This is a genomic window from Geodermatophilus sp. SYSU D01045, from assembly GCF_054050295.1.
This window is the reverse complement of sequence record NZ_JBJGZB010000027.1, coordinates 1-53,453: the sequence shown is the minus strand read 5'-3', so window position 1 is coordinate 53,453 and position 53,453 is coordinate 1. Positions and strand designations below refer to the sequence as shown.

Genomic DNA, 53,453 nt, shown 5'->3' with positions numbered 1-53,453 from the left:
CCTGGGGGGGGGGGGGGCCGGGGCGCGCCGCGGGCGGCGCGGGCCCCCCGCCCGGCCGGGGGGTGCGCCCGGGCGGGCCGGCCGCACGACGTCGTCGGCGCGTCCCTCGGGCCCGGGGCGGGGCTCCCGGCGGCCCGGCGCCGGACGCCTAGGCTCGGTGCATGAGCGTGCGCCGGGTGATGGGGACCGAGGTCGAGTACGGCATCTCGGTCCCCGGGCAGCCCACCGCCAACCCGACCACCCTGTCCAGCCAGGTCGTCAACGCCTGGGCCGTCGCCGACGCCCCCACCCGCCGCCGGCCGCGTTGGGACTTCGAGGAGGAGTCGCCGCTGCGCGACGCCCGCGGCTTCGACCTGTCCCCGGCGCAGGCGCTGGACCACACCGACCTCGACGAGGACTCGGGGATGGCCAACGTCATCCTCACCAACGGCGCCCGGCTCTACGTCGACCACGCGCACCCGGAGTACTCGACGCCGGAGGTCACCAACCCGCGCGACGTCGTCCTGTGGGACAAGGCGGGGGAGCGGGTCATGGCCGAGGCGGCCCGCCGGGCCGCCCGCATCCCCGGCACCCAGCCGATCCAGCTGTACAAGAACAACACCGACGGCAAGGGCGCCAGCTACGGCGCGCACGAGAACTACCTGATGGACCGGCGGACGCCGTTCATCGACATCATCCGCGGGCTGATCCCGTTCTTCGTGACCCGGCAGGTGTTCGCCGGTGCCGGCCGGGTCGGCATCGGCGCCGAGGGCCGCACGCAGGGCTTCCAGATCTCCTCCCGGGCGGACTTCTTCGAGGTCGAGGTGGGCCTGGAGACGACGCTCAAGCGGCCGATCATCAACACCCGCGACGAGCCGCACGCCAACCCCGACGAGTACCGCCGGCTGCACGTGATCATCGGCGACGCGAACCTCGCCGAGCTGTCGACCTACCTCAAGGTCGGGACGACGTCGCTGGTGCTGGCCATGATCGAGGCGCGGGCGCTGCGCGAGGACCTCTCGCTGGAGGAGCCGGTCGCCACGCTGCAGGCGGTCAGCCACGACCCGTCGCTGGCCACCCAGGTGCGGCTACGCGACGGGCGGCGGATGACCGCGGTCGACCTGCAGCGGGTCTACCTCGACCACGCCGAGCGGTTCGTCGACCGCAACGGGGCGCCCGACGAGCAGACCACCGACGTGCTGCGCCGCTGGGCCGAGGTCCTCGACGACCTCGCCACCGACCCGATGCGCCTGGCCGACCGGCTGGACTGGCCGGCCAAGCTGCGGCTGCTGGAGGGTTACCGCTCCCGCGACGGGCTGTCCTGGGGCGACTCGCGGCTGCAGCTGGTGGACCTGCAGTACTCCGACGTCCGCCCGGAGAAGGGGCTCTACCACCGGCTGGTCGCCCGCGGCTCGATGCAGCGGCTGCTCACCGACGACGAGGTGACCCGGGCGATGGTCACCCCGCCGGCCGACACCCGCGCCTTCTTCCGCGGCGAGTGCCTGCGGCGCTTCCCGGCCCAGGTGGCCGCGGCGTCGTGGGACTCGGTGGTCTTCGACCTCGGCCGGGAGAACCTGGTGCGCATCCCGACGATGGAGCCGCTGCGCGGCACCCGCGACCACGTGGGCCTGCTGTTCGAGTCGACGGCGAGCGCGCAGGAGCTGGTCGACACCATCACCGGCGCCTAGTGACCCCGCCGGTCGAGGTCGCGCGGGCGCTGGCCGAGGACCTGCTCGCGCCCACCGCCGCGGAGGTCGACGCCACCGGCGTCCTCCCGCGCGGCCACCTCGACGCGCTCACCGCGGCCGGGCTGTACGGCCTGGTCGGACCCGCCGACGCCGGCGGCCTGGGCGCCGACGGCGCGACGCTGGCGGCCGTGGTCGAGGAGCTGGCGGCCGGCGACCTCGCGACCGCGTTCGTGTGGCTGCAGCACCACGGCGTCGTCGGCCGGCTGGCCGCCTCCCAGGCGCACCCGGAGCTGCTGGCCGACCTGTGCGCCGGGCGGCGGCGGGCCGGGATCGCCCTGCAGGCGGCGACGCGCCCGGACGCGGCGCCCGTGACCGTGCGGCGGGACGGCGGCGACCTCGTGCTCGACGGCGCCGTGCCGTGGGTGACCGGCTGGGGCCTGCTCGACGTCGTGCTGGTGGCCGCCCGCGACGGCGACGACGTCGCGTTCGTGCTGGCCGACGCCGCCTGCGGGCCGACGCTCGCGGCGGTGCCGCAGGCGCTGGTCGCGGTGCAGGCCAGCGCCACCGTGGAGCTGCACCTGCGGGGCCACCGCGTCCCCGCCGGCCGGCTGCTGGGCGCGACCCCGCTGGCCGAGGTCCGCGCGGGCGACGCGGCCGGGCTGCGGCTCAACGGCTCGCTGGCGCTGGGCCTGGCCCGGCGGTGCGCCCGGCTGGTCGGCCCCTCACCCCTCGACGACGACCTCGCCGCCGTGCGCGCCCGGCTCGACGCCGCTGGGCCGGACGGGCTCCCGGAGGCGCGCGCCGCCGCCGCGGCCCTCGCGCACCGCGCGGCCGGGGCCCTGGTGGTGGCGACCGGCAGCGGCGCCGCACGCGCCGGCTCGGTGGCCGAGCGGACCGCGCGCGAGGCGGTGTTCCTGCTCGTGTTCGGGTCCCGCCCCGCGATCCGCGCGTCGCTGCTGGCGCGGCTGGGCGCGGCCCGCTGAGGCCGCCGGGTGTCGGTACCTGCGGGTAGTTTCGGCGGCAGCACGCACTCGGCGCGCACCAGGGGAGGGCACATGGCCACCAGGGACACCGGCGGGCAGCAGCGGGCCACGCGCACGCGCGAGGAGACCGACGAGGTCGAGGCCTCGGTCGACACCGAGGTCGCCGAGCGGCACAAGGAGATGTCCGAGGACGTCGACGCCATCCTCGACGAGATCGACGACGTCCTCGAGGAGAATGCAGAGGAATTCGTTCGCTCGTATGTGCAAAAAGGGGGTCAGTGAAAGCCATCTCCGTATAGCGGGAATGGTGGGATGAAATGGTCGACTCGAAGTGGTGTCCGGACTGCGGTGTGGTCCGCCCGCTCGACCAGTTCACCCGTGACAAGCGACGAGCGGACGGTCTCGCGTTCTACTGCCGCGACCACGCGAGGGCGAGGTCTCAGGAGTCCAGACGGCGGCGGCTCGGTCCACCGAGCCGCCGCTTTCCGGTCGGTCGAGACGTGCCGGCCGGGGCCAAGTGGTGTCCGGACTGCGACACCGTCAAGCCGATCGACGAGTTCCCCACGACCACCGCCAACTCGAGCGGTGTGCACACGTACTGCAAGCCCTGTCACAACGTCCGCGGCAAGGCCTCCAAGGACAAGGTGGGTGGGTCGCGGAGCTACCACCTCATGCGGCGGTACGGGATCACCGTCGCCGAGGCCGACGCGATGCTGGCCGAGCAGGGCGGGCTCTGTGCCATCTGCGTCACGGCGCCGGCCGAGCACGTGGACCACGACCACGTAACCGGCAGGGTCCGGGCGCTGCTCTGTTTCGGCTGCAACGGCGGTCTCGGACAGTTCAAGGACGATCCCGTGGTCCTGCGCGCCGCCGCCCGCTACGTCCTCCACCACCGCGCCCTGCAGGGCGGTCCGCCCGCCACACCGCAGGCCGAGGAGTGAACGACCGGGCGCTCACCCGACGGCGGCGAGGGCGGCGCCCGGGCCGGTGACGAGGCAACCGGTCCCGGTGAGGGCGGTCATCACCGCGTCCACGGGGTCGTGCAGGTCGCCGGGGACCCGCCCGGCCCACGGCGCGCCGGGCAGGGCGGGGACGTCCCACGCCGCGCACAGCACCCGGGGGAGCACCACGGCCCCCTGCGCCTGACGGGCGAGCAGCAGCTCCCGGAGCTCAGGGTGCCGACGCACCTCCGGCCACGGCACCCGCAGGTGACCACCGCCGTCGACCGGCAGCAGGCCGGCCGGTCCCTCCTCGCCCTCCTGGACAGCGACCGCCTGCACCTCGGTCAGGTCGACCCCGTGCCGGCCGAGCAGCGTGCGGCCGCTCAGCAGGCCGTCGTCGACACGCACCGACCGCCTGTGTCGTTCTGCCGGACGGCAGCGAACAGCAGCACGGCCGGCAGCCCGAGCAGCACGACCAGCGGGACGGACACCCGGCCCGGCCAGCGCCCAGCTCCCCGCCGGCGCCACGACGAGCACGAGCAGCGCGCCCGCCCCGGCCAGCACGCGGCCGCGGCGCCGGTCCGCCACCCGCGGCACCACCCGCACCGGCGGGCTCACGCGAGCAGGACGCCGGCCGCCACGGCGGCGGCCGAGCCGAGGAGGGTCAGCGCGCCGATGGCCCGGTCCGCCCCGTCCCGGCGCACGCGCCCGGGCGTGGGGACCTCGGGCGGCGCGGGCAGGTCCCACGCGGCGCACGCCGCCGGCGGCAGGAGCCCGCCCCGCCGGTGCCGGTGGACGAGCAGCCGGCGTGCCTCCGGCAGGCCGTCCAGCCGCGACCAGGGGACCACCAGGTGCCGCTCGCCGTCGCTCAGCCGGACCGCGACGAGCCTGCCCAGCTCCGGATCGCTGCCGGCGGACACCGCCGTCACCCGCGCGAGGTCCACCCCCTGCTCGCCGAGCAGGGTCCGCCCGACGAGCACCGTCCCCTCCAGCCGCAGCCGGCCGGCCTCGTCCTGCCGCACCCGCGACCACAGGGACCAGGCGGCCAGGAGCCCGGCCAGGGCGGCCACGGCCGCGGGCCACCCGGCCCCGCCTCCGAGCGCCGCGCGGGTCCAGGCCGCGCAGAGCCCGCACAGCAGGGCCATCAGCAGCCCGGTCGCGGCCAGCGCGGTGCGGCGCCGTCCGGCCGGCACGCGGGGCACGTGCGGTGCCCCCGCCAGGTCCCGCGGGTGCACTCCGTCGGTCACGCCTGCTCCCCTCCGGTCGATCGAGCCGGCGCACGGTAGACCCCGCGGTCCCGGCGGACCAGGCCCGCCCGCGTCCCGGGTGGCCCGGCAGTCGCGCCGGTAGGGTCGGCCACGAGCCGCCGCGGCACGTCCGCGGCACGTCGAGGAGCACCCCGGGAGGGGCGCGGAGAGGGTGGACGGGTTGACCCAGTCGCACACCGGCCGGAGCGGCTTCCCGCCCGCCTACCTGGACCGGGTGGGCTCCTCGTTCACCGACTTCCTCGCCCAGGCCGCGCCCGACCTGCTGCCCGGGCGGCGCCCCGTGCCGTCGGTGCACGCCGGCGACCTCACCCCGCACGGCACCACGATCGTCTCCGTCACCTACGACGGCGGCGTCCTCATGGGCGGCGACCGGCGGGCCACCATGGGCAACCTGATCTCCAGCCGCGACATCGAGAAGGTGTACCCGGCCGACACCTGGTCGGTGATCGGCATCGCCGGGGCCGCGGGCATCGCGATCGAGATGGTCCGGCTCTACCAGGTCGAGCTCGAGCACTACGAGAAGATCGAGGGGCTGACCCTCAGCCTGGACGGCAAGGCCAACCGGCTGGCCCAGATGATCCGCGGCAACCTCGGCGCCGCGCTGCAGGGCCTGGCCGTCGTCCCGCTGTTCGCCGGCTTCGACCTCGACGCCGCCCCGGACGCCAGCCCGGGCCGGATCTTCAGCTACGACGTCACCGGCGGGAACTACGAGGAGCGCGGCTACGCCGCCGTCGGCTCCGGCTCGCTGTTCGCCCGCAACTCGCTGAAGAAGACCTGGCGGCCGGGGCTGTCCGGCGACGACGCCACCCGCAGCCTGGTCGAGGCCCTCTACGACGCCGCCGACGACGACTCGGCCACCGGCGGCCCCGACCCGGTGCGCCGGCTGTACCCGATCGTCTACCGCGTCGACGCCGAGGGCGCCGTCCGCCTGACCGACGACGAGGTCTCCGCCGTCGCGAAGACCATCGTCGACGAGCGGGCCGCCGCCGAGGGGCAGGGCTGATCGCCGTGACCATGCCGTACTACGCCTCGCCCGAGCAGCTCATGCGCGACCGCTCGGAGTACGCCCGCAAGGGCATCTCCCGCGGCCGCAGCGTCGCCGTCCTCACCTACGCCGACGGCGTGCTGTTCATCGCCGAGAACCCCAGCTCCACGCTGCACAAGGTCGGCGAGATCTACGACCGGATCGGCTTCGCCGCCGTCGGCCGGTACAGCGAGTTCGAGAGCCTGCGGGTGGCCGGGGTGCGCCTGGCCGACGTCCGCGGTTACTCCTACAACCGCCGCGACGTCACCGGCCGGGTCATCGCCAACGCCTACGCGCAGACCCTCGGCGCGATCTTCACCGAGCAGATGAAGCCCTACGAGGTGGAGCTGTGCGTCGCCGAGGTCGGGGAGGCCGCCGAGCAGGACCAGCTGTACCGGCTGACCTTCGACGGGTCGGTCGTCGACGAGCCGGACTTCGTGGTCATGGGCGGGCAGGCCGAGGCGGTCACCGCCCGCCTGCGGGAGGACTTCCGCCCCGGCATGGCGCTGCGCGACGCGCTGATGACCGGCGTCCGGGCGCTGTCGGCGTCCAGCCCGGCGATGTCGGGCAACGCCAACGGCAGCGGCGACGGCCTGCTGCCGGCCGGCCAGCTCGAGGTCGCCGTCCTGGACCGCCGCCGGCCCAAGCGGGCCTTCCGCCGGGTCGTGGGCGCGGCGCTGGGCACCCTGCTCGGCGACCGCAGCGCCGGCGCGGCCGCGCCCGAGGGCACCACCCACGCACACGTGCCCAGCGCGCCGCAGCCGGGCACCCCGGCCGGTCTCGGCGACCCCGCCGCGCCGGACACCGCCGGCGGCACCGGCGGGTCGGGCGAGGGCAGCGGCCCGCAGCCGGGCCCGGCCGACGGCGCCGGCGGGGGCACCGACGGGGGCAGCTGACCGGCGTCGCGGAAGGGACGAGCGGGGAACCGGCCGGAGTCGCATCCGGCGCCTAGGCTCGGTCCGTGGACCGACGGATCTTCGGGATCGAGACCGAGTACGGCGTCACGTGCACCTTCCGCGGGCAGCGGCGGCTGTCCCCGGACGAGGTGGCCCGCTACCTGTTCCGGCGCGTCGTGTCGTGGGGGCGCAGCTCCAACGTGTTCCTGCGCAACGGCTCGCGGCTGTACCTCGACGTCGGCAGCCACCCCGAGTACGCCACCGCCGAGTGCGACGACCTCACCGAGCTCGTCGTCCACGACAAGGCCGGCGAGCGGATCCTCGAGGGCCTGCTGGTCGACGCGGAGCAGCGGCTGGCCGAGGAGGGCGTCACCGGCGACATCTACCTGTTCAAGAACAACACCGACTCGGCCGGCAACAGCTACGGCTGCCACGAGAACTACTGCGTCGGCCGGCACGGGGAGTTCTCCCGGCTGGCCGACGTGCTCATCCCGTTCCTGGTCAGCCGGCAGCTGATCGTCGGCGCGGGCAAGGTGCTGCAGACCCCGCGCGGGGCGATCTACTGCGTCAGCCAGCGCGCCGAGCACATCTGGGAGGGCGTGTCCTCGGCGACCACCCGGTCGCGGCCGATCATCAACACCCGCGACGAGCCGCACGCCGACGCCGAGCGCTACCGGCGGCTGCACGTCATCGTCGGCGACTCGAACATGAACGAGACGACGACGCTGCTCAAGGTCACCATCACCGACCTGGTGCTGCGGATGATCGAGGCCGGGGTGCCGATCCGGGACATGGCGCTGGAGAACCCGATCCGGGCGATCCGGGAGATCAGCCACGACGTCACCGGCCGCCGCAAGGTGCGCCTGGCCAACGGCCGGGAGATGAGCGCGCTGGAGATCCAGGGCGAGTACCACTCCCGCGCCGCGGAGTTCGTCGACCGGGAGGGCTTCGGCCCGGTGCACCGGCAGATGCTCGAGCTGTGGGGGCGGGTGCTCAAGGCCGTCGACACCGAGGACCTCTCGCTCATCGACCGGGAGATCGACTGGGCCACCAAGCTGTCGCTGATCGAGCGGTACCGGGCGAAGAAGGGCCTGTCGCTGTCGTCCCCGCGGGTGGCGCAGATGGACCTGGCCTACCACGACATCTCCCGCCGGCGCGGGCTGTACTACCTGCTCGAGCGCAACGGCCAGGTGGAGCGGGTGGCGCACGAGCCGCGGGTGTTCGAGGCCAAGAACGTGCCGCCGCAGACCACCCGGGCCAAGCTGCGCGGGGAGTTCATCCGCAAGGCCCAGGAGAAGCGGCGGGACTTCACCGTCGACTGGGTGCACCTCAAGCTCAACGACCAGGCCCAGCGCACCGTGCTGTGCAAGGACCCGTTCAAGAGCGTCGACGAGCGCGTGGAGAAGCTCATCGCCTCCATGTAGTCCGGCATGTAGTCCGGGCACCTCCGCGGACCTGCACCGTGCACGTCCGCGGAGGTGCCCCGGTCAGTCGGGCAGGGGCACCCGGACGGCGGCGTAGCGGCCCGCGGCCGCGGCGGCGAGGAAGTAGGCGCGCTCCTCGGGCCAGCCGCGGCCCATCGTCGACAGCGTCACCGGCGACAGCTGCAGCGCCTCGTCCAGCCCCTCGACGTCGACCCACACCACCCGGTTGCGCTCGGGCTGGCCGGCCAGGTCCTCCTCGACCTGCCGGCCGAGCTCCGAGCCCAGCCCGCGCGGGGCCACCAGCGTCACGCCGGCCATGGCCACCCGCCCGAACGCGGTCAGCGAGTGGTGGGAGACGCCGCGGTGGCGGGGGCGCGGGTCGGCGTCGGAGATCCGCAGCGCGCCGATCGGCTCCCCGCCGAGCACGCTGACGGCGTTGCACGCCTCCCCGGCCGCGACCCCGGAGAAGCCCCACGGGGTGCCGGTGCCCAGGTTGCCCGGGCCCTGGGTGACGACGGCGACGTCGGCGCCGAGCACGTGTTTCGCGGCCAGCAGCCCGGTGTGCAGGGTGACCGCCTCCAGGTCGCCGCCGAAGGCCTGCCCGACGGTGACCACCCCGGCCAGCGACGGCGCCAGGGTGTGCAGCGTGCGGGAGAAGCCGGCCACCAGGGCGCCGCCGTCGGTCATGACGTAGGCGACCTTGAGGTCGGGGTCGGTGGCGAACACGCCGATGAGCGCGGCCGGCAGCGCCGAGTGCAGGTCGGCGACGACGACCGGCATCCCGCCGAGGTCCTCGGCCGCGGCGATGGTGTCGTGGTGCGCGGTGTCCTGCTCGTCCACGCCCTGCACGCTCACCTGCAGCGGCGTGTAGCGCGCCTTGACCAGGTGGCCGGGGCCGGTGGGGTCCGGCGGCAGCCGGTCGGGGACGGCGACGACGAGCGCGTACCCGCCGGTGCCCAGCCGCTGCGCCCACGCGGTCGTGTTGAGCAGCACCTCGTCGCCGACCTCGGGCACGCCCACCAGCGACGGGTGCGCCAGCGAGCGCACCGCGCCGTCGCCGGGCACCTCCACGGTGAGCTCCAGCGCGTCGCGCCAGCTCCTCCCGGTCGCGGTCACCGTGCCGCGTCGCCAGCGGATCCGTTGCGCAGTCGTCCGTTCCCCCACGGGGCCGAGGCTAGCCAGGGAGCGGCCCGCGCGCGGCCGGGACGGTGGGGGAGCGCGCGTCTGACTAGCCTGGGGCGCGTGTCGGCGAAGCGGGCGGAGCGGCTGGTCAACCTGGTCATCGCGCTGCTCGGCACCCGCCAGTACGTGACGGCGGCGCGGATCCGGTCGACCGTCCCCGGCTACGAGCCCGACGACGGCACCGCCCGCGCCGACGAGGCGTTCAAGCGGATGTTCGAGCGGGACAAGGCCGACCTGCGCGAGATGGGGATCCCGCTGGAGACCGGCCGCACCAGCGTCTTCGACACCGAGGACGGCTACCGCATCGCCCGCGCCGACTACGAGCTGCCCGAGATCACCCTCACCGGCGAGGAGGCCGCCGCCGTCGGCCTGGCGCTGCGGCTGTGGGAGTCCGCGCAGCTGGCCGGGGCCGCGCACAGCGCGCTGGTGAAGCTGCGCGCCGCCGGCGTCGACGTGGACCCGACCCGGCTGCCGATCCAGCCGCGGCTGGACTCCGACGAGCCGGCGTTCGAGCCCTGCTACGCCGCGGCCCGCGACCGCCGGGTGCTGCAGTTCGACTACCGCCGTCCCGACGAGGACGCCCCGGCCCGCCGGCACGTGCAGCCCTGGGGCGTGGTCGCCTGGCACGGCCGCTGGTACCTGGTGGGGCTGGACCTGGACCGGCAGGCCCCGCGGGTGTTCCGGCTGTCCCGCGTCGTCGGCACCCCGCGGGCGACCGGGCCGGAGAACGCCTTCGAGCCCCCGCCGGACCTGGACCTCGCCGGGATCGTCGCCGGCCAGTTCGGCGGCCGGGGCGAGGAGCAGCTGGTGGTCGTGCGCGCCCGGCCGGGCACCGCCGTCGGGCTGCGCCGCTGGGCGACCCCGCTGGGCGCCGGGGCGGACGGGGAGGACCGGCTGCAGCTGCGCACCACCGAGCCGTGGCGGCTGGCCGACCAGCTGGCCGCCTACGGCCCCGACGTCGTCGTGGAGTCGCCGACGGCGGTCCGCGACGCGGTCGTCGAGCGGCTGACCCGCCTGGCCGCCATGGGGGAGCGATGACGAGCCCGGCCACCAACGAGCGGATGACGCGGCTGCTCTCGCTCGTCCCGTACCTCACCGCCCGGCCCGAGGGCGTGCCGCTGGCCGAGGTGGCCCGCGACTTCGGGGTGCCCGAGCGGCAGCTGCGCCGCGACCTCGAGCTGCTGTGGATGTGCGGCCTGCCCGGCTACGGCCCCGGCGACCTCATCGACCTGTCCTTCGAGGGCGACCGGGTGCGGGTCACCTTCACCGCCGGGATGGTCCGCCCGCTGCGGCTGACCACCGACGAGGCGGTCGCGCTGGTGGTGGCGCTGCGCACGCTGCTGGACCTGCCCGGGCTGGCCGAGCAGGAGGCGGTGAGCCGGGCGCTGGCCAAGGTGTCGGCCGCCGCCGGGCACGCCGCCGAGCGGGTCACCCCGGTGGCGCTCAGCGTCGACGCCCGCGAGCAGGCCCTCGCCGTCGTCCGGCAGGGGCTCGAGCGCGGCCGGGCGCTGCACCTGCACTACTACGTGCCCACCCGCGACGAGCGCACCGAGCGGACCGTCGACCCGATGCGGTTGCTGCTGGTCGACGGCCGCTGGTACCTGGAGGCCTGGTCGCGGGAGGTGGCCGGCGTCCGGCTGTTCCGGCTGGATCGCATCGACGACGTCGAGGTGCTCGACGAGCCGGCCGCCCCGCCGCCGCAGGCCGCGCCGCGGGACGTGGAGTCCGGCCTGTACCAGCCGGCGCCCGGCGCGCCGGTGGTGCGGCTGCGGCTGGCCCGCACCGCCCGCTGGGTGGCCGAGTACTACCCGGTGGAGGACGTCCGCGAGGTCGAGGACCCGCCGGGCGGGCTGGCGGTCGCGCTGCGCACCCACGACCTGGCCTGGGCGCGCCGGCTGGTCGCCTCCCTCGGGGGCGCGGCCACCGTCGACGAGCCGGCCGAGCTCGCCGCCGCCGTCGCCGCCGACGCGCGGGCCGCCCTCGCCCGGTACGGCGCCTGATCCCCGGCGCCTAGGCTCACCCCGTGCTGCTGCTCGTCGTGTGGATCGTCGCCGTCGTCGTGTCGCTGGTCGTCCTCGGCGCCATCGCCCATGGCCTGCTGGGGGCGTTCCGGCGGCTGGGCCGGGAGCTGGCGGCCGCCGAGCAGGAGGCCCGGCCCGTCCTGGAGCAGGCCCAGGCCACCGCCGCCCGCGCGGCCGCGCTCGCGGACGAACGCCGGTCGAACGACCGCTGAACCGCCGTCGACCCCGCCCTTTGGGGGGACCGGGTGCCCACACCCCCGGCGTAGCATCGGCCCCGCCCCCGCGACCTGGAGGACGCATGAACCTCGGCCCGCTCGAGATCGGCCTGATCATCCTGGCCGTCCTGTTGCTGTTCGGCTACAAGAAGCTCCCCGACGCCTCGCGCTCGCTGGGCCGCTCGCTGCGCATCTTCAAGGGCGAGATGAAGGGCATGAAGGACGACGACCGCACCGCGGCCCCGTCCGCGCCGCTGCCGCCGGCCGCACTCGACGCCGCCGACCGGGACCGGCGCGCCCAGCTCGAGGCCGAGGCGGCCGCCGCCGAGGCCCGCGCCGCGGAGCTGCGGGCGCGCGCCGCGCAGCCCGGCGCCGCCGACGCACGCTGACCGCCTCCCCGGGCAGCGACGTGAGCGGTCCCTCCCTGCGCCGCCGCCGTCGTCGGCGGGCGCCGCGGGACCCCGAGGCGACGATGACCCTCGTCGCGCACCTCACCGAGCTGCGCAACCGCGTCGCCAAGGCCCTGCTGGCGCTCGCGCTGGGCACCGTCGCCGGGTTCCTCTGGTACGACCACGGGCTGCTGACCTTCCTCAGCCAGCCCTATTGCTCGCTGCCCGCCGACCTGCGCTTCCAGGGCGACGAGAGCTGCTCGCTGGTGGTCCTCGACGTCTTCGGCGGTGTGCTGCTGCGGCTGAAGATCGGCCTGATCGCCGGGGCGGTGCTGTCCAGCCCGTTCTGGCTCTACCAGCTGTGGGCGTTCATCACCCCCGGGCTCAAGCGCAACGAGAAGCGCTACGCGATCACCTTCGTCGCCGTCTCGACGACGCTGTTCGCCCTCGGCGCGGTGCTGGCCTACGTCACCCTCTACAAGGGCCTGGAGCTGCTGCTGGAGCTCGCCGGTGACGAGGTGGCCTTCCAGCTCACCGCGCCGGACTACCTCGGCTTCGTCATCAGCCTGCTGGTCGCCTTCGGGCTGAGCTTCGAGCTGCCGCTGATCGCGGTGGCGCTGAACCTGGTCGGCGTCCTGTCGCACGCCGCGCTGGCCCGCAGCCGGCGGTGGATCTTCTTCCTGACCATCGTCTTCGCCGCGTTCATCACGCCCACCCAGGACCCGTTCACCATGCTCGCCATGGCGCTGCCGATGGTGGTGCTGTTCGAGCTGGCCATCCAGGTCGCCCGGGTCGTGGACAGGCGGCGGGCCCGGCGGGAGGCCGGGGAGCACTTCCACGACGTCCCCGACGACGAGGCCTCCCCGCTCGACGCCCGGCCCTCCGACCTCGACGCCGCCCCGACCCGGCGCGAGGACCTGCTGCCCGGCACCCCGGCGGACACCTACCGCGGCTGAGCCGCCGGGGGTCCCGCGGCGGCCAGCGCCTCGACCAGGACCGACCGCGGGGGTGCGGCCGGCGGGCCGTCGTCGCCGGGGGAGGGGTGCCCGGGCCGCCACCCCCGGGCGAGCAGCCCGGCCACCCGCGGCTGCACCGCGGCCAGCGCCGCCGGCGGGTCGACCAGCTGCGCGTGCCGCAGCACGGCCCGGCCCACCTCCGGGTCGGCGCCGGCGGCGGCGAACACCAGCCAGCCCGGCAGCGGCGCCCCGTCCCCGGCGGGCCCGGACGGCGGGCCGGCGCCCCACCCGGAGCCCCACCCCGCGCCGTCGCGGGCGGCCCGCCACGTCCGGGCGCGGGCGAGGTCGGCCCGGCAGCCGTCGTCGAACCACTCCCGCAGCTCGCCGAGCACCCAGGCGTCCACCCGCGCGCGCCAGGACCGGGCGTCCCCGGGCGCGGCGGCGACGGCCTCCGCCAGGCGCAGCGCGTGCGCCACCGCCAGCGCCGAGCCGCGGCCGAAGTGCGGGTTGCTGGTGCTGACGGCGTCGGCCAGCGGGTGCAGCCCCAGCGGCGCGTCGTCGGTGAGCACCCGGAAGGTGCTGCGCAGGCCGCCCATGACCAGCACCGGCGAGACCGGGACGGCGCGCGCCGGGTCGGTCCACAGCGCGGCCAGCGGCACCAGCCGGGTGACCGCCTCGAAGCCGGGCAGCTCCTGCGACCGGGCCAGCTGGGGGTCGTCGGGCAGCCGGGTCAGGCAGACGGTGAACGTGCCGGCGTCGTGCGGGAAGACGAGCACGGCGTACCCGTCGCCCTCGGCCACCGAGACCACGCCCCGCTCCACCGGCGCGAACCCGGCGCCGGGCAGCAGCCGGTAGCGGCGGGAGACGTACACCTCGTCGGCCGGGACGTCGACGGTGTCGCCGACCCAGGGGCGCGACAGCCGCCCGCGCCGGCCGGTGGCGTCGACGACGAGGCCGGCGGGCAGCACGCCGCCGCCGGCCAGCCGGACACCGGAGACCGCCCCGCCGGCCACGTCCACCCGCTCGACCCCGGCGCGCAGCCGGGTCACGCCCGGCTCGGCGTCGGCGGTGCGCCGCAGCACCCACTCCAGCGTGCTGCGCCGGCACCGCAGGGCGGTGAGCCCGTCGGCCAGCCGCACCGGCTCGGCGCCGTGGGCGACCAGCGCGTCGAGCACGTCGGGAAGGCCGGCGGCGAGCTCGGCGTGCAGCCGGGCGAGGAAGGCGTGCGGCTGGTGGAACTGCGCCACCCCGCGGCGGCGCCAGTCCGCGGCGGTGGCGACGTCGCCGGGTGGCTGCGCGCCGTCCCGGTCCACCAGCTGCACCCGGTGGCCCTGACGCGCGAGCGCGACCGCGGCGGTCAGGCCCGAGATCCCGGCTCCTGCGACGACGACCTGCACGACGACCTCCGCACGACTCGACGGGGCCGGTGGGGTCTCCCCGGGAAGGTGTTGCTGGGCAACAGACCGGCGGCGTCATCGACCCACCGGCGGCGCGACGGTGTCAAGATCAGGACGGCGCGGTACCGACCTCCGACCAGGCCGTTTCCACCGCAGGGAGGGGGTGTCGTCCCCGGGGCGCGCCGGGCCGTAGCGTGGGCCGGCCGCTCGCCGGAGGCAGGGGAGGGAGACCGGGTGGACGTCGCCGTCCTCGTCAGCGCCGCCGCCGGCCGGGGCCGCGCCCGCACCGTGTCCGCGGCCGCCCTCGACGCGCTGCGCCGCGGCGGGCTCACCCCCACGGTGCTCGCGGCCGGCACCCGCGCCGAGGCCGAGCGGGCCGCGGCCGGCGCGGTGGCGGCCGGCACCGGCGCCGTCGTCGCGATCGGCGGGGACGGCGCCGTGCACGCCGCGCTGCAGGCGGTCGCCGGCACCGGCACGCCGCTGGCCGTCGTCCCGGCCGGCACCGGCAACGACCTGGCGCTGGCCCTCGGCGTGCCCCCCGAACCGGTGGCCGCGGCCACCGCGGCCGCCGCCGACCTGCGCGCGGGCGCCGTCCGGTCCCTCGACGCCGGCCGCACCGCCGGGCGCTGGTGGGCCACCGTGCTGTGCTGCGGCTTCGACTCGGCGGTCACCGACCGGGCCAACCGGCTGCGTTGGCCGCGGGGGCCCCGCCGCTACGACGTCGCGATCCTCGCCGAGCTCGCCCGGCTGCGGCCCCGCGAGGTCACCCTCACCCTCGACGGGGAGGCGCGGACGCTGCCGGTCACGCTGGTCGCCGTCGGCAACACCGCCTGGTACGGCGGGGGCATGCGGGTCTGCCCGGCCGCCGACCCCGCCGACGGCCTGCTCGACGTCACGGTGGTCGGGCCGGTGTCCCGCCGGGAGCTGGTGCGCACCCGGCCGCGACTGACCGAGGGCACGCACGTCGACCACCCCGCCGTCACGGTGCACCGCGCCGCGCGGGTGGAGCTGGCCGGCACGGGGCTGACCACCTACGCCGACGGCGAGCCGGTGGCGGCACTGCCGGTGCGCGCCGAGGCGGTGCCCGGCGCGCTGCGGGTGGTGGGGTCGGCGCGCCCGGCCTGAGTCCGCCGAGGCCGGGGACGGGCTCCGGCGCGCCCAGGATCACCCTCCGTGGCCGGGGTCTCGGGAATGCCGGGGATATATGCCAGGGATCCTGACGCTGCGTGACGTCGCCGACCACCGCCTGCTGTGGGGACGAGGGGGCCAGGCGCCTGCCCGTACCGGGCAAACCCGCCCAGTACGACCGTTATCCCCAACTTTACGACCATCTGGCGGTGGTGCGGCGATCCGGGGGAGGGGCGATGACGCCGGGAGGTCCGGTCCGGGCTGAGGGTCGTCCGGGGAGCGCCTAACGTGGGGGCATGTCCAGCCCCGCCGAGCGGTACGCGGCTGCCCGGCGGCGCAGCGCGCACCCCACCCTCGCCGACTTCACCGCCGAGCTCGGCTTCTCCCTGGACCCGTTCCAGGTCGAGGCCTGCGAGGCGCTCGACGAGGGCGCCGGGGTGCTGGTGTGCGCGCCCACCGGGGCCGGCAAGACCGTCGTCGGCGAGTTCGCCGTGCACAAGGCGCTGGCCGAGGGGCGCAAGGCGTTCTACACGACGCCGATCAAGGCGCTGTCCAACCAGAAGTACAACGACCTGGTCGACCGCTACGGCGAGGCGAAGGTCGGGCTGCTCACCGGGGACAACGCGATCAACGGCGACGCGCCCGTGGTGGTGATGACCACCGAGGTGCTGCGCAACATGCTGTACGCGGAGTCCCCGGCCATCGCCGGTCTCGGCTACGTGGTGATGGACGAGGTGCACTACCTCGCCGACCGCTTCCGGGGTGCGGTGTGGGAGGAGGTGATCATCCACCTGCCGGCGTCGGTGACCCTGGTGTCGCTGTCGGCGACGGTGAGCAACGCCGAGGAGTTCGCCGACTGGCTGGTCACCGTCCGCGGGCACACCCGGGTCGTCGTCAGCGAGGTCCGGCCGATCCCGCTGTGGCAGCACATGCTGGTCGGCAACCGGGTGTTCGACCTGTTCAGCCTGCGGCCCGCCGCGCACGCCGCCGAGCAGGGCGAGACCCCGCGCGGGCAGTCGACGCGCGACCGGGGCGCCAGCGTCGTCGATCCCGAGCTGGTCCGGTACGTGCGCGAGCACGAGCGGCGGCTGGACACCTGGGGCGGCGGCAACGGGGGCTCGCGGCGGGACCGGGACTGGCACCGGCCGCGCTACCGCCCGCCGGCCCGCCCGGAGGTCGTGGAGCGGCTCGACCGCGCCGGGCTGCTGCCGGCGATCACGTTCGTGTTCAGCCGCAACGGCTGCGACCAGGCCGTGCACCAGTGCCTGATGGCCGGGCTGCGGCTCACCGACGAGGCCGAGCGCGCCGAGATCGCCCGGATCGTCGACGAGCGCACCGGCAGCCTGCCCGACGAGGACCTGCACGTCCTCGGCTTCTGGGAGTGGCGCGAGGGGCTGCTCGCCGGGCTGGCCGCCCACCACGCGGGCCTGGTGCCGGCGTTCAAGGAGACCGTCGAGGAGTGCTTCGTGCGCGGCCTGGTCAAGGCCGTGTTCGCCACCGAGACCCTGGCGCTGGGCATCAACATGCCCGCCCGCACCGTCGTGCTCGAGCGGCTGGTCAAGTGGAACGGCGAGGCGCACGTCGACGTCACGCCGGGGGAGTACACCCAGCTCACCGGGCGGGCCGGGCGGCGCGGCATCGACGTCGAGGGGCACGCCGTCGTCGTCTGGGCGCCGGGCATGGACCCCTCCGTCGTCGCCGGGCTGGCCAGCACCCGCACCTATCCGCTGCGGTCGTCGTTCCGGCCCAGCTACAACATGGCGGTCAACCTGGTCGGCTCCTACGGCCGGGCCCGCGCCCGCGAGCTGCTGGCCTCCTCCTTCGCCCAGTTCCAGGCCGACCGCTCGGTGGTGGGCCTGGCCCGGCAGGCGGCCCGCTCCGAGCGCGACGCGGAGCGGTTCGCCGCGGAGATGGCCAGCGAGGGCGGCGACGTGCTGGCCTACGCCCGGCTGCGGCGGGAGATCGCCGACCGGGAGAAGGAGCTGTCCCGCGACTCGCAGGCCAAGCGGCGCATGGAGGCCGCCGACACGCTGGCCGCGCTGCGCCCCGGCGACGTCATCCGGGTGCCCTCGGGCCGGCGGCAGGGCCTGGCCGTCGTCCTCGACCCCGGCGTCACCGACCTGTCCGACCCCCGCCCGCTGGTGCTCACCGAGGACAAGTGGGCCGGCCGGCTGGCCAGCGTGGACTTCCCGACGCCGGTGACCGCGCTGGCCCGGGTGCGGGTGCCGAAGAACTTCAACCACCGCAGCCCGCACGCCCGCCGCGACCTCGCCGCCACGCTGCGCACCGCGCGGCTGGAGAACGACCTCGGCGCCCGGCGGGTCAAGCAGCGCTCGGCCGCCGCCGACGACCCGGTGCTGCACGACCTGCGCCGCGCGCTGCGCGACCACCCGGTGCACGCGCTGCCCGACCGGGAGGAGCGGGTGCGGTTCGCCGAGCGGTACCTGCGCGCGGTCGCCGACGCCGAGGCCACCCACCGGAAGATGGCCGAGCGGACCGGCTCGCTGACCCGGCAGTTCGACCGCACCTGCGACGTCCTCGAGGAGCTGGGCTACCTGGTGCCCGAGGCGGTGCCGCTGGTGCCCGCCGACACCGAGGAGCCCACCCCCGTCGACGACGTCCCGCTGGTCACCGAGGAGGGCCGGCGGCTGGCACGGGTCTGGTCGGAGGCCGACCTGCTGGTCGCCGAGTGCCTGCGCGCCGGGGTGTGGCGCGGGCTCACCCCGGCCGAGCTGGCCGCGGCGGTGTCCACGCTGGTGTTCGAGGCCCGGCGGGAGGTGCCCGGCCAGCCGGCGGTGCCCGCGGGGAAGGTGGGCGGGGCGATCGCCGAGATGCGCCGGATCCGCGCGCGGCTGCAGGACGTCGAGCTCGACCGCGGCCTGCCCGCCAGCCGCGACCTGGACCTCGGCTTCGCCTGGGCGGCCTACCGCTGGGCCGACGGGCAGACCCTCGACCGGGTCCTGGCCGGCGCCGAGCAGGCGGGCACCGAGCTCTCCGGCGGCGACTTCGTCCGCTGGGCCCGGCAGCTGGTGGACCTGCTCGACCAGCTGGCGAAGGTGGCCGACGAGGCCGTGGCCGGCGTGGCGCGGGCCGCGGTGGGGCTGGTGCGTCGCGGGGTGGTCGCGGTGGCGGTCAGCGGCTGAGGGGCCCGCCACCCGGCCGGTTTCCCACGCCGCGGAGGGGCTGCCGAACGGACCTGGTGGTGCACAATCTCCCCCGCTCCGGGGACGGACGGTCATCGGAGCGCGGGAACACGATCCGGCCCCCGCGGGGCCGCACCGGACGGGAGCGACGATGACCAACCCACCGCAGGGTGGCCAGCCGGGGCAGTACGGGCAGCCGGGGCAGTACGGCCAGCAGCCGGGGCAGCCGGGCCCGTACGGGCAGCCGGGGCAGTACGGCCAGCCGGGTGGGCAGTACGGGCAGCCCGCCGCCCAGCCGGGGCAGTACGGGCAGCAGCCGGGCCAGTACGGCCAGCCCGCGGGCTACGGGCAGCCCGGCTACGGCCAGCCGGGCCAGCAGCCCGGCGGTTTCGGGCAGCCGGGGCAGTACGGGCAGCAGCCGGGGCAGTACGGCCAGCCCGGGGCCTACGGGCAGCCCGGCTACGGCCAGCCGGGCCAGCAGCCGAAGAAGTCGCGGACCGGGCTGGTCGTCGGGCTGGTCGCGCTCGCCGTCGTCGTGATCGCCGCGGCGATCGTCCTGCCCCTCGTGCTGCGCACCGAGGTGCTCGACCGCGCGCAGGCCGAGAGCGACATCGCCCAGCAGTTCGAGGAGACCTTCGGCGTCGCGATCGACGTCTCCTGCGACGACGAGATGACGGTGGAGGACGGCGCCACCTACGAGTGCACCGGCACCACCGACGACGGCGAGGACGTGACCCTGCAGGTCGCCATCACCGACGCCGCCGCCGCCGCCTACACCTGGGAGGTCGCCTCCTGACCGGGGGGCGCTGACCCGGGCCGGCCGGCGCCTCGGTCGAGCGCGTCGGCCGGCCAGCCCAGGGCGGCGCCCAGCCGCCCGAGCGAGGACCGCAGCCCGTGCGCGTCGGCCAGCGCGGCCAGCGCCGCGGCGTCGGCCGGCCGGGCGGGCAGCGCCCCCTCCACCGGCGGCAGGTCGACGTCGCGGGCCACGGCCACCACCACCGGCGCGGCGTCCAGGTACTCCCCGCCGGCGTGCAGCTTCCTGAGCACCGCGGCGGTCAGCGGCGCCCTCGGCACCGCGGTGCCGGCCGCGGCGGCGCGGATGCCGGCCAGGTCGCCGAACTCGGTGACCAGCGCCGCCGCCGTCTTCGCGCCGATGCCGGCCACGCCGGGCAGGCCGTCGCTGGGGTCCCCGCGCAGCACCGCGAAGTCGGCGTAGGCCCGCCCGGGGATGCCGTACTTCGCGGCCACCGCCGCCTCGTCGACCACCTCGATGTCGGCGATGCCGCGCGCGGTGTACAGCACCCGGACGCCGCGGGCGTCGTCGACGAGCTGGAACAGGTCCCGGTCGCCGGTGACGACGTCGACCGGCCCGCGCGCCCGGGTGGCCAGCGTGCCGATGACGTCGTCGGCCTCGTAGCCCGGCGCGCCGACCCGGGCGATGCCCGCCGCGGCCAGCACGTCCACCAGCACGGGCACCTGCGGCGAGAGCTCGTCGGGCGTCTCCTCCCCGCCGTCGGGCGAGAGCCGGTGCGCCTTGTACGACGGCAGCGCCTCCACCCGGAACGCCGGGCGCCAGTCGTCGTCCCAGCAGGCGACCAGCCGGGTGGGGCGGTGGGCGGTGAGCAGCCGGGCGGTCATGTCCAGGAAGCCGCGGACGGCGTTGACCGGGCGGCCGTCGGGGGCGGTCACGCTGGTCGGGACGCCGTAGAAGGCCCGGAAGTAGAGGCTCGCGGCGTCGAGCAGCATCGTGGTCACGGGCGGACCGTAGCCGCCGCGGACGACGGGCCGGGGAAACCGGCGCGGGCCCGGCCGGGGCGCGGGGCTAGTGTCCGGGCGTGGCAAGCAGCGCGGGGGCCCTCGTCAGCATCGACCGCGTGCACGCCGCGCGCGCCGTCGCCGCGGAGCTCGGCGTCGACGTCCTGGTCCTCACCCCGGGCTCGGACCTGCGCTACCTGTCCGGCTACCACGCCCACGCGATGGAGCGGCTGACCGCGCTGGTGGTCCCGCGCCGCGGGGAGCCGCTGCTGGTCGTCCCGCGGCTGGAGGCGCCGATGGTCGACGCCGGCCCGGCCGGCGCGCTCGGCCTGGACCTGCACGCCTGGGACGAGACCGACGACCCGTTCGCCGTCCTCGCCCGGGAGGTGACCGCCCGGCTGGGCGCCGCCCCCACGCGGGTCGCGGTGGGGGCGCGCACCTGGGCCGAGCACGCCCTCGGCGTGCACCGGGCGCTGCCCGGCTCGGTGCTGGAGCTGGCCACCCCGGTCCTCGACCGGCTGCGGATGGTCAAGACCCCGGCCGAGGTGGAGGAGCTCGCCCGCGCCGGCGCGGCCATCGACCGGGTGCACGCCCGGATGGGGGAGTGGCTGCGGGTCGGGCGCACCGAGGCCGAGGTCGGCGCCGACATCTCGGCGGCGATCCTCGCCGAGGGGCACGTGGGCGTGGACTTCACCATCGTCGGCTCCGGCCCCAACGGCGCCAGCCCGCACCACGAGCTCTCCGACCGGGTGGTGCAGGCCGGGGACCTGGTCGTCGTCGACATCGGCGGGGAGACCGCCACCGGCTACCGGTCGGACTGCACCCGCACCTACGCCGTCGGCGGGGAGCCCGACGCCGAGGTGGCCGAGTGGTACGCGGTCCTCCAGGAGGCGCAGGAGGCCGCCGTCGCTGCCGTCCGGCCCGGGGTGACCGCCGAGCAGGTCGACGCCGTCGCCCGCGACCGGATCACCGCCGCCGGGTGGGGCGGGCACTTCATCCACCGCACCGGGCACGGCATCGGCCTGGACACCCACGAGGCGCCCTACATCGTCGCGGGCAACGACCTGCCGCTGGAGGCGGGGATGGCGTTCTCCGTGGAGCCGGGCATCTACCTGGCCGGGCGCTGCGGCGCCCGGATCGAGGACATCGTGGTCTGCACCGACGACGGCGTCCGCACGCTCAACGAGGGCACCCGTGAGCTCGTCGTCCTCCCCGGCTGAGCCGCCCTCCGACGTCGACCGGGCGCTGCTGGCCGCCCTGGTGCGGGACGGGCGGGCCAGCTACACCGAGCTCGCCGAGCGGGTGGGGCTGTCGGTGTCGGCGGTGCACCAGCGGGTGCGCCGGCTCGAGCAGCGCGGGCTGATCACCGGGTACCGGGCGCGGATCGACGCGCGGCAGGTGGGCCTCGGGCTGACCGCGTTCGTCTCGATCACCCCGCTGGACCAGGCCCAGGCCGACGACGCCCCGGCCAAGCTCACCCACCTCGACGCGATCGAGGCCTGCTACTCGGTCGCGGGCATCGAGAGCTACCTGCTCAAGGTGCGGGTGGCCTCGCCCGAGGCGCTGGAGGCCCTGCTGCGCGAGATCCGCACGACGGCGAACGTCAGCACCCGCACCACCGTCGTGCTGTCCACCTTCTACGAGGACCGTCCCCCCGTCTGAGCCCGGAGGACCGGCGTGCCCGACTCCCTGGCCCGCGGGGTGGGGGACCACCTGCCCGGCACGCTGCTCGCGCTGCTCGCGGCCGGGCTGTTCGGGCTGGGCTCGGTGCTGCAGCACGAGGCCGCGGTCCGCGCCACGGCCGGCGGGCGGCTGCGGATGCGGGCGATGGTCCGCCAGCGCACCTGGCTGACCGGCCAGGCGGCCACCACCAGCGGCACCGCCGCGCAGGTGGCCGCGCTGGCGCTGGCGCCGGTGGCGATCGTGCAGCCGCTGCTGGCCGGCGCGCTGGTGGCGGCGCTGGCGGTGCGCGCCGCCCGCACCGGGCACCCGCCGTCCCGGACCGAGTGGGCCGGGGCCGCGCTCACCGTGGGCGGGCTCGTCGTCTTCGTGGTGGCCGCCCGCCCGGGCCGGGGGTCCGGGGCCCCGCCGCCGGCCGCAGCGGCGGTGGTCGCCGTCGTGCTGGTGGTGCTGGCGGTCGCGCTCACCGCCCGGCTGGGCGGCGGCAGCGGCGCGGCGCTGGCCTGCGGGGTCACCGGGGGCCTGGCCGCCGGGGTGGCGGCGGTGCTGGTCTCGGCCGGGCTCGCCGTGCTCTCGGCCGACGGGGTGGCCGGCGCGCTCGCCCGGCCCGAGCCGTGGGGCGCCGTGGTGGCCTCGGTGGCGTCCACGGTCGGCGCGCAGCAGGCCTACGGCCGCGGGTCGCTCTCCTGGTCACTGCCGGCGCTCGTGGTGTTCGACCCGCTGACCGCGGTGCCCTCGGCCCGGCTGCTGCTGGGCGAGCACCTCGAGCCCGGGCACGCGGCGGTGTGGGGCCCGGCCGCGCTGGTCGCCGTCGCCGGGGTCGTCCTGCTCACCCGGAGCAGCGGCCGGCCGCCGCGGCAGGCGGCGCCTGCCGTCGGCGGTTGACCATGGTCACCACTCGACCGTTATCCCTAACTTCCCCTCACCATCGCCGGGGTCTTCATCCCGGGGGAGGGGACAGCCACGACGGCGGTGCGACTGGACAACGCCTCGAACACGTGTTCGCATCGGCTCATGAGGTGGGACGCCCGGCGCCTCGACGCCGAGGACGAGTCGCTGCTGCCGGGCATGCCGAGCCTGCGCGGGCTGCTGCGCAGCGTGGAGGTGTCCGAGTTCCCGGGTGTGACGATGCACGAGGTGCTGTGCCGGTCGGCCCTCAACGCGGTGCCCGAGGGCTCGCGGGTGCCGTTCCGGTACACGATCAACCCGTACCGGGGCTGCCTCCACCAGTGCGTGTACTGCTTCGCCCGCGCGACGCACGAGTGGCTGGACCTGGACGCCGGCCGTGACTTCGACACCCAGATCGTCGTCAAGACCAACCTCGTCGAGGTGCTGCGCCGGGAGCTCGCCCGGCCGTCCTGGAAGCGCGAGCACGTGGCGCTGGGCACCAACACCGACCCCTACCAGCGCGCGGAGGGCCGGTACCGGCTGATGCCCGGCGTCATCCGCGCGCTGGCCGACTCCGGCACGCCGTTCTCCATCCTCACCAAGGGCACGCTGGCCCGCCGGGACCTGCCGCTGCTCGCCGACGCCGCTCGCGACGTGCCGGTGGGCTTCGGCGTCTCGGTGGCCATCTGGGACGACGACCTGCACGCGAGCCTGGAGCCCGGCGCGCCCTCGCCGCGCGCCCGGCTGGACCTGGTGCGCGCGGTCACCGACGCCGGGCTGCCGTGCGGGGTGTTCCTGGCCCCGGTGCTGCCGGGCCTCACCGACCGCCTCGCCGACCTCGACGCCGCCCTGGGCGCCATCGCCGCCGCCGGCGCCACCGGGGTGACCGTGGTGCCGCTGCACCTGCGGCCGGGTGCCCGCGAGTGGTTCTCCGCCTGGCTGGCGCGCGAGCACCCCGCCCTGGTGGGGCGCTACCGGCAGCTCTACCGCGGCGGCGCGTACGTGCCGGCCGAGTACCGGGCGTGGCTGGCCGAGCGGGTCAGGCCGCTGCTGCGCCGGCACCGCCTCGACGGCCGCTCCGGAGGCGCGGCGCGGGGCGCCGAGGCGCCCTCCGGCGTCCCCGGGGACGACGAGGCCGCCTTCCCCGCCGGCAGCCTGCCGCCGGCCCGCGACGAGACCGCCCCGCGGGGCCGGGCGGCCCGGGCGCGCCGGTCGAGGGACGACGCCGTGCCCGGCCAGCTGGCGTTGCTCTGAACGGTTCAGGCAAGGCTTGCCTGACCATTGGGTGCCGCAACGAAATGGCGGCGACGAAGGCCAGCCTTGCCTTCGCGCGCGGCGTCGACCTGCGGTTTCTCAGGTCAGCCTCACCTCAGGAATGGTCGGAGATCGACACGCGGAATGCATTCCGGGGTCGAACCCGACGCCATTCTGCGGCACACTGGGGCCAGCCGATCCGTCCGAGTCCGGAGGACCAGAGATGACCGCCGTCGTGCCCCCCGTCGCCGAGTGCACCGTCACCGGCTGCTCCTACAACGACCACGACCACGGCTGCCACGCCTTCGCGATCACCGTGAGCAGCCACAACGGCAGTGCCGACTGCGGCACCTTCATCCCGCTCACCGTCCGGGGCGGCCTGCCCCGGGCCGAGGCGTTGGTGGGTGCGTGCCAGCGGACCGACTGCGTGCACAACGACGCCCTCGAGTGCCGCGCCGAGGGCATCCGGGTGGGCTTCGACCACGACACCGCCACCTGCATGACCTACTCGCCGGCCTGACGGGACCAGGTACCTCTCCACGACGACGGCCCGGGCGCACGCGCCCGGGCCGTCGCGCTGCGCGGGGAGTGGTGCTCAGGCGGGCGGTGCGGGCGCCGCCTGGTTCGCGCGGGCGGCCCGCTCGGCCCGGACCGCACCCCGGGCGGCCACCGGCTCGGCGCCGGCCGCCAGGGCCAGCCGGCGGTAGGAGTCGTAGGACAGCGTCTCGTAGACGGCGGCCAGCGCCTCGGCCCGCTGCCGGCGCGCGCCGGTCGTGGTGGCGCGCAGGTGCAGCGCGGTGCGCACGGCGTGCTTGGCGAAGGTCACCTGCAGCGCCTGGCTGGACAGCCGGCCGCCGACATGGGAGGCGAAGCCGGGGCCGCGGCGCAGCGCGGGCAGCAGCCACGGGCTGTCGGCCAGCGCGGGGAAGCGGTTGCGCACCGCCTCCCAGGCGTGCCACGCGGTCAGCGCCCCGGGCACCGACCACTCGCCGTCGTCGGTGCTGACCACCAGGCGCCGGGAGGTGGCGTGCACCTGGTCGCGGCGCAGGTCGCGGAACGTGCCCACCGGGGCCGGCCAGCGCAGCGCGATCGCGCACCACACGACCGTGCGCAGGTGCTCGGGCTGCTCGCCGCGCACCTCGGTGAGCGGCCGCAGGTCCAGCGTCCGGGGGTCGGGCTCCGGTGTGGGGGGCACGGGCAGGGGGACGCCGCCGTACCGGGCGACCTTGCTGTACAGCGTGACGGTGGCGGGCTTCCAGCCGCGGGCCGCCGCCACGTCGTCCATCCCGCCCTCGGCCAGTTCGTCGGGCCCGAGGCCCAGCTCCAGGGCGGCGTCGATCAGTCGGCGCCACTGGACGGCGTAGCCCTCCGGGGGCTCCAGCCGGGCCCAGGCCTGGGCCGCGGGCGGTGACGGCATCTCCGGGAGCGGTCCCTGCCAGCCCTTGGCCATGTCCCCATCTTACCCGTTATCCCCAACAAGCGATACAACTCTTCAGGAAAGCGCCAAAGAGCGACAACGACGACGAGAGGGGTCTCCGGGCGCCGGTCGGTCGAACAGGTCGGGTGCGCCGAGGAGCCTGCTGCCGCCTCCGCCGGAGGAGTTCCCGGTCGGGGCAGGCCCGCCAGGGCGGCGCCGACGCCGGCCGTGGGCGCCGCGCCGCGGACGACCCGGGTGCCGCCGGGGGGAGCCGTCGAGGCGGGGCGGGCGCGGATCTCCACCGCGCCGGGGAGGCCGCAAGGGCCCTCACGCGCCTCCGCCGGTCAGCAGCCGCGCCCGGACGTCGCGCTTGAGCACCTTACCCACTCCGGAGCGCGGCAGGTCGGCCAGTCCGCCAGCGCCGGGTCGCCGCCGTCCCCGTCGCCGTCGAGGCAGACGAGGGTGGTCAGCCGCGGCAGGCGCGCGGATCGCGGCAACCAGCGGCGCGAAGGAGCGCTGGTAGAGCAGCGCGGTGCAGCCGAACAGGTCGAGCAGCTCGCGGTTCTCCCCGGCCTCGTTGCGCGGGTCGACCGGGCACCACACCGCACCGGCGCGGGCGATGCCGAACACGGCGGCGAACGCGGTCGGGTCGTTGGCCGACAGGACCGCGACGGGGTCGCCGGGCCGGACGCCGGAGCGGGCCAGCGTCCCCGCGACCCGCCGGCTGAAGCGCTGCACCTCGCCGTAGCTCATCGAGGCGTCCCCGCAGGTCAGGCACGGGGCGTCCGGGCCGAGGGAGGCGCCCTGGTCGAGGTAGGCGGTCAGGCTCACCGGTCCACCCGCCGGTCGCGGGGGTCTCGGACGTCGGTCACGCGGGCATCGTGCCCGAGCCGGGGGCGGTGCCCGCCCTGCGGCGGCGTCCGCCCGCCCCGACGATGTCCCGGTGCGCACGGTGGGTGTCGAGGAGGAGCTGCTGGTCGTCGACCCCGCGGGGACCCCGGTGCCGCGCGGTCCCGAGGCGCTGGCGGTGGCCGCCCGCCGCGGGGAGGGGGAGACCCCGGAGCAGCACGAGCGGGACCGGTCCGGGGACGACGGCGGCTCCCCGGGGCACCTGGTGCCCGAGCTCAAGCGGCAGCAGGTGGAGCTGGGCACCCGGGTGTGCACCGGGCTGGACCAGGTCGAGCGGGAGCTGCGGTACTGGCGCGGCCGCGCCGACGCCGCCGCCCGCGCCGTCGGGACCCGGGTGGCGGCGCTGGCCACCTCGCCGGTCGGCGTCGAGCCGGCGACGACCCCCGGCGAGCGCTACGAGGAGATGACCGACACCTTCGGCCTGATCGCCCGCGACCAGCTCACCTGCGGCTGCCACGTGCACGTGTCGGTCGACGGCGACGAGGAGGGGGTGGCCGTCCTCGACCGGATCCGGGTGTGGCTGCCGGTGCTCACCGCGCTGACCGCCAACTCGCCGTTCTGGCTGGGCGCCGACTCCGGCTACGCCAGCTTCCGGTCCCAGGCGTGGAACCGCTGGCCGTCGTCGGGCCCCACCGAGCTGTTCGGCGACCCGGCGACCTACCACCGGGTGATCGCCGACCTGGTCGCGACCCGCACGATCGTCGACGCCGGGATGGTCTACTTCGACGCCCGGCTGTCGCAGACCTGGCCCACGGTCGAGGTGCGCATCGCCGACGTCGCGCTGCGGGTCGAGGACGCGGTCACCCACGCCGGCCTGGTGCGGGCGCTGGTGGACACCGCCGCCCGCGAGTGGCGCACGGGCGTCCCCGCGCCGCCGGTGCGCAGCGAGCTGCTGCGGGTGGCCGCCTGGCGGGCCGGGCGCTCGGGCACCACCGGCGACCTGGTGCACCCGCGCACCGGGGTGCCGGCGCCGGCCGCCGAGGTGGTCGCGGCGCTGCTGGAGCACGTCGGCCCGGCGCTGGAGGCCGCCGGCGACCACGAGCGGGTGGCCGGCGGCGTGGCGGCGGTGCTGGAGCGCGGCACCGGCGCGGACCTGCAGCGGCGGGTGCACGCCGACACCGGCGACCTGACCGCCGTCGTCCGGGCGGCGGTGCAGCTCACGACCGGGAGGTGAGCTGCCAGGGACGGCGGATATCGTCCCGCCATGTACACCGCGAGCTGGCACGACGTCGTGCGGCGCGACCTGTTCGGACCGGCCCCCGACCGCCGGGACCGCCCCTACCGGTTCATCGTGCGGCTCGCGCTGGTGGTCTTCCGGCTGCTGCGGCTGCAGTTCGACGTCCGCGGCTCCGAGCACGTGCCCACGACCGGCGGCGCCGTGGTCTGCAGCAACCACGTCAGCTACCTGGACTTCACCTTCCTCGGCCTGGCCGCGCTGCCGCGGCACCGGCTGGTCCGCTTCATGGCCAAGGCCTCGGTGTTCGCGCACTGGTTCGCCGGGCCGTTCATGCGCGCCATGCGGCACATCCCGGTCGACCGCAAGGCCGGCGCGGCCGCGTTCGACGCCGCCGTGCGGGCGCTCAAGGACGGCGAGGTCGTCGGCGTCTTCCCCGAGGCGACGATCAGCCAGAGCTTCACCGTCAAGGACCTCAAGGCCGGCGCCGCCCGGATGGCCATCGACGCCGGCGTGCCGATCGTCCCGGCCGCGGTGTGGGGCGGGCACCGGGTGGCCACCAAGAAGCACCCCGTCGACCTCACCCGCGGCCGCGCGGTGACCGTGCTGCTCGGCGAGCCGGTCGTCCCCCTCCCCGACGAACAGCCCGCGGCGCTGCTGGCCCGCACCCGGCTGGCGATGGAGGCGCTGCTCGACGAGGCCCAGCGCAGCTATCCGCAGCAGCCGTCGGGCCCCGAGGACCTGTGGTGGGTGCCGGCGCACCTGGGCGGCACCGCGCCCACCCTGGAGGAGGCCGCGGCCCGCGACCTGCAGGACGCCACCGGCCACCGCGTCCAGGCCCGGACCTCGCGCCGCGCGCGGCTGGCCCGCCGCCTCCGCCGCCGCCGCTGACCGCTACTCCACCACCGCCGGCGCCATCAGCCGGAACGCCTCCAGCTCGACGTCGTACCAGCGGCGCAGCCGGCCCAGCGGCTGCATGCCCAGGCGCCGGCACACGGCCAGCGAGGCCTCGTTGCCGGGCCGGACGACGGCGTACACCTCCGGCACCCCCGCACCGAAGGCGTGGTCGACCACCGCCCGCGCCGCCTCGGTGGCATAGCCCCGGCCCCAGCACTCCGGGTGCAGGTGCCAGCCCACCTCGACCTCCCCGACACCGTCAGGGAGCGGCTTGAGCAGCACCGTGCCGGCCACCACCGGCTCCGGTTCGCGCACCTCCACCGCCCAGCAGCCGTGCACCGGGTCCGCGCGCCGGATCTCCGCCCACCGGGCCACCAGTTCCACCGGGCCCACCGACGGGGGCCCGCCCAGCCAGCGGGTGACCTCCTCGCGCCGGTAGATGTCGGTGAGCCGGGCCAGGTCGTCGGGGCCGGTGGTCCACGGGCGCAGCCGCAGCCGGGCGGTGCGCAGCTCCCCGTCCGGCACCGTCATCGCGACTGCCTACCCGGCGCGCCCCGCGCTACCCGCGGACCCGGCGCCGCAGCGGCCCGGGCGCGCCGTCATGCTCGGGGATCGTGACGTCCCCGACCGACCTGCTGCTCACCGACGTGACCGTCGGCGACCGTCCCGGCCGCGCCGTGCACGTCGTCGACGGGCGGATCGCCTGGACCGGCGCGGCCGCCGACGCGCCGCGGGCCGGCCGGGTACTGGCCGGGGAGGGCGCGCTGCTCACCCCGGCGTTCGTGGACGCGCACGTGCACGCCACCGCGACCGGCCTGGCGCTCACCGGTCTCGACCTCCACTCGAGGTCGAGCCTCGCCGCGGCGGTGGCCGCGGTCGCCGAGGCCGTGCGCGATGCACCACCGGGCATCCTGCTCGGCACCGGCTGGGACGAGACCGGCTGGCCCGAGGGCCGCGGGCTCACCCGCGCCGACCTCGACGCCGTCGTCGGGGACCGGCCGGCCTACCTCGCCCGCGTCGACGTGCACTCCGCGACCGTCTCCACCGCGCTGCTCGACCGCGTGCCCGGCGTCCGCGACCTGCCCGGGTTCTCCCCGGACGGGCAGCTGCGGCTGGACGCCCACCACGCCGCCCGGCAGGCCGCCTACGGGGCGGTGACGGCACCGCAGCGGGCCGCCGCGCAGGCCGCCACCCTCACCGAGGCGGCTCGGCTGGGGATCGGCAGCCTGCACGAGATGGCCGGGCCCGAGGTGTCCGGCGCCGCGGACCTGCGCGCCCTGCTGGACCTGGCCCGGCAGCAGCCCGGGCCGCGGGTGACCGGCTACTGGGGGGAGCTGGCCGAGCGTGGCGGCCTGGACCTGGTGCGCGAGCTGGGCCTGGCCGGCGCCGGCGGGGACCTGTTCTGCGACGGCGCGTTCGGCTCGCACACCGCCGCGCTGCACGCCCCCTACGCCGACCGGCCGGGCACCGCCGGGGCGCTGCGGTTCGCCACCGCCTCCCTGGTCGACCACGTGCGCGCCTGCACCGCCGCCGGGATCCAGGCCGGCTTCCACTGCATCGGCGACGCCGCCGTCGACCAGGTGCTGGACGCGGTCGGGACGGTGGTGGCCGAGCTCGGTGTGCCGGCCGTGCGGGCCTGCCGGCACCGGCTCGAGCACGTGGAGATGGCGAGCCCCGCGGCGGTCGAGCGGATGCGGTCGTGGGGGATGGTGGCCAGCGTCCAGCCCGCCTTCGACGCCGCCTGGGGCGGGACGGGCGGCATGTACGCCGAGCGGCTGGGCGCCGAGCGGGCCGCCGGCTGCAACCCGTTCGCCGACCTCGCCGACGCCGGGGTCGCCCTGGCGCTGGGCAGCGACGCCCCGGTGACGCCGATGGACCCCTGGGGCGGCGTGCACGCCGCCGTCGACCACCGCACCGCCGGCGCCGGGCTGCGCCCCTTCGACGCCTTCGACGCGGCCACCCATGGCGGCTGGCACGCCGTCCGGGCCGAGACCGCTGCCGGGCCGCTGGCGCCCGGCGCGCCGGCCGACCTCGCGCTGTGGGCCACCGACGCCGGCCTGTCGGCGGTGCTCGACCGCCGGGACCGGCCGGCCTGCCGGCAGCTGGTGGTCGCGGGCCGGCCGCTGCCGTCGCTGTAATCACCCGGTCCGGGGGGCGGCCCGGACGGGGGACCCCGCGCACGTCGGGTCCCGGAGGACGGGCCGCGGGATGGGATGCTCGGAGGTGGACCACGGCCGTGGTCCGCACGCCGTCCGCCGCGGACGGGTGCAGCCGGATGCCCGGGCACTGCCCGCGGCAGGACGTCGCGGGGAGGTCGGGGGTGCCGCCAGCAGCCGTGACGGAGGAGCGCGACACCGGCGCGGGGACGCCCGCGCGCGCCGGCCGTCGCCGCGCCCGCCGCCTGCCGTGGCGCACCGCGCTCGCCGCCGCGGGTGGCCTGGCGATGCTGCTCGCCTTCCCCGGCTGGTCGCTGCCCCCGCTGGCGGTGCTCGGCCCCGCGGCCCTGGCGCTGGCCGTCCGCGGGCAGCGGGCCCGGTCGGGCGCGTGGCTGGGGCTGGTGTGCGGGCTGGCCTTCTTCGTGCCGCTGCTGTCGTGGACCGGCACCTTCGTCGGCGCGTTCCCCTGGCTGGCGCTGGCGGTCTCGCAGGCCCTGTTCCTCGCCCTGCTCGGCGCGGCCACCGCCGCGGTGTCCGGCCTGCGGCTGTGGCCGCTGTGGACCGCGGCGCTGTGGGTGGCCGACGAGGCGCTGCGCGGCCGGCTCCCGCTCGGCGGCTTCCCCTGGGGCCGGCTGGGGCTGAGCCAGACCGACGGCGCCTTCCTCTCCCTCGCCGCCTACGGCGGGGTGCCGCTGGTGTCCTTCGCCGTCGCGCTCACCGGCACGCTGCTGGCCGCCGCCCTGCTCGCCCTCGCCCGCGCCTGGCGGGCCGCCGGGGCGGGCGGTGCCGGCCGAGGCGCCCGCGGGCCGGCGCTGCGCACCGCGGCCGCCCTGGTCGCCGCCGTCCTCGCCGTCCCGCTGCTCGGCGCGCTGGCCTGGGCACCGCTGGCCGGCCCCTCGCTCACCGCGGGCGGGCCCGCCAAGACCGTCGCGGTGATCCAGGGCGACGTCCCGGAGGCCGGGCTGGAGTTCAACGCGCGCCGCCGGGCCGTGCTGGACAACCACGTGCAGCAGACGGTCCGGCTGGCCGCCGCCGTCGCGGCCGGCGACCAGGCGCAGCCGGACCTGGTCGTGTGGCCGGAGAACAGCTCCGACATCGACCCCTACCGCAACGACGACGCGGCCCGCCAGATCAGCCGTGCCGCCGAGGCGATCGGCGCGCCGATCCTGGTCGGCGCGGTCGTGGAGGGGCCGGGCCGGTACCTGAGCAACACCGGCATCGTCTGGGACCCCGAGACCGGGCCCGGCGACACCTACGTCAAGCGCCACCCCGTCCCGCTGGCCGAGTACGTGCCGGCGCGGGCGTTCTTCCGGTTCTTCAGCGACAAGGTCGACCTGGTCCGCCGCGACTTCACGCACGGCACCGAGGTCGGGGTCCTCGACGTCGGTGGCGCGCCGGTGGGCGACGTCATCTGCTTCGAGGTGGTCTACGACTCCCTCGTCGCCGACACGGTGGAGGCCGGCGCCGGGATGCTCGTCGTCCAGACCAACAACGCCACCTTCGGCTACACCGCCGAGAGCGAGCAGCAGCTGGCCGCCAGCCGGCTGCGCGCGGTCGAGTTCGGTCGCACCGTGGTCGTCGCGGCCACCAGCGGCATCTCCGCCGTCGTGGCGCCCGACGGGTCGCTGGCCCGCCGCTCGGAGCTGTTCACCCCCGCGGTGTTCGTCGAGGACGTCGCCCAGCGCGACTCCGCCACGGTCGCCGAGCGGCTGGGCGCGGCCCCGGAGTGGGTGCTGACCGCGCTGGGCGCCGGCGCGGTGCTCGCGGTCGCCGCCCCGGCGCTGCGCCGCCGGCAGCGGGGCGCCCGGTGAGCGCGGTGCGGGTGCTGGTCGTCATCCCGACCTACGACGAGGCGGAGAACCTCGAGCCGATCGTGGAGCGGCTGCACGCCGCCGTCCCCGGCGCGCACGCGCTGGTCGTCGACGACGGCTCACCCGACGGCACCGGCGAGCTGGCCGAGAAGCTGGCCGCGCGGGACGACCGGGTGCACGTGCTGCGCCGCACCGAGAAGGCGGGCCTGGGCCCGGCCTACGTCGCCGGGTTCCGCTGGGGCCGGGAGCGCGGCTACGACGTCCTGGTGGAGATGGACGCCGACGGCTCGCACCACCCCGAGCAGCTGCCGCGGCTGCTGGCCGCCCTCGCCGACGCCGACCTCGCGCTGGGCTCCCGCTACGTGCCCGGCGGCAGCGTCGAGGACTGGCCGCGCCGGCGGCTGCTGCTGTCCCGGCTGGGCAACGTCTACACCCGCCACGCGCTGCGCCTGCCGCTGGCCGACGCCACCGGCGGGTTCCGCGCCGTCCGCGGGGAGCTGGTCGACCGGTTGCCCTTCGACCAGGTGGCCAGCCAGGGCTACTGCTTCCAGGTCGACTGGGCCTGGCGGGCCTGGCGGGCGGGCGCCCGGGTGGTGGAGGTGCCGATCACCTTCAGCGAACGGGAGTTCGGCAGGAGCAAGATGACGTCCTCGATCGTTGGAGAGGCGTTGGCACGGGTCACCCTCTGGGGCCTGCAGGACCGGCTGGCCGACCGCCTGCCGGGCCGGGTCCCACGGCCCGTGCCGGGACGGGTCCGCGAGCGCGGGCGGTCCAGCGAGGTCCGGTAGGCGGACCCGGGCCGCCCGCGAGATCGGGCCGGGGAGTGCCGTGGGACACCGGGTACGGGTGCTGGCGGGGCTGTGGGCCCTCGCCGAGGTCGTCGTCTTCGCGCTGGTCGCGGCGTGGATCGGCGTGGGCTGGACGCTGCTGGCCGCGCTGGCCACCACCGTCCTGGGCTGGGTCCTGCTGGCCCGGCAGGGCACCCGGGCGCTGGACGAGCTGCGCGCCCGCGCCCGGGAGCACCGCGCGCCGGGCACCGCGGCCACCGACGCCGGGCTGGTCGCCGTCGGCGGGGCGCTGATGGTGCTGCCGGGGTTCCTCGGCGACGTCGTCGGCCTGCTGTGCCTGCTGCCGCCCACCCGGCCGCTGGTGCGCGCCGCCGTGGGCCGGGGGCTGGCCGCGCGGCTGGGGCTGTCCGCGCCGGTGCGGGTGCGCAGCACCCGGGCGCCGCGGACGGTGTACGCCCGGCCCGACGGCGGGGTCCGGGTGATCGAGGGCGAGGTCGTCGAGGGCCAGGTCGTCGACGCCGGGCCCCGCGGCGGCTGAGCGCTCAGTCGCGGGGGAGGGGCCGGAAGCGCAGGCCGGTGCGCTGGCCCACCTGCTCGACGCCGGTGGCCTCCAGCCGGCCGGGGGCGACGCCGTCGAACAGCCGCAGGCCGCCGCCGAGCAGCACCGGGATGACGTCGACGCGCAGCTCGTCGGCCAGGCCGGCGTCGAGCAGCTGGCGGTTGAGGTCGGCGCCGCCGACGACGGTGACCGCCCGCTCGCCGGCCAGCTCGCGGGCGGTGGCCACCGCCTCGTGCAGGTCGCCGCAGAAGGTGACCCACAGCCGGTCGTTGCGCCGCGGCGGGGTCGCCGGCGGGCGTGAGGTCAGGACGACGATCGGCACCTGGTACTCGTAGTCGTCGGCGTAGGAGTCGGGGTCGGGCGCGCCGTCGTAGGTGCGCCGGCCCATGAGCACCGCGCCGGTCTCGGCCTGGGAGGCCGCCAGGTACTCCTCGCCGGCCGGGGTGCCGAGGTCGGCGTAGAGCATGCCGAAGTCCCCGTCGGGATCGGCGACGTAGCCGTCCAGGGACACGGTCATGCCGGCGATGAGGTGTGCCACGGGGTCCTCCTCGGTCGGGTCCTGCGGGGCAGACCGGGGGAGGGGAGGGAACTCATCGGTCCCCGGACGCGGAACGGCCCCGGTGGGGGATCCCACCGGGGCCGTCGACGGTCCTGGAACGGCCCGCCTCCAGGGGCCCGCCGCGAGCTCGCGAGCGGTGAGGAGGCGGGTCCTTCCTCAGCTGGCGCGGGTCCGCCGGCCGCGCAGCACCTCGAGGCGCTCGGCCAGGACCTCCTCGAGGTCCTCGACGGAGCGGCGCTCGAGCAGCATGTCCCAGTGCGTCCGCGGCGGCTTGACCTTCTTGGGTGCCGGCTCGGAGCCGCCGACCAGCTTGGCCGAGGAGCCGTCGAACTTGCACTCCCAGGTGTCGGGCACCTCGGCGTCGTCCGCGAAGGGGACGGTGAACTGGTGACCGGAGGGGCACCTGTACTCGACGTACTGCCGCTCGATCGGCGCGGTGTTCCGCTCGGTCTCGTAGCTCACGCTGCCCAGTCGGCTGCCCCGCAGGGAACGCTCGCCCATGGCACACCGTCCTCTCGTGCTGGTGGTGTCGGTCAGGACTCCTCGTCGCGGCAGGGGGTACCCACTGCGGGAGGGTGTCGAAAGGGACCAACGGCGGATTTCGCGGAGAGATTCCGCTGAGTCGGTTCCCCATCATCGCATGGGGTGGTATTGGGCCGCGCGCGGCCCCCTCGGCCGGGGGAGGCCGGCCGCTCAGGGCAGGGCGAGCTGCCCCGGGCCGGCCGCGGTCGGGCCGAGCTGGCCGAGCACGTGGTGCCGCCGGCACAGCACCTGGTAGTGCACCTCGGGGCCGGGGCCGGGCCCCTCCGCCTCGCCCGGCGCCGGGGTGGGGCCGGTGTCGGCGACGACGACGGTGGCGCCCTCGCGCACCATCTGCCCGTCGACGACCCGGGCGTTGAGCAGCCCGGGCAGCCCGCACCAGCACAGCACCTCGACCTGGATCCGCTGCACGTCGTCGGCGACCTCGAGCAGCCGCTGGGTGCCCGGGAACAGCCGGGCGCGGAAGTCGGTGGTCAGCCCGAAGGCGTACACGTCGACGTGCGAGGCGTCGACGAGCTCGGCGAGCTGGTCCACCTGCCCGGGGGTGAGGAACTGCGCCTCGTCGACGATCAGGTAGTCCACCCGCCGCCCGTCGGCCCAGTGGCTGCGCACCAGCAGCAGCAGGTCGGTGCCCGGGCCGACCTCGACGGCGTCGCGGCACAGCCCCACCCGGGAGCTGATCCGCGGCTGCGCCGACCGGTCGCCCTGGGTGAGCAGCAGCCCGGAGCGGCCCTGCCGGCTCTGGTTGTGGTCGACCTGCAGCGCCAGCGTGGACTTCCCGCAGTCCATCGGCCCGTGGAAGAACCGCAGGTGCGCCGGGGCCGGGGCACGCCGCCGGTCCCCGGCCGCCGGGACCGACACCAGCGGGGCGGACGGGTCGCTCACAGACGCTCCGGCGGGGTGTTGCCCGCCGCCTGCACGGCCCGGCGCATCGGCAGCCGCAGCAGCAGCAGGAACCCGGCGACGAAGAACACCACCAGGCTGATGATCGCGTACCGGTAGGAGCCGGTGAGCTGGTACGTCAGGCCGAACGCCAGCGGCCCCAGCCAGCTGGTCCCGCGGTCGCTGATCTCGTAGAAGCTGTAGTACTCCGCCTCCCGGCCGGCCGGGATGAGGTGGCTGAACAGCGACCGGGACAGCGCCTGGGTGCCGCCCTGCACCAGCCCGATGACCGCGGCCAGCGCGTAGAACTGCGCGACCGCGCCCTCCTGCAGCCAGTACGCCGCCACCAGCACCGCCGTCCAGGCGACCAGGCAGCCGAGCACGGTGCGCTTGGCGCCGTAGCGGGCCGCCACCCGGCCCAGGCCCAGCGCCCCGAACACGGCGACCACCTGGACCATGAGGATCGCGCCGGTGAGCACCGACTGGGACAGCCCCAGCTCCTCGCTGGCGTAGGTGGCCGACAGCGAGATGACCGTCTGCACGCCGTCGTTGAACAGCAGGTACGCGCCGAGGAACCACAGCGTGAGCGGGAACGCCCGCATGCCGCGCAGCGTCGCGGCCAGCTGCCGGAAGCCGCTGGTGGCGGTGCCGTGCCCGGCGACCGGCGGCCGGTCGCGCAGCAGCGAGACCGAGACCAGGGTGAACAGCCCCCACCACAGCCCCGCCGTCGCCAGGCAGATGCGCACCGCCTCCCCGGAGGTCAGCCCCAGGGACTCCGCGCCGAGGAACAGCCCCAGGTGCACCGCCAGCAGCAGCGCCCCGCCGACGTAGCCGAACGCCCACCCGCGGCTGGAGACCGCGTCGCGCGCGTCGGGACCGGCGAGGTCGGGCAGCCACGAGTAGTAGACGACCGTCGCCGCGCCGAAGGCCACGTTGGCGACGACGAACAGCGCCGCGCCCAGCAGGTAGCGGCCGTCGGCGACGAAGAACAGGCAGGTCGCGGCCAGCGCCCCGAGCAGCGCCAGCCCGCCGAGCAGGTGCCGCTTGCGCCCGGTGCGGTCGGCGACGGCGCCGGTGAGCGGCAGCACGACGACCTGCAGGACCACCGAGAACGACAGCACGTAGGAGAACCAGCTGCCGGGCGGGATGGACAGGCCGAGGAAGGGCAGCCGGCCGTCGGCGCCGACGGCGTCCTCGGCGACGGTGGTCAGGTATGGGCCCAGGAAGACCGTGGTGACGCTGGTGTTGAACACCGACATCGCCCAGTCGTAGGAGTACCAGCCGAAGCGCTCGCGGCGCAGGGCGCGGTCGACGGGCGGCGCCGCGTCGACGTGGGGGGCAGTCACGGGCGCAGGGTGTCAGCCCGGCCCCGTCGGTTCCAGCACCGGGGGGTCGTGGGGTGTCCGGTCACGGGATGTCCTCGGGGACGACGCCGTCAGGGAACGCCGCGGCCCCGTTGGTCGGGCGGGTGGGGTCCGGGTGCAGCGGCCGGCTGGCCGCGCGCAGCGGCACCAGCCCGCGGGTGATCGCCGCGGCGATCCGCATCCGGGCGCGGTTGGCGTCGCCCACCCGGCCCAGCCGCAGGTCCTCCAGGAACACCGGCGGGCCGACGTGCACCCGCAGCACCGGCCGCTGCACCAGCGAGCGGGCCAGGGTGCGCAGCTTCCCCCAGTCGTTGCCGTACTGCAGCACCTCCTGCGCGCCCCACTGGCTGACCGGGATCACCGGCACGCCGACGCCGAGCGCCAGCCGGGCCATCCCGGTGCGGCCGCGCTCGGGCCACCCGTCGGGCGCCAGCCCGACCCGCCCCTCGGGATAGGCGACGACGTGCCCGCCGTGCACCAGCGCCACCTCGGTGACCCGCACCGCGTGCCGGGCGACCTCGGTGCCGCGCTCGACCCGGATGCCGCCGGCGCGCTCGAGCAGCGGCCCCACCACCGGTGCGGAGATGATCCCGCCGGTGGCCATCATCCGCGGCACCACGCCCAGCCGGTGCAGCGCGACGGCGATCAGGAACGGGTCGAAGTCGCCGACGTGGTTGGCCGCCAGCAGCAGCGGCCCGCGGCGCAGCTGCTCGGGGATGCAGCCGGTGACCTCCACCCGGCCGAACAGGTCGACCAGCCAGGAGAACCGGCGCAGCAGGAACAGCCACACGTCCCACGGCGGCGCGGCGGCGATGGCCAGCTCGCGGGCGAACCACTCGGGGTCGCCGTCGTGCAGGACCGCCTCGAGGTGGTCGGGCAGCGGCGGCGGGGTCGGCCGCCACTCACCCAGTGCCGTGCGCAGCCGCCCGAGCCGTCCGGTCACCGGCCCGCCCACTGGCCGCGCGCCTCGAGGATCTCCTTCAGCATGGCCGGGCGGTCGGTCATGATCCCGTCCACGCCGAGGTCGAGCATCGCCGTCGCCTCCTCCGGGGTGTCCACGGTCCACACGTGGACCTGCAGGCCGCGGGCGTGCGCCGCGGCGATGAACCGCTCGTCGACCAGCGCCCGGCCGCCGAGCTGCAGCGGCACCTGGGCGCAGCCGGCCGGCACGCGCACCAGCCCGGCCGCGCGGGGGGAGTAGGAGGACAGCCGCAGCGCCGCCACCCCCCGCGGGCCCAGCGACGTGCACACCGCCGGCCCCAGCAGCCGGCGGGCGGCGGCGACCCGGGCGTCGGAGAACGAGGCGAGGCAGACCCGGTCGAGGACGTCCGTCCGGCGCAGCACGCGCACCAGCGGGGCGAGCACGCCGGCGGCCTTGATGTCGAGGTTGAACCGGACGTCGGGCCAGGCGCCGAGCAGCTCCTCCAGCCGCAGGATCGGCTCGCGGCCACCGATGCGGGCGGCGGCGACCTCCGCCCACGGCAACTGCTCGATCCGGCCGGTGCGGTCGGTGACCCGGTCCAGCGCCGGGTCGTGGAAGACGACGACCACCCCGTCCGCGGTCACCCGGACGTCGGTCTCGATGTACCGGTAGCCCATCTTCACGCAGGCCTCGAAGGCCGGCATGGAGTTCTCCAGGTGCTCGATCGCCCCGCCGCGGTGCGCCATCGCCAGCGGCGCCGGCGCGTCGAGGAAGGCGAACCGGGCGGGAGGCACGGGCGTCACGCTAACCGGCGGCTCCGACGCGCTCACCAGCCCCTTCTCCCGGCGGGTCGGGCGTGTCCCGCGGGACTGTCGGTGGCGGCGTCTAGCGTGCCCGGCGTGGGCAAGCAGCACGCCGACCGCGTGGTCGGGACGGACGGGACGACGGGGAAGGCGGACACGACGGCGGGACGGCAGGGGAGCGGGACCGAACGGCGCTGCGGGTGGTGCCGGCGGGTGCTGCCCCAGGGTGGCTCGGTCGGCCGCCCGCGGATGTACTGCGGCCAGGCCTGCCGGCAGCGCGCGTACGAGCAGCGCACGGCGGTCGCCAAGGCCGGCCTCTCCGACGACGTCGTCCTCGTGCGGCGCGCCGAGCTCGACGGTCTGCAGGACCGGCTGTTCCAGCTGCGCTGCGCGCTCGAGGACGTCCAGACGCTGCTCGGCGAGCGGCACACCAAGGCCGAGCTCGAGCGGTCGCTGGCGGACCTGGTGCACTCCACGGGGCGACTCGACAAGCTCTGGGTCTCCGAGCGCGCCGCCGGCTGACCCCGGCGTGCGGGCGGGCCCGTCAGCGGCGGGTCAGTCCGGGTCCTGGGTGTCGTCGTCCTGGTCCTCGGGCGCGTTCTGGTCCGGGTTGCTGTTGTCGGGCAGGTTGTCCTGCGACTCGTCGGACGGGTCGTTGCCGCCGCTGTTCTCGCTGTCGTCCGTGGTGCCGTCGTTCTGGGTGTCACCGGCCGCGTTGCAGGCGGTGAGCGTCGCGCCTCCTCCGAACAACGCCAGCGCGGTCATGAGTGCGGCGATCGGGCGTCGGAGTTCCATGTTCCCGACCCTAAGCAGGCACCGGGCGGCCCGCCCGTCGAAGCCGCCGACACCACCGGCATAACGTCACTGTGACGGAATGACGGAGGTGTCGGCGTATGGGGAGCAGGGGACCCGTGGCGGCGACGGCTGCCCGGAGCGGCCGGCGACCGGGGGCCGGACGGGTCCGGGACGGAGCGGATCGGGTTCCGGTGGAGCCGACGGATCACGGGGCGGCCGACGGGCGAGCGGTCAGGGCGTCCGGCGGACCGTCTGACGGCGACGGGTCGCGGACCGGGTGGTGCGGAACGACAGAGACGTGCGGATCGACAGGAACGTCCCGAGCCGCCGGGACGTCGTCGCGCGGCTCGAGACCCGGCACGGCGGGACGGACACGACGACATGGCAACTCGGCGACAGGGGGACGTCCGGTCGTCGACGGGTGGACCGGGCACCGGACAGATGCGCCGTCCAGGCGGTCAGACGGCCTCTCTCGGGCTCCTAGAGCTGCCGCCGATAATGCACATTATGTCAACTAACGTGGAGAGGACCCGCTCCCCGAGCACCTGATCAGGTCGCCGGACTCAACCGGACCCGCGGGTCCACCGCCGCCGCGACGACGTCGGCGACCGCGTTCGCCACGATCACCGCACCGATGACCACCGTGGTGAGCCCGACCAGCAGTGCCCGGTCGTGCGCCTCGATCGCCCCCAGGATCGCCGACCCGACCCCGGGCATGCCGAAGACGCCCTCGACCACGACCAGCCCCACGAACAGCTGGCCCAGGTTCGCCGCCACGAACGTCACCACCGGCGTCAGCGCCGGCCGCAGCGCGTGCACACCCACCACCCGCGACGGCGACAGCCCGCGGCCGCGCGCCGCCTGGACGAACGGCGCCCGCAGCGTGTCCCCGACCTCGGCCCGGGTGATGAGCGCCACGTAGCCGGTCGACAGCGCCGCCAGGGCGAGCACGGGCAGGACGTAGGCCGCCGGCTCCCCCGTGCGGCCGTGGAACGGCGCCCAGCCGAGCTCGGAGACGAAGACGAACCGCAGCAGGTAGGCCGCGACGACGACCGGCGTGCCCACCAGCACCGTGGCCACGGCGTAGACGCCCGTCCCGGTCCACCGCCCGCCCGCCGCCAGCGCCCCGGCGACGACGCCCACCACGAGCTGGAGGACGACCGCGCCGGCGAGCAGGGCCGCGCTCACCGGCGCGGTCGCGGCGACGATGTCGAGCACGGCCGGCCCGGGCACCACGGCGTCGCCCCGGAGGGAGGGCAGTCCGCTCCCCCAGTTCCCGGTGAGCAGGTCGCGCAGGTACAGGCCGTACTGGACCGGCAGGGGCTCGTCGAGGTGGTACTCGCTGCGGATCCGGGCGTAGAGCGCCGGAGGCGGCGGCTGGAACCCGAACAGCGCCCGCACCGGGTCCCCGGGGAGTTGCGTCACGGCGACGAACACCAGGGTCACCGCCGTCCACAGGCTGAGCAGCATCTGCCCGGTCCGGCGGGCGGCGAACGCGACCACGGCCGACATCGTGGCAGGACGGTGATCATCCCGGTCGACGCGGCGGCGCCCGCTCGGTCAGACTCCGCCGGTGCCGTCCTCGTCCACCGACCCCCGGGAGGCCCGGCCGGTGGTGGGCCGCCGGAACGCCCCGCTGGTGGTCGCCGTCGCCGTGCTGGCGCTGCTCACCGCGACCGCCCTGGTCCCCGGCGCCGTCACCGACGCCGACCCGCGCTCCTGCGACCTGGCCGACTCCCTGGTGCCGCCGTCCTGGGACCACCCCTTCGGCTTCGACCTGTTCGGCTGTGACCTGCTCGCCAAGACGGCGTACGGCGCGCGGACGTCGCTGCTGCTCGCCGTCGCCGTCATCGTGCTCAGCGGCCTGCTGGCCGTCGTGCTGGGGACACTGGCCGGCTCGGCCGGGGGCTGGGTCGACGGCGTCGTCTCGAGGCTCACCGACGTCTGGGCGGGCATCCCGCTCGTGCTCGGCGGGGTCGTCCTGCTCAGCGCGACCGACCGGCGCGGGGTGTGGCAGGTCGTCGCCGTGCTCGCGGTGTTCAGCTGGCCGCCGATGGTGCGCGTCATGCGGGCGAGCACCCGGCAGGTCCTGGCCCTGGAGTACGTCACCGCGGCGCGCGCCCTGGGCACCGGGTCGCTGCGGCTGGTCGTCCGGCACGTGCTGCCCAACGCGGTCCGCCCGCTGCTGGTGTTCGCCAGCGCCTACGCGGGCGTGCTGATCTCCGCCGAGGCGGTGCTGACCTTCGCCGGGGTCGGCCTGCAGCGGCCCACCGAGTCCTGGGGCATCCTGCTGCAGCAGGGCGGCGAGGCGGCGTCGCGCGCACCGCACGCGCTCGTCGCGCCGAGCCTGGTCCTCGTCGTCGCGGTCGCCGCGTTCGTCCTGCTCGGCGAGGGCCTGCGCAAGACCGCCCGGACGGCCCGCGGGCACTGACCCCGCTCCCCTGCCGGCTTCTCGTCCCCGTGGGGGGCGTTCGCCACGTCGTCCGCTTCACGGACCGGGCCGCCCGCCAGCGGCGACCCGGTCCGGTCACTGATTTCCACCCCGGGGCGCAAATCGGTCGAATTCGACGCACACGTTGGGGATAACGGAGCAGGAGGACGAGGCGAAGCCGACGCCACGAGGACCGCGTGGCGCCACCGCACCAGCGCCGGTGTCCGACTCGATGCCGGATGGCGCGGGCTCGGGTCACGGCCCGCGCCGCCGTCCCCGGGGTGCCGGCGGCGGACAGTCTGCCCCGGACGTCCCTGTCGGCGGGCGATCCCGGACGACGTGTCGCCGGCGCCTCGCGAGGCCCGCGCGCCCGGGCGCACCGGCGACCGAACGGGTACGACACTCCCCGCCCTCGTCGTCCGCGGCGGCAGGAGCCCCCTCCCCTGTCGTGGTGGGGTCTTTCCGCTTTTCTGCGTTGTGCGAATGTTCGGGATAACGGACGAGTGATCCAGGGTCACAGTCCGGCTACGGCACGGAGCGGTGCCGTTGACCCCTGCAACAGTCCGCCACTACGTTCCGCGCCGGTGTGCTCCGCGCCACACCGGCGGCCCGACCCGGGCCGTCTCCTCCCCGTGCTCGGCGCTGCGCCGGGAAGGGACCGCACGTGACCGCTACCGACCTCCGACCGAGCCAGACACCCACGCCCTCCGGTGGCGGGGGCCTGCGCCGGTTGTGGGACCGCAAGCTCGACCGCTACCCCGACACCGGTCCCCGGTCGCTCTACCTGGGGATCACCGTGCTGGCCACGGTGGTCCTGTACTACGAGCTCTACGTCGGCGGCGCCGTCGCGACGCAGATCATCGCCGAGCTCGGCTACTCCTTCACCGGCTACGTGTTCGTCTCCGTCATCGGCAACCTGGTCGGCGCCTTCGCCTCGCTGTTCGCCGGCCTCGCCGACCGCTGGGGCCGCGCCAACCTCGTCGTCGGCGGCCTGCTCATCACGGGCCTGATCCTGCTGGTCGGGCTCCCGCACGCGCCGGGCAAGACGGCCTTCACCGTGCTGTTCGCGGTGCTGAGCTTCGTCGAGGGCGTCGTGCTGGTGGCCACCCCGGCACTGATCCGCGACTTCTCGCCGCAGGTCGGCCGCGGGGTCGCCATGGGCTTCTGGACCCTCGGCCCGGTGCTGGGCAGCCTCGTGGTCACCACGGTGTCCAGCAACACCCTCGACGACCACCCCGACTGGCGCTTCCAGTTCTACGTCTGCGGCGTCGCCGGCCTGGTCGTCTTCCTCGTCGCGCTGGTCGGGCTGCGCGAGCTCTCCCCCGCCCTGCGCGACCAGCTCATGGTCAGCATGCGCGACCGCGCGCTCATCGAGGCCCGGGCCCGCGGCCTGGACACCGAGCAGGCGCTGAGGGGCCACTGGCGGCAGATGCTGCGCTTCGACGTCGTCGGGTCGGCCTTCGCCATCAGCATCTTCCTGCTGCTCTACTACATCCTCGTCGGCTTCGCGGTCGTCTACTTCGCCACCGTGTTCGGCTACTCCGAGCAGCGCGCCAACGCGCTGGCCAACTGGTACTGGGTCACCAACGCGATCGCCCTGGTGGTCACCGGCGTGCTCACCGACCGGTTCCGGGTGCGCAAGCCGTTCATGGTCGTCGGGACGCTCGTCGGCCTGGTGGGCTCGGTGCTGTTCGCGCTGTCGGCGACGGAGCCGGAGACCGGCTACTACACGATCGCGGTCTACTTCATCCTGTCGGCGGCCGGCGGCGGCATGGCCTACGTCGCCTGGATGGCCTCCTTCACCGAGACCGTCGAGCGGCACAACCCGGCCGCGACGGCGACCGGCCTGGCCATCTGGGGCTGGCTGCTGCGGATCGTGGTGACGGCGTCGCTGGCGGTCTTCACCCTCGTCGTGCCGGCCACCTCGGTGCTGGTCGACCAGGGATCGCGGGTCACCGAGATCGTCGCGGCGCACCCACAGGAGGTCGCCGTCCTGTCGGCCGTCCCGCCGGAGGCGTCCGAGGCGCTGGCCGCCGACCCGGCCGACGTCGACGCGCTGGCCACCGCCCTCGGCGCCGTGGCCACCCAGCAGGGCGCCGACGCCGACGAGGCCGCCGCGGTCTCCGAGGCGGTGCGGAACCGGGCGCCCCAGCTGGCCGCCGCCCAGGCGGTCGACCCGGCCACGCTGGCCGCGCTGCAGGAGGACCCGGCCGACGCCGCGGCCGGTGCCGCCGCCGTCGGGCAGATCGCGCAGGCCCTCGGCGTCGACGCCGGCACCGCCACGCAGCTGCTGGTCAGCCTCGGCGACCCGGCGGTGCAGGCCGACCTCGCGCTCGTGCAGCGCTACGCGACGGTGCTCACCGAGGCCAACGCCGCGATCCCGGCCGACGACCTCGCCTACCTCGCGGCCCACGGCGACGAGGTCGCCACCGCCGCCGAGGAGAACCCGCACCAGTGGCAGCGCTGGTGGTGGGTGTGCGTCGCCGGGCAGGTGCTGTTCCTGCCGTTCGTGTTCGTGATGGCCGGCCGGTGGAGCCCGCGCCGGGCGCGCCAGGACGAGCAGGCGCACGAGGAGATGGTGGCCCGGGAGCTCGCCGCGCTCGAGCGCACGACCGCCTGACCGCCGCCTGACCGCACGACGGGCCGGGGAGCACGCGCTCCCCGGCCCGTCCGCGTCTCAGCGGGAGGCGGCCGCCACCCGCACGCCCAGGCCCACGAGCACCGCGCCGGAGGCCGCGTCGAGGCCGCGGCGCACGCGGGGGCGCCGGAACCAGCTGCCGGCCCGGCCGACGCCGGCCGCCAGCCCCAGGTACAGCGCCGTCTCGACGGCGACCTGCAGCAGCCCGAGCAGCGCGGCGGTCAGCAGCGGGGAACTGCCGGCCGGGACGAACTGCGGGTAGAAGGCGATCATGAACACGGCCAGCTTCGGGTTGGCCAGCTGCACGAGCAGCCCCTCGGCGAGGGCCCCGCCCCAGCGACGGCGCACCGGCCCCTCCGCGGCGGCCGGCTCCGGCCCGGGACCGCCGCGCACCGCCCGCCACAGCGCCCGGCCGCCCAGCCAGAGCAGCACCGCCGCCCCGACGGCGCGCAGGACGAGGAAACCGGCCTCCGACGCCGCGACCGCGGCCGCCACCCCCGCGCCGGCCAGCAGCGCCCAGACGAACAGCCCGGCCTCGAGCCCCAGCACCGTCGGCACCGCGGCCGCGCTCCCCCGCAGGGCCGCGCGGCGCACGATGAGTGCGACGGCGGGCCCCGGGGTCGCGGCGATCAGCAGCACCGCGCCCAGGAAGGCGGGCAGCGCGAGCACCAGCGCCGGGACGTCCACGGGACCAGCGTGGCAGCAGCCCCTCCCGTCGTCGTCGGCTTTTCCCCGTCGGTTCGTCCCCAGCCGTCTTTACTGCAGACAGTTGGGGATAACGGTCGAGGGCAGGACGCGGGGTCCCGGGTCGCTCAGCGACGGCGGTCGCGCCAGGACCGGCCGTGCAGCCACCACTCGAGCCGGCGGGTGATCCACGGCAGCAGCAGGTAGGTCATCACCGGGGTGAGCGCCAGGGTGACGACCAGCACCCGCAGCGCCACGGGCACGTCCGCCAGCAACGCGCCGAGGGTCACCGTGGCCAGCAGGTTGAGCGGGTAGAAGACCAGCCAGATCGTCGTCGCCTGCTTCCACCGCGGCGGCGCCGGCGGCCCGGCCGGGGTGGCGACCTCGGTGCTGACCGGCTGGTCGAACCAGCCCTCGATGCCGGTGCGGCGCTCGGTGCGGGTCACCTCGGCCAGCCCCTCCGCCGAGCGCAGCCACCAGGCGCGCTCCGCGGAGGCCTCCCACGCGGCGAGCGCCTCGTGGTCGGCGAAGCGGCAGAGCATGTGCCACTCGTCCGAGCCGCCGCGCGGGCGCACCCACCCGGCGCCGAGGAAGCCCGGGAAGGACTCGGCCATCGTCATGCCCGCCCGGATCCACGCCGTCATCTCCCGGGTGTGCGCCGGGTCGGCCCGGCGGGTGAAGGAGACGGTGACCGGGAGGCGTGCGGTGGCGACCGGGAGCGACGTCGTCATACCGCCAGGATCGGCGACCGGCCGGGTGCCGCGCAGGCCGCGGGAGCGTGATCTGCCCCGCCCTCGCCGCTCTCCCGTCCGGGCGGGGCAACCGTCGCGCGGCCCGGGTAGTTGGGGATAACGGGCGACACGGTGGCCGGGCACCTGCCCGGGTCCTCCCAGGTGCGTGCGGTTGACTCGCCGGGATGGACGCCGTCGACCGCCTGTGGACCCGCGTGACGGCCGAGGCGCCGCTCCCGCCCGCCGTCCTGACCGGGGCGGCCGTCGTCGCGCTGCTCGTCGTCGCCACCCCCGCGCTGTGGCGGCCGGCGCGCACCGTGGTGACCATCGCCCACGAGGGCGCGCACGGCCTGGCCGCGCTGGCCACCGGCCGCCGGCTGGCCGGCATCCGGCTGCACTCGGACACCTCGGGGCTCACCGTCTCCCGCGGGCGGCCGGCCGGCGCCGGGATGGTGCTCACCTGCGCGGCCGGCTACGTCGGGCCGGGCCTGTTCGGGCTGGGCGCCGCGGCGCTGCTGGCGGCCGGGCACGCCGTCGGGGTGCTGTGGGCGGTGCTGGCCCTGCTCGCGCTCCTGCTGCTGCAGATCCGCAACCTCTACGGCCTGTGGGCGGTGCTGGTCACCGGCGCGGCCCTGGCCGCGGTCACCGCGTGGCTGCCGCCGGCCGGGCAGGCCGCCGTCGCCGCCGCGGTCACCTGGTTCCTGCTGCTCGCCGCGCCGCGCACCGTGCTCGAGCTGCAGGGCGCGCGCCGGCGGCGGGCCGCGCCGGACTCCGACGCCGACCAGCTGGCCCGGCTCACCCGGCTGCCCGCGCTGCTGTGGGTGGGCGTGTTCCTGCTGGTCGACCTGGCCGCGCTCGGCCTCGCCGTGCGGTGGCTGCTGCTCTGACGCCGCTCAGGAGGAGTACGGGCTGCGCCGCCGCGGCTCGGCGCCGTGCGGCTGGGTGACCTTCCCGGTGTCGGGCGCCGGCGGGATGTCGACCACCATGTCCTCGTGGTCGACGGTCACCCGGCGGCCGTGGTGGTGGACGTCGAGCGGGTCGCCGTCGAGCAGCCGGTAGGTGGCCTGCTCCTTGGTCACGGTGACCTGCAGCGTGCGGCCCTGGTAGGCCAGCCGGAAGCGCAGCCGGGTGATCCGCTCGGGCAGCCGCGGGGCGAACAGCAGGTGCCCGTCGTGGTCGCGCATGCCGCCGAACCCGGCGACGGCGACCATCCACCCGCCGGCCATCGAGGCGATGTGCAGGCCGTGGCCGGAGTTGCCGTGCAGGTTCTGCAGGTCGGTGAGCGCGGCCTCCGCCCAGTAGTCGTAGGCCAGCTCCAGGTGCCCGGTCTCGGCGGCCACCACGGCCTGCTGCGCCGCCGACAGCGAGGAGTCCCGCACGGTGCGGGCCTCGTAGTAGGCGAAGTCGGCGACCTTCTCCTCGAAGGTGAACGCGTCCCCGCGCAGGTGCAGGGCCATCACCAGGTCGGCCTGCTTGATGACCTGCTTGCGGTAGATGTCGAAGTACGGGTAGTGCAGGAGCAGCGGGTAGCACTGCGGCGGCGTGTTCTCGAAGTCCCACTCCTCGTGGTGGGTGAACGCGTCGGACTGCATGTGCACGCCCAGCCGGGTGTCGTAGGGCACGGCCATGAGCCGCGCGGCCCGCCGCCAGGTCGCCACCTCGTCCTCGGTCACCTGCAGCCGCCCGGCGACGTCGGGTTGCCGCTCGGCCGCCTCGGCCGCCTCGCGCAGGTTCCGCTGCGCCATGAGGTTCGTGTAGACGTTGTTGTCCACCACGGCCGTGTACTCGTCGGGGCCGGTGACCCCGTCGATGCGGAAGCCGTGCTCCTCGTCGAAGTGGCCGAGCGAGGCCCACAGCCGGGCGGTCTCGATCAGCAGCTCCGCGCCGAAGTCGCGGTCGAACTCCTCGTCCCCGGTGGCGTGCAGGTAGCGGACGACGGCGTCGGCGATGTCGGCGTTGATGTGGAAGGCCGCCGTCCCGGCCGGCCAGTACCCGGAGGTCTCCTCGCCGCGGATGGTCCGCCACGGGAAGGCCGCGCCGCGCAGGCCGAGCACGGCCGCCCGCGCCCGCGCCTTGTCCAGGGTCGAGTACCGCCAGTGCAGCGCGTCGCGGGCGGCGTCCGGGGCGATGTAGGTGAGCACCGGCAGGACGTAGGTCTCGGTGTCCCAGAAGGTGTGCCCGTCGTAGCCCGGCCCGGTCAGCCCCTTGGCCGGGATCGGCTGCCGCTCGGCGCGCAGGCCGGCCTGCAGCAGGTGGAACACCCCGACCCGGACGGCCTGCTGCAGCTCGTCGTCGCCCTGGACCTCGACGTCCGCCCCCGCCCAGAACTCGTCGAGGACCTGCCGCTGCTCGTCCGCCAGCCGGGCGAAGCCGGCCAGCTTGGCCGTGGCCAGCGCCCCCTCCACCTGGTCGCGCAGCGCCGCCGCTGACCGCCGCGACGACCAGCCGTAGGCGAGGAACTTGACCAGCTTCAGGCCCGAGCCGTGGCCGGGCAGCCGCGCGGCCAGGGTGTAGCGGGCCAGGTCCTCGCCGGCCTCCATGTCCTCGGTGGCGGTGTCGGGCACGTCGACGACGTGGTCCATCCCCGCGGCCATCCGCAGCCGGCTGCGCCGGGTGGCGTGCACCATGACCGCGCGCTTGCCGCGGGCCACGGCGATCTCGTTGACCAGCGGCCGGCGCAGCGCCGCCGCCGCGCGCGGGTCGTCGCCCTCGCTGCCGCTGTCCACCGGCTCGTTGGCCAGCAGGTCCGACTGCAGCGCGATGTAGAGGTCGCCCCGGTCGTCGGTGCACTCGACCTGGTACTCGATCGCGGCGATCGAGCGGCGGCGCAGCGACACCAGCCGGGTGCTGGTCACCCGCACCGTGCGGCCGTTGGGCGAGCGCCACTCGGTGACCCGGCGCAGCACGCCGCGGCGCAGGTCCAGGCTGCGGCGGTGGTCGACGATCTCGCCGTAGTCCAGGTCCAGCGGGGTGTCGCCGACCAGCAGCCGGATCAGCTTGCCGTCGGTCACGTTGACGACGGTCTGCCCCTGCTCCGGGAAGCCGTAGCCGGCCTCGGCGTAGGGCAGCGGCCGCTCCTCGAAGAAGCCGTTGAGGTAGGTGCCGGGGACGACGACCGGCTCCCCCTCCTCGAACGAGCCGCGCAGGCCGATGTGCCCGTTGGCGAGCGCGAACACCGACTCGTGCACGCCCAGCGACGAGTGGTCCAGGCCGATCTCGGTCAGCGCCCACGGCTCGACCGGGAAGGTCGCTCTCCCCTCCGTCACGTGCGGTCCTCCAGCAGCTGGTCGAGGTCGGTCACGACGACGTCGGCGCCGTTCTCCTTCAGCCCGTCGGCCTGCCCGACCCGGTCCACGCCGACGACGAACCCGAAGTGCCCCGCCCGCCCGGCGGCGACACCGGCCAGCGCGTCCTCGAACACCGCGGCGGCCGACGGCTCGACCCCCAGCGCGCGGGCGCCGGCCAGGAACGTGTCGGGGGCGGGCTTGCCGCGCAGCCCCTCCCGGGCGGTCAGCACGCCGTCGACGCGGGCGTCGATGAGGTGGGCGAACCCGCCCGCGGCGATGACCTGCTCGCCGTTGGCCGAGGCGGTGACCACCGCGGTGCCCAGGCCCGCGTCCTTGACCGCGCGCAGGTAGGCCATCGACCCGGGGTAGATCTCGACGCCGTGCTCCTCGAGCTCGGTGAGCAGCAGCTCGTTCTTGCGCCGGCCGACGCCGTGCACGGTCAGCGCGTCCGGCGGGTCGTCCGGGGAGCCCTCGGGCAGCGTGATGCCGCGGCTGGCGAGGAAGTCGCGGACGCCGTCGGCGCGCGGCTTGCCGTCGACATAGCGGTTGTAGTCGAGCTGGGTGAACTCCGGCGCCTGCGGCTCTCGGCCGCGGAGGAACTCGTCGAAGGTCCGCTTCCACGCGGCCATGTGCACGGTGGCGGTGCGGGTGAGCACGCCGTCCATGTCGAAGAGGCACACGCGGATGCCGTCGGGGAGTCCGAGCACGGTGCGGACGCTACCCACGCGCGTCCCCGGTGACCCGTCGAGATCACCCGGTCGGGATCCCGCGGTGGACACCGGCGGCGTCCCGTCCGGGGCGCGCGGCGGGGACCGGCTGCCTAGGGTCGGCGCCGGGACGGCACCGGCCGCCCCCCCGCCCGACGAGAGGACCCCGATGGCCGACCGGCCCCAGCCGCCCAGCCCCTACGACTTCCTGCCGCCCGTCCCGTCCTTCACCGTCACCAGCACCGACGTCACCGACGGCGAGGTGCTGCCGATGCGCTGCGTCAGCGGCGTCATGGGCGCCGGCGGCGAGGACACCTCCCCCCAGCTGTCCTGGTCGGGCTTCCCCGGGGAGACCAAGGGGTTCGCGGTCACCGTCTACGACCCCGACGCGCCCACCGCCTCCGGCTTCTGGCACTGGGTCGTCACCGGCATCCCCGCCGACGTCACCGAGCTGCCCTCCGGCGCCGGCAGCCGGGACGGCGCGGGCCTGCCCGCGGGCGCCCGGCAGCTGCGCAACGACGCCGGCTTCCCCGGCTACGTCGGCGCCGCGCCCCCCGGCGGCCACGGCCCGCACCGCTACTTCACCGTGGTGCACGCCCTCGACGTCGAGGACATGGGCGTGCCCGACGACGCCAGCCCCGCCTTCCACGGCTTCAACCTCTTCGGCCACACGCTGGCCCGCGCCGTCCTGGTGCCCGTCTACGTCCAGGACTGACCGGCCTGCCGCGGGGGCGTCCGCGGTCCGGGGGCCCGGGCCGCCCCGGGCGCCCCGCGGCGGCTCAGGCCGGCGGGCGGGCGGCCACCCCGGTCGAGCCCAGCCAGGCGAAGCCGACGCGCTCGTACACCCGGGCGACGTCGTCGTCCCCGGCGGTGAGGAACACCAGGTCCGCGGTCTCCCGGGCCTGCGCCACCAGCGCCGAGGCCAGCGCCGCGCCGACCCCGCGGCCGCGGCGGCGCGGCGAGCTGGCCACGCCGACCACCTCGCTGATCTCGGTGCCGTCGACGTCGACCGGCTGGTGCGCGCCGACGGCGACCGGCTCGCCGTCCTCGACGGCGACCATCACCACGGTCCGCCCGGTGGCCACCCGCTCGCGCAGCACGGCGGTGCGCGCCTCGTCCGGCGGCCCGGGGTCGTCCAGCACGCCCGCGCCGCCCTCCGCGTGCGGGGCGAAGCCGCTCTCCAGCAGGTGCTGGTAGTGCGGCAGCCGCGGGTCCTCGGCGCCGACCAGGTACAGGCGCACCCCGTGCGGGAGCAGCAGCTCGACCGGCTCGTCGACCACCAGCAGCGGGAACTCGGTGACCAGCAGCCCCGCCTCGCGGGCGGCGGCGGCCAGCGACGGCGTCCGCTCGACCACCCACTCGACCGCGGCCGGCAGCCCCGCCTCCTCCTGCAGCGCCACCGCGGCGCGGACGTCGTCGGCGCCCACCCGGCGGGTGCCCGGGCGCGGGCGGGCCGGGAACGGCCAGGCGGGCGGGCCGATCGGGACGTCGAGCGGGCCGGCGGCGACCGGCGGGGCGTCGGGCAGGGACGCGGCGGCGGCGTACTGCTCGACGCGGTCGAGCAGCCCGGGACGCGTCGGCACACCGGCACCCTAGACGCGGGCGCCCGCGCCGGCGCCCGGCCGCGGCCGCCGGGGCCGGTCCGCCACCCCGGCGGGTGACCCCGGCGGCGAGGGCCGGGCGACCCGGGCGGCACGATGGGAGCCGTGACGGCCGGGACCCGCCCCTCGATCTCGCCCTACGCGGCGTTCGACCGCGACGCGTGGCGGTCGCTGGCCGGCACCCGCACGCTGCCGCTGGACGAGGCCGACCTGCGCGCCCTGCGCAGCCTCGGCGACCGGATCGACCTCGACGAGGTCGCGACCGTCTACCTGCCGCTGGCCGAGCTGCTCAACCTGCACGTCACCGCCAGCCAGCGGCTGTGGGCGGCGCGCAACCGGTTCCTCGGCGACACCACCGCCAAGGTCCCCTACGTCATCGCGGTCGCCGGCAGCGTCGCCGTCGGCAAGAGCACCACCGCCCGGCTGCTGCAGACCCTGCTGGCCGCCGCCCCCGGCTCCCCGCGCGTCGACCTGGTCACCACCGACGGCTTCCTGTGGCCCAACGCCGTCCTCGAGGCCCGCGGCCTCATGACCCGCAAGGGCTTCCCCGAGAGCTACGACCGGCGCGCGCTCATCCGCTTCCTCGCCGACGTGAAGTCCGGCCGCGGCGAGGTCAGCGCGCCGGTCTACTCCCACCAGTCCTACGACGTGCTGCCCGGCCGGCGGCAGGTCGTCGACCGGCCCGACGTGCTCGTGCTCGAGGGGCTCAACGTGCTGCAGGCCGGCCGCCGCGACGACGGGCGGATGCCCGAGGTGTTCCTCTCGGACTTCTTCGACTTCTCCGTCTACGTCGACGCCGCCGAGCCCGACATCCAGCAGTGGTACGTCGAGCGGTTCCTCGCCCTGCGGCGCACCGCCTTCGCCGACACCTCCGCCTACTTCCACCGCTACGCCGACCTCAGCGACGACGACGCGCGCACCACCGCCCTGTCGATCTGGGCCGCGGTCAACGGCCCCAACCTGCGGCAGAACATCGCGCCCACCCGCTCGCGTGCCCGGCTGGTGCTGCAGAAGGCGGCCGACCACTCGGTGCGCCGGGTGCTGCTGCGCAAGCTCTGACCCCCTCCCCTCGCCGCTGCCCGTCCCCGCCCGACCTCGGGCGGCGGCCGAGTTGGGGATAACGGTCGAGTGGGCGCCGGGCGGCGCGCATGGTCCGCCTCCGCCCGCGGCCGTCGCCATGGCGAGGACTGACGACCCGATCGGGTCAGGTGGTGAGGTTCGTCACCTGACACCGGCCCCGGAGCGGCGCACACTCGAGACGTCCGGTGATCGGACACTCACCGCCAGTGACGCCGGCTGTCCCGCCGCCGGCCCGACCGGGAGTCCTCCTGATGTGCGTACACCCCACCCCCTGCCCCGACGCCAGCGCCGACGCGCGTGACCTCGCGGTCGTCGTGAGCAGCCACCCGGAGCAGGGCTGGAGCCTGCTGTGCAACGGCGTCGTCCTCTTCGACGACGACGGCGAGCTGCTCCCCGACGGCAGCGCCGTCGCCGACCACCACCAGTGGCGGACCGCCGGGCTCGTTCCCGCGTAGCGCGTCCCCCCGGGACGACCGAGCGCCCGTCCCCCGGGGGGGACGGGCGCTC

At 76.2% G+C, this 53,453-nt stretch carries 54 protein-coding genes; 33 read left to right on the top strand and 21 right to left on the bottom strand.

Translation table 11 applies throughout. From position 1 onward, the window contains the following. Positions 1-161: 161 nt before the first annotated feature. From dop to ACI798_RS19300, 4 genes are all read left to right on the top strand, one after another. Positions 162-1,667, top strand: a complete 1,506-nt coding sequence (gene dop, locus ACI798_RS19315; RefSeq protein WP_456941185.1) for a depupylase/deamidase Dop — start codon at positions 162-164, stop codon at positions 1,665-1,667. After that, positions 1,667-2,650, top strand: a complete 984-nt coding sequence (locus ACI798_RS19310) for an acyl-CoA dehydrogenase family protein (RefSeq protein WP_457048687.1) — start codon at positions 1,667-1,669, stop codon at positions 2,648-2,650. Before dop ends, ACI798_RS19310 begins: the two co-directional genes overlap by 1 nt. Before the next feature lie 72 nt (positions 2,651-2,722). Beyond that, positions 2,723-2,932: a ubiquitin-like protein Pup gene (locus ACI798_RS19305; RefSeq protein ID WP_456941183.1), complete on the top strand. Its 210-nt coding sequence runs from the start codon at positions 2,723-2,725 to the stop codon at positions 2,930-2,932. Positions 2,933-2,967: 35 nt separating this feature from the next. Further along, positions 2,968-3,591, top strand: coding sequence for an endonuclease VII domain-containing protein (locus ACI798_RS19300; protein WP_457048686.1), 624 nt, complete (start codon positions 2,968-2,970; stop codon positions 3,589-3,591). A 12-nt stretch (positions 3,592-3,603) separates the two neighbouring features. On the opposite strand, the gene ACI798_RS19295 is transcribed toward ACI798_RS19300, so the two are convergent. Together ACI798_RS19295 and ACI798_RS19290 are read right to left on the bottom strand one after the other, a co-directional pair. Continuing rightward, the gene (locus ACI798_RS19295) at positions 3,604-3,999 is read right to left on the bottom strand and encodes a hypothetical protein (RefSeq protein WP_457048685.1); all 396 of its coding nucleotides are present in this window, start codon (positions 3,997-3,999) and stop codon (positions 3,604-3,606) included. A 206-nt stretch (positions 4,000-4,205) separates the two neighbouring features. Continuing rightward, a complete protein-coding gene (locus ACI798_RS19290; RefSeq protein ID WP_457048684.1) occupies positions 4,206-4,838 on the bottom strand; it encodes a hypothetical protein in 633 nt (210 codons plus the stop codon). 181 nt (positions 4,839-5,019) lie between these two features. Here ACI798_RS19290 and prcB point away from each other — a divergent pair, with 181 nt between their 5' ends. The 3 genes from prcB (at position 5,020) to pafA (ending at position 8,203) form a co-directional block, all read left to right on the top strand. Further along, positions 5,020-5,862 (top strand): proteasome subunit beta, encoded by an 843-nt coding sequence (gene prcB / locus ACI798_RS19285; protein WP_456941179.1) that lies wholly within the window; start codon positions 5,020-5,022, stop codon positions 5,860-5,862. 11 nt (positions 5,863-5,873) lie between these two features. Further along, positions 5,874-6,779: a proteasome subunit alpha gene (gene prcA / locus ACI798_RS19280; protein ID WP_456941188.1), complete on the top strand. Its 906-nt coding sequence runs from the start codon at positions 5,874-5,876 to the stop codon at positions 6,777-6,779. 65 nt (positions 6,780-6,844) lie between these two features. Beyond that, the gene (gene pafA / locus ACI798_RS19275; RefSeq protein ID WP_456941178.1) at positions 6,845-8,203 is read left to right on the top strand and encodes a Pup--protein ligase; all 1,359 of its coding nucleotides are present in this window, start codon (positions 6,845-6,847) and stop codon (positions 8,201-8,203) included. Between the two features lie 63 nt (positions 8,204-8,266). On the opposite strand, the gene ACI798_RS19270 is transcribed toward pafA, so the two are convergent. Then, positions 8,267-9,319: a DUF3866 family protein gene (locus ACI798_RS19270; RefSeq protein WP_457048683.1), complete on the bottom strand. Its 1,053-nt coding sequence runs from the start codon at positions 9,317-9,319 to the stop codon at positions 8,267-8,269. 126 nt (positions 9,320-9,445) lie between these two features. Between ACI798_RS19270 and ACI798_RS19265 the strand changes: the two genes are divergently transcribed. The 5 genes from ACI798_RS19265 (at position 9,446) to tatC (ending at position 12,966) form a co-directional block, all read left to right on the top strand. Continuing rightward, positions 9,446-10,423: a helix-turn-helix transcriptional regulator gene (locus ACI798_RS19265; RefSeq protein ID WP_456941176.1), complete on the top strand. Its 978-nt coding sequence runs from the start codon at positions 9,446-9,448 to the stop codon at positions 10,421-10,423. Continuing rightward, positions 10,420-11,385 carry a helix-turn-helix transcriptional regulator gene (locus ACI798_RS19260; protein ID WP_456903010.1) on the top strand — a complete coding sequence of 322 codons (966 nt, stop codon included), beginning with the start codon at positions 10,420-10,422 and terminating at the stop codon, positions 11,383-11,385. The genes ACI798_RS19265 and ACI798_RS19260 overlap by 4 nt, the downstream gene beginning before the upstream one ends. A gap of 23 nt (positions 11,386-11,408) precedes the next feature. Then, entirely contained in the window at positions 11,409-11,618 is a 210-nt protein-coding gene (locus ACI798_RS19255; protein ID WP_456941175.1) for a hypothetical protein, read from the top strand. A gap of 86 nt (positions 11,619-11,704) precedes the next feature. After that, positions 11,705-12,010 carry a Sec-independent protein translocase subunit TatA gene (gene tatA / locus ACI798_RS19250; RefSeq protein WP_456941174.1) on the top strand — a complete coding sequence of 102 codons (306 nt, stop codon included), beginning with the start codon at positions 11,705-11,707 and terminating at the stop codon, positions 12,008-12,010. 20 nt (positions 12,011-12,030) lie between these two features. Beyond that, positions 12,031-12,966, top strand: coding sequence for a twin-arginine translocase subunit TatC (gene tatC / locus ACI798_RS19245; protein WP_457048682.1), 936 nt, complete (start codon positions 12,031-12,033; stop codon positions 12,964-12,966). Here tatC and ACI798_RS19240 read toward each other — a convergent pair. After that, positions 12,954-14,363, bottom strand: a complete 1,410-nt coding sequence (locus ACI798_RS19240; RefSeq protein WP_457048681.1) for an FAD-dependent oxidoreductase — start codon at positions 14,361-14,363, stop codon at positions 12,954-12,956. The genes tatC and ACI798_RS19240 overlap by 13 nt on opposite strands. 234 nt (positions 14,364-14,597) lie before the next feature. On the opposite strand from ACI798_RS19240, the gene ACI798_RS19235 reads away from it, so the two are divergent. The 3 genes from ACI798_RS19235 to ACI798_RS19225 all read left to right on the top strand — a co-directional run bounded on the left by ACI798_RS19235 (position 14,598) and on the right by ACI798_RS19225 (position 19,430). Continuing rightward, positions 14,598-15,488 carry a diacylglycerol kinase family protein gene (locus ACI798_RS19235; protein ID WP_457048680.1) on the top strand — a complete coding sequence of 297 codons (891 nt, stop codon included), beginning with the start codon at positions 14,598-14,600 and terminating at the stop codon, positions 15,486-15,488. A 299-nt stretch (positions 15,489-15,787) separates the two neighbouring features. Next, on the top strand, positions 15,788-18,634 hold the full coding sequence (locus tag ACI798_RS19230) for a DEAD/DEAH box helicase (protein WP_456941170.1): 2,847 nt from the start codon (positions 15,788-15,790) through the stop codon (positions 18,632-18,634). Between the two features lie 151 nt (positions 18,635-18,785). Beyond that, positions 18,786-19,430: a DUF4333 domain-containing protein gene (locus tag ACI798_RS19225; protein WP_456941169.1), complete on the top strand. Its 645-nt coding sequence runs from the start codon at positions 18,786-18,788 to the stop codon at positions 19,428-19,430. Here ACI798_RS19225 and ACI798_RS19220 read toward each other — a convergent pair. Beyond that, positions 19,406-20,380, bottom strand: a complete 975-nt coding sequence (locus ACI798_RS19220) for a 5'-3' exonuclease (protein WP_456941187.1) — start codon at positions 20,378-20,380, stop codon at positions 19,406-19,408. The genes ACI798_RS19225 and ACI798_RS19220 overlap by 25 nt on opposite strands. A gap of 89 nt (positions 20,381-20,469) precedes the next feature. Here ACI798_RS19220 and ACI798_RS19215 point away from each other — a divergent pair, with 89 nt between their 5' ends. The 5 genes from ACI798_RS19215 to ACI798_RS19195 all read left to right on the top strand — a co-directional run bounded on the left by ACI798_RS19215 (position 20,470) and on the right by ACI798_RS19195 (position 24,731). Further along, positions 20,470-21,609 (top strand): M24 family metallopeptidase, encoded by a 1,140-nt coding sequence (locus tag ACI798_RS19215; RefSeq protein ID WP_456941168.1) that lies wholly within the window; start codon positions 20,470-20,472, stop codon positions 21,607-21,609. Further along, positions 21,584-22,051, top strand: a complete 468-nt coding sequence (locus tag ACI798_RS19210) for an Lrp/AsnC family transcriptional regulator (protein WP_456941167.1) — start codon at positions 21,584-21,586, stop codon at positions 22,049-22,051. Before ACI798_RS19215 ends, ACI798_RS19210 begins: the two co-directional genes overlap by 26 nt. A gap of 15 nt (positions 22,052-22,066) precedes the next feature. Continuing rightward, positions 22,067-22,954 carry a DMT family transporter gene (locus ACI798_RS19205; protein WP_457048679.1) on the top strand — a complete coding sequence of 296 codons (888 nt, stop codon included), beginning with the start codon at positions 22,067-22,069 and terminating at the stop codon, positions 22,952-22,954. 129 nt (positions 22,955-23,083) lie between these two features. After that, the gene (locus ACI798_RS19200; RefSeq protein WP_457048678.1) at positions 23,084-24,211 is read left to right on the top strand and encodes an Rv2578c family radical SAM protein; all 1,128 of its coding nucleotides are present in this window, start codon (positions 23,084-23,086) and stop codon (positions 24,209-24,211) included. A gap of 223 nt (positions 24,212-24,434) precedes the next feature. Further along, positions 24,435-24,731, top strand: a complete 297-nt coding sequence (locus tag ACI798_RS19195; RefSeq protein ID WP_456941164.1) for a DUF1540 domain-containing protein — start codon at positions 24,435-24,437, stop codon at positions 24,729-24,731. A 75-nt stretch (positions 24,732-24,806) separates the two neighbouring features. Here the strand turns inward: ACI798_RS19195 and ACI798_RS19190 are convergent, their stop codons facing one another. Together ACI798_RS19190 and ACI798_RS19185 are read right to left on the bottom strand one after the other, a co-directional pair. Then, entirely contained in the window at positions 24,807-25,661 is an 855-nt protein-coding gene (locus ACI798_RS19190; protein WP_457048677.1) for a hypothetical protein, read from the bottom strand. Between the two features lie 294 nt (positions 25,662-25,955). Continuing rightward, entirely contained in the window at positions 25,956-26,459 is a 504-nt protein-coding gene (locus ACI798_RS19185; RefSeq protein WP_457048676.1) for an AMP-binding protein, read from the bottom strand. 112 nt (positions 26,460-26,571) lie between these two features. Between ACI798_RS19185 and ACI798_RS19180 the strand changes: the two genes are divergently transcribed. Both ACI798_RS19180 and ACI798_RS19175 read left to right on the top strand, forming a co-directional pair. Next, positions 26,572-27,711 carry a carboxylate-amine ligase gene (locus ACI798_RS19180; protein WP_456941161.1) on the top strand — a complete coding sequence of 380 codons (1,140 nt, stop codon included), beginning with the start codon at positions 26,572-26,574 and terminating at the stop codon, positions 27,709-27,711. A gap of 30 nt (positions 27,712-27,741) precedes the next feature. Beyond that, on the top strand, positions 27,742-28,602 hold the full coding sequence (locus tag ACI798_RS19175; RefSeq protein WP_456941160.1) for a lysophospholipid acyltransferase family protein: 861 nt from the start codon (positions 27,742-27,744) through the stop codon (positions 28,600-28,602). A gap of 3 nt (positions 28,603-28,605) precedes the next feature. Here ACI798_RS19175 and ACI798_RS19170 read toward each other — a convergent pair whose 3' ends face one another. Then, positions 28,606-29,139 (bottom strand): GNAT family N-acetyltransferase, encoded by a 534-nt coding sequence (locus ACI798_RS19170; protein ID WP_456941159.1) that lies wholly within the window; start codon positions 29,137-29,139, stop codon positions 28,606-28,608. Between the two features lie 83 nt (positions 29,140-29,222). On the opposite strand from ACI798_RS19170, the gene ACI798_RS19165 reads away from it, so the two are divergent. The 4 genes from ACI798_RS19165 to ACI798_RS19150 all read left to right on the top strand — a co-directional run bounded on the left by ACI798_RS19165 (position 29,223) and on the right by ACI798_RS19150 (position 33,901). Beyond that, positions 29,223-30,746, top strand: coding sequence for an amidohydrolase (locus tag ACI798_RS19165; protein WP_457048675.1), 1,524 nt, complete (start codon positions 29,223-29,225; stop codon positions 30,744-30,746). A 197-nt stretch (positions 30,747-30,943) separates the two neighbouring features. Further along, positions 30,944-32,575: an apolipoprotein N-acyltransferase gene (gene lnt / locus ACI798_RS19160; protein ID WP_457048674.1), complete on the top strand. Its 1,632-nt coding sequence runs from the start codon at positions 30,944-30,946 to the stop codon at positions 32,573-32,575. After that, on the top strand, positions 32,572-33,363 hold the full coding sequence (locus ACI798_RS19155; RefSeq protein WP_456941156.1) for a polyprenol monophosphomannose synthase: 792 nt from the start codon (positions 32,572-32,574) through the stop codon (positions 33,361-33,363). Before lnt ends, ACI798_RS19155 begins: the two co-directional genes overlap by 4 nt. A gap of 40 nt (positions 33,364-33,403) precedes the next feature. Next, complete coding sequence (locus ACI798_RS19150; RefSeq protein ID WP_457048673.1) at positions 33,404-33,901, top strand: FxsA family protein; 498 nt, start codon at positions 33,404-33,406, stop codon at positions 33,899-33,901. A 4-nt stretch (positions 33,902-33,905) separates the two neighbouring features. On the opposite strand, the gene ACI798_RS19145 is transcribed toward ACI798_RS19150, so the two are convergent. The 6 genes from ACI798_RS19145 to ACI798_RS19120 all read right to left on the bottom strand — a co-directional run bounded on the left by ACI798_RS19145 (position 33,906) and on the right by ACI798_RS19120 (position 38,983). Further along, the gene (locus tag ACI798_RS19145; protein WP_457048672.1) at positions 33,906-34,460 is read right to left on the bottom strand and encodes a dihydrofolate reductase family protein; all 555 of its coding nucleotides are present in this window, start codon (positions 34,458-34,460) and stop codon (positions 33,906-33,908) included. Between the two features lie 177 nt (positions 34,461-34,637). Then, positions 34,638-34,982, bottom strand: a complete 345-nt coding sequence (locus ACI798_RS19140; RefSeq protein ID WP_456941153.1) for an RNA polymerase-binding protein RbpA — start codon at positions 34,980-34,982, stop codon at positions 34,638-34,640. Positions 34,983-35,174: 192 nt separating this feature from the next. Beyond that, on the bottom strand, positions 35,175-35,906 hold the full coding sequence (locus ACI798_RS19135; RefSeq protein WP_457048671.1) for a thymidine kinase: 732 nt from the start codon (positions 35,904-35,906) through the stop codon (positions 35,175-35,177). Continuing rightward, a complete protein-coding gene (locus ACI798_RS19130) occupies positions 35,903-37,249 on the bottom strand; it encodes an MFS transporter (RefSeq protein ID WP_457048670.1) in 1,347 nt (448 codons plus the stop codon). Before ACI798_RS19130 ends, ACI798_RS19135 begins: the two co-directional genes overlap by 4 nt. A gap of 61 nt (positions 37,250-37,310) precedes the next feature. After that, positions 37,311-38,210, bottom strand: a complete 900-nt coding sequence (locus ACI798_RS19125; RefSeq protein ID WP_456941150.1) for a lysophospholipid acyltransferase family protein — start codon at positions 38,208-38,210, stop codon at positions 37,311-37,313. Continuing rightward, positions 38,207-38,983, bottom strand: a complete 777-nt coding sequence (locus ACI798_RS19120) for a glycerophosphodiester phosphodiesterase (RefSeq protein WP_456941149.1) — start codon at positions 38,981-38,983, stop codon at positions 38,207-38,209. The genes ACI798_RS19125 and ACI798_RS19120 overlap by 4 nt, the downstream gene beginning before the upstream one ends. Positions 38,984-39,088: 105 nt before the next feature. Here ACI798_RS19120 and ACI798_RS19115 point away from each other — a divergent pair, with 105 nt between their 5' ends. Continuing rightward, entirely contained in the window at positions 39,089-39,514 is a 426-nt protein-coding gene (locus ACI798_RS19115) for a hypothetical protein (protein WP_456941148.1), read from the top strand. A 33-nt stretch (positions 39,515-39,547) separates the two neighbouring features. On the opposite strand, the gene ACI798_RS19110 is transcribed toward ACI798_RS19115, so the two are convergent. Further along, positions 39,548-39,787, bottom strand: coding sequence for a hypothetical protein (locus tag ACI798_RS19110; RefSeq protein ID WP_456941147.1), 240 nt, complete (start codon positions 39,785-39,787; stop codon positions 39,548-39,550). A 549-nt stretch (positions 39,788-40,336) separates the two neighbouring features. Continuing rightward, positions 40,337-41,290: an ABC transporter permease gene (locus ACI798_RS19105; RefSeq protein ID WP_457048669.1), complete on the bottom strand. Its 954-nt coding sequence runs from the start codon at positions 41,288-41,290 to the stop codon at positions 40,337-40,339. Between the two features lie 70 nt (positions 41,291-41,360). On the opposite strand from ACI798_RS19105, the gene ACI798_RS19100 reads away from it, so the two are divergent. Next, entirely contained in the window at positions 41,361-42,218 is an 858-nt protein-coding gene (locus ACI798_RS19100) for an ABC transporter permease (protein ID WP_457048668.1), read from the top strand. 664 nt (positions 42,219-42,882) lie between these two features. Further along, complete coding sequence (locus ACI798_RS19095; protein WP_457048667.1) at positions 42,883-44,838, top strand: MFS transporter; 1,956 nt, start codon at positions 42,883-42,885, stop codon at positions 44,836-44,838. A 57-nt stretch (positions 44,839-44,895) separates the two neighbouring features. Here the strand turns inward: ACI798_RS19095 and ACI798_RS19090 are convergent, their stop codons facing one another. Together ACI798_RS19090 and ACI798_RS19085 are read right to left on the bottom strand one after the other, a co-directional pair. Then, a complete protein-coding gene (locus ACI798_RS19090; RefSeq protein ID WP_456941143.1) occupies positions 44,896-45,543 on the bottom strand; it encodes a LysE family translocator in 648 nt (215 codons plus the stop codon). A gap of 125 nt (positions 45,544-45,668) precedes the next feature. Continuing rightward, a complete protein-coding gene (locus ACI798_RS19085; RefSeq protein ID WP_457048666.1) occupies positions 45,669-46,271 on the bottom strand; it encodes an antibiotic biosynthesis monooxygenase in 603 nt (200 codons plus the stop codon). Between the two features lie 185 nt (positions 46,272-46,456). Here ACI798_RS19085 and ACI798_RS19080 point away from each other — a divergent pair, with 185 nt between their 5' ends. Next, positions 46,457-47,158: a M50 family metallopeptidase gene (locus tag ACI798_RS19080; protein WP_457048665.1), complete on the top strand. Its 702-nt coding sequence runs from the start codon at positions 46,457-46,459 to the stop codon at positions 47,156-47,158. A gap of 6 nt (positions 47,159-47,164) precedes the next feature. Here the strand turns inward: ACI798_RS19080 and ACI798_RS19075 are convergent, their stop codons facing one another. Beyond that, the gene (locus ACI798_RS19075) at positions 47,165-49,537 is read right to left on the bottom strand and encodes a glycoside hydrolase family 65 protein (RefSeq protein ID WP_456941140.1); all 2,373 of its coding nucleotides are present in this window, start codon (positions 49,535-49,537) and stop codon (positions 47,165-47,167) included. Further along, positions 49,534-50,265 (bottom strand): HAD family hydrolase, encoded by a 732-nt coding sequence (locus tag ACI798_RS19070; protein WP_457048664.1) that lies wholly within the window; start codon positions 50,263-50,265, stop codon positions 49,534-49,536. Before ACI798_RS19070 ends, ACI798_RS19075 begins: the two co-directional genes overlap by 4 nt. A 169-nt stretch (positions 50,266-50,434) precedes the next feature. Between ACI798_RS19070 and ACI798_RS19065 the strand changes: the two genes are divergently transcribed. Beyond that, entirely contained in the window at positions 50,435-50,980 is a 546-nt protein-coding gene (locus ACI798_RS19065) for a YbhB/YbcL family Raf kinase inhibitor-like protein (protein ID WP_456941138.1), read from the top strand. 64 nt (positions 50,981-51,044) lie between these two features. Here ACI798_RS19065 and ACI798_RS19060 read toward each other — a convergent pair whose 3' ends face one another. Further along, a complete protein-coding gene (locus ACI798_RS19060; protein WP_456941137.1) occupies positions 51,045-51,848 on the bottom strand; it encodes a GNAT family N-acetyltransferase in 804 nt (267 codons plus the stop codon). A gap of 114 nt (positions 51,849-51,962) precedes the next feature. Here ACI798_RS19060 and coaA point away from each other — a divergent pair, with 114 nt between their 5' ends. After that, a complete protein-coding gene (gene coaA, locus ACI798_RS19055; protein ID WP_457048663.1) occupies positions 51,963-52,925 on the top strand; it encodes a type I pantothenate kinase in 963 nt (320 codons plus the stop codon). Positions 52,926-53,197: 272 nt separating this feature from the next. Next, positions 53,198-53,401 (top strand): DUF5999 family protein, encoded by a 204-nt coding sequence (locus ACI798_RS19050; RefSeq protein WP_456941135.1) that lies wholly within the window; start codon positions 53,198-53,200, stop codon positions 53,399-53,401. Positions 53,402-53,453: the final 52 nt, after the last annotated feature.

Excerpts from the sequence above, each read along its gene's own strand:
- dop (WP_456941185.1), top strand. The coding sequence starts at position 162 with ATGAGCGTGCGCCGGGTGATGGGGACCGAGGTCGAGTACGGCATCTCG.
- ACI798_RS19305 (WP_456941183.1), top strand. The coding sequence starts at position 2,723 with ATGGCCACCAGGGACACCGGCGGGCAGCAGCGGGCCACGCGCACGCGC.
- ACI798_RS19300 (WP_457048686.1), top strand. The coding sequence starts at position 2,968 with ATGGTCGACTCGAAGTGGTGTCCGGACTGCGGTGTGGTCCGCCCGCTC.
- prcA (WP_456941188.1), top strand. The coding sequence starts at position 5,874 with ATGCCGTACTACGCCTCGCCCGAGCAGCTCATGCGCGACCGCTCGGAG.
- ACI798_RS19260 (WP_456903010.1), top strand. The coding sequence starts at position 10,420 with ATGACGAGCCCGGCCACCAACGAGCGGATGACGCGGCTGCTCTCGCTC.
- tatA (WP_456941174.1), top strand. The coding sequence starts at position 11,705 with ATGAACCTCGGCCCGCTCGAGATCGGCCTGATCATCCTGGCCGTCCTG.
- ACI798_RS19230 (WP_456941170.1), top strand. The coding sequence starts at position 15,788 with ATGTCCAGCCCCGCCGAGCGGTACGCGGCTGCCCGGCGGCGCAGCGCG.
- ACI798_RS19225 (WP_456941169.1), top strand. The coding sequence starts at position 18,786 with ATGACCAACCCACCGCAGGGTGGCCAGCCGGGGCAGTACGGGCAGCCG.
- ACI798_RS19220 (WP_456941187.1), bottom strand. The coding sequence starts at position 20,380 with ATGCTGCTCGACGCCGCGAGCCTCTACTTCCGGGCCTTCTACGGCGTC.
- ACI798_RS19200 (WP_457048678.1), top strand. The coding sequence starts at position 23,084 with ATGAGGTGGGACGCCCGGCGCCTCGACGCCGAGGACGAGTCGCTGCTG.
- ACI798_RS19195 (WP_456941164.1), top strand. The coding sequence starts at position 24,435 with ATGACCGCCGTCGTGCCCCCCGTCGCCGAGTGCACCGTCACCGGCTGC.
- ACI798_RS19190 (WP_457048677.1), bottom strand. The coding sequence starts at position 25,661 with ATGGCCAAGGGCTGGCAGGGACCGCTCCCGGAGATGCCGTCACCGCCC.
- ACI798_RS19175 (WP_456941160.1), top strand. The coding sequence starts at position 27,742 with ATGTACACCGCGAGCTGGCACGACGTCGTGCGGCGCGACCTGTTCGGA.
- ACI798_RS19170 (WP_456941159.1), bottom strand. The coding sequence starts at position 29,139 with ATGACGGTGCCGGACGGGGAGCTGCGCACCGCCCGGCTGCGGCTGCGC.
- ACI798_RS19140 (WP_456941153.1), bottom strand. The coding sequence starts at position 34,982 with ATGGGCGAGCGTTCCCTGCGGGGCAGCCGACTGGGCAGCGTGAGCTAC.
- ACI798_RS19110 (WP_456941147.1), bottom strand. The coding sequence starts at position 39,787 with ATGGAACTCCGACGCCCGATCGCCGCACTCATGACCGCGCTGGCGTTG.
- ACI798_RS19085 (WP_457048666.1), bottom strand. The coding sequence starts at position 46,271 with ATGACGACGTCGCTCCCGGTCGCCACCGCACGCCTCCCGGTCACCGTC.
- ACI798_RS19080 (WP_457048665.1), top strand. The coding sequence starts at position 46,457 with ATGGACGCCGTCGACCGCCTGTGGACCCGCGTGACGGCCGAGGCGCCG.
- ACI798_RS19065 (WP_456941138.1), top strand. The coding sequence starts at position 50,435 with ATGGCCGACCGGCCCCAGCCGCCCAGCCCCTACGACTTCCTGCCGCCC.
- coaA (WP_457048663.1), top strand. The coding sequence starts at position 51,963 with ATGGGAGCCGTGACGGCCGGGACCCGCCCCTCGATCTCGCCCTACGCG.
- ACI798_RS19050 (WP_456941135.1), top strand. The coding sequence starts at position 53,198 with ATGTGCGTACACCCCACCCCCTGCCCCGACGCCAGCGCCGACGCGCGT.